Annotated in this window: 42 protein-coding genes and 1 other RNA gene (1 of these 43 running past the window's edge); 21 read left to right on the top strand and 22 right to left on the bottom strand. The window is 62.1% G+C overall.

The genetic code is table 11. The features are described 5' to 3' along the window. The first annotated feature begins 162 nt into the window (after window positions 1–162). Window positions 163–474, top strand: coding sequence for a hypothetical protein (locus F506_RS00475; RefSeq protein ID WP_144423966.1), 312 nt, complete (start codon window positions 163–165; stop codon window positions 472–474). An 89-nt stretch (window positions 475–563) separates the two neighbouring features. After that, window positions 564–848: an HU family DNA-binding protein gene (locus F506_RS00470; protein ID WP_007880659.1), complete on the top strand. Its 285-nt coding sequence runs from the start codon at window positions 564–566 to the stop codon at window positions 846–848. Window positions 849–1,035: 187 nt separating this feature from the next. On the opposite strand, the gene F506_RS00465 is transcribed toward F506_RS00470, so the two are convergent. The 5 genes from F506_RS00465 to F506_RS00445 form a co-directional block, all read right to left on the bottom strand. After that, window positions 1,036–1,815, bottom strand: a complete 780-nt coding sequence (locus F506_RS00465) for a 2-keto-4-pentenoate hydratase (protein WP_053194763.1) — start codon at window positions 1,813–1,815, stop codon at window positions 1,036–1,038. A gap of 104 nt (window positions 1,816–1,919) precedes the next feature. Beyond that, the gene (locus F506_RS00460; protein WP_053201104.1) at window positions 1,920–3,830 is read right to left on the bottom strand and encodes a TRAP transporter large permease; all 1,911 of its coding nucleotides are present in this window, start codon (window positions 3,828–3,830) and stop codon (window positions 1,920–1,922) included. A 36-nt stretch (window positions 3,831–3,866) separates the two neighbouring features. Beyond that, entirely contained in the window at window positions 3,867–4,898 is a 1,032-nt protein-coding gene (locus F506_RS00455) for a TRAP transporter substrate-binding protein (RefSeq protein WP_053194762.1), read from the bottom strand. A gap of 110 nt (window positions 4,899–5,008) precedes the next feature. Continuing rightward, window positions 5,009–5,887 (bottom strand): SMP-30/gluconolactonase/LRE family protein, encoded by an 879-nt coding sequence (locus F506_RS00450; RefSeq protein WP_053194760.1) that lies wholly within the window; start codon window positions 5,885–5,887, stop codon window positions 5,009–5,011. A gap of 21 nt (window positions 5,888–5,908) precedes the next feature. After that, entirely contained in the window at window positions 5,909–6,754 is an 846-nt protein-coding gene (locus F506_RS00445) for an NAD-dependent epimerase/dehydratase family protein (RefSeq protein ID WP_053194758.1), read from the bottom strand. 568 nt (window positions 6,755–7,322) lie between these two features. Here F506_RS00445 and F506_RS00440 point away from each other — a divergent pair. Together F506_RS00440 and F506_RS00435 are read left to right on the top strand one after the other, a co-directional pair. Further along, the gene (locus F506_RS00440) at window positions 7,323–7,796 is read left to right on the top strand and encodes a nuclear transport factor 2 family protein (RefSeq protein WP_053194756.1); all 474 of its coding nucleotides are present in this window, start codon (window positions 7,323–7,325) and stop codon (window positions 7,794–7,796) included. Beyond that, window positions 7,796–8,359: a TetR/AcrR family transcriptional regulator gene (locus tag F506_RS00435; protein ID WP_053194755.1), complete on the top strand. Its 564-nt coding sequence runs from the start codon at window positions 7,796–7,798 to the stop codon at window positions 8,357–8,359. The genes F506_RS00440 and F506_RS00435 overlap by 1 nt, the downstream gene beginning before the upstream one ends. An 11-nt stretch (window positions 8,360–8,370) precedes the next feature. Here F506_RS00435 and F506_RS00430 read toward each other — a convergent pair whose 3' ends face one another. Both F506_RS00430 and rnpB read right to left on the bottom strand, forming a co-directional pair. Continuing rightward, entirely contained in the window at window positions 8,371–9,513 is a 1,143-nt protein-coding gene (locus tag F506_RS00430) for an enoyl-CoA hydratase/isomerase family protein (protein ID WP_053194753.1), read from the bottom strand. Between the two features lie 71 nt (window positions 9,514–9,584). After that, window positions 9,585–9,917, bottom strand: an RNA gene (gene rnpB, locus F506_RS22445) — RNase P RNA component class A. 147 nt (window positions 9,918–10,064) lie between these two features. Between rnpB and F506_RS00425 the strand changes: the two genes are divergently transcribed. The 3 genes from F506_RS00425 to F506_RS00415 all read left to right on the top strand — a co-directional run bounded on the left by F506_RS00425 (window position 10,065) and on the right by F506_RS00415 (window position 13,121). Beyond that, window positions 10,065–11,333: a D-amino acid dehydrogenase gene (locus F506_RS00425; protein ID WP_053194751.1), complete on the top strand. Its 1,269-nt coding sequence runs from the start codon at window positions 10,065–10,067 to the stop codon at window positions 11,331–11,333. 76 nt (window positions 11,334–11,409) lie between these two features. Continuing rightward, window positions 11,410–12,165 (top strand): HpcH/HpaI aldolase family protein, encoded by a 756-nt coding sequence (locus F506_RS00420; RefSeq protein WP_053194749.1) that lies wholly within the window; start codon window positions 11,410–11,412, stop codon window positions 12,163–12,165. 284 nt (window positions 12,166–12,449) lie between these two features. Beyond that, on the top strand, window positions 12,450–13,121 hold the full coding sequence (locus F506_RS00415) for a hypothetical protein (protein ID WP_144423965.1): 672 nt from the start codon (window positions 12,450–12,452) through the stop codon (window positions 13,119–13,121). Between the two features lie 20 nt (window positions 13,122–13,141). Here the strand turns inward: F506_RS00415 and F506_RS00410 are convergent, their stop codons facing one another. From F506_RS00410 to F506_RS00400, 3 genes are all read right to left on the bottom strand, one after another. Continuing rightward, on the bottom strand, window positions 13,142–14,149 hold the full coding sequence (locus F506_RS00410; protein ID WP_053194746.1) for an aldo/keto reductase: 1,008 nt from the start codon (window positions 14,147–14,149) through the stop codon (window positions 13,142–13,144). A gap of 131 nt (window positions 14,150–14,280) precedes the next feature. After that, the gene (locus F506_RS00405; protein WP_144423964.1) at window positions 14,281–15,285 is read right to left on the bottom strand and encodes an AraC family transcriptional regulator; all 1,005 of its coding nucleotides are present in this window, start codon (window positions 15,283–15,285) and stop codon (window positions 14,281–14,283) included. A 770-nt stretch (window positions 15,286–16,055) separates the two neighbouring features. Next, complete coding sequence (locus F506_RS00400) at window positions 16,056–17,075, bottom strand: LysR family transcriptional regulator (protein ID WP_053201101.1); 1,020 nt, start codon at window positions 17,073–17,075, stop codon at window positions 16,056–16,058. 342 nt (window positions 17,076–17,417) lie between these two features. On the opposite strand from F506_RS00400, the gene F506_RS00395 reads away from it, so the two are divergent. The 5 genes from F506_RS00395 (at window position 17,418) to F506_RS00375 (ending at window position 24,996) form a co-directional block, all read left to right on the top strand. Beyond that, window positions 17,418–18,260 carry an alpha/beta hydrolase gene (locus F506_RS00395; protein ID WP_053194745.1) on the top strand — a complete coding sequence of 281 codons (843 nt, stop codon included), beginning with the start codon at window positions 17,418–17,420 and terminating at the stop codon, window positions 18,258–18,260. Window positions 18,261–18,271: 11 nt separating this feature from the next. Further along, window positions 18,272–19,465, top strand: coding sequence for an efflux RND transporter periplasmic adaptor subunit (locus tag F506_RS00390; protein WP_053201099.1), 1,194 nt, complete (start codon window positions 18,272–18,274; stop codon window positions 19,463–19,465). A gap of 48 nt (window positions 19,466–19,513) precedes the next feature. Beyond that, window positions 19,514–22,726 carry an efflux RND transporter permease subunit gene (locus F506_RS00385; protein ID WP_053194743.1) on the top strand — a complete coding sequence of 1,071 codons (3,213 nt, stop codon included), beginning with the start codon at window positions 19,514–19,516 and terminating at the stop codon, window positions 22,724–22,726. 29 nt (window positions 22,727–22,755) lie between these two features. Further along, window positions 22,756–24,306, top strand: a complete 1,551-nt coding sequence (locus F506_RS00380; protein WP_053194741.1) for an efflux transporter outer membrane subunit — start codon at window positions 22,756–22,758, stop codon at window positions 24,304–24,306. Window positions 24,307–24,492: 186 nt separating this feature from the next. Next, on the top strand, window positions 24,493–24,996 hold the full coding sequence (locus F506_RS00375) for a DUF1993 domain-containing protein (RefSeq protein ID WP_053194740.1): 504 nt from the start codon (window positions 24,493–24,495) through the stop codon (window positions 24,994–24,996). Between the two features lie 118 nt (window positions 24,997–25,114). Here the strand turns inward: F506_RS00375 and F506_RS00370 are convergent, their stop codons facing one another. From F506_RS00370 to F506_RS00345, 6 genes are all read right to left on the bottom strand, one after another. Continuing rightward, window positions 25,115–26,623: a SulP family inorganic anion transporter gene (locus tag F506_RS00370; protein ID WP_053194739.1), complete on the bottom strand. Its 1,509-nt coding sequence runs from the start codon at window positions 26,621–26,623 to the stop codon at window positions 25,115–25,117. Window positions 26,624–26,843: 220 nt separating this feature from the next. Continuing rightward, window positions 26,844–28,457, bottom strand: a complete 1,614-nt coding sequence (locus F506_RS00365) for a methyl-accepting chemotaxis protein (protein ID WP_053194738.1) — start codon at window positions 28,455–28,457, stop codon at window positions 26,844–26,846. A gap of 47 nt (window positions 28,458–28,504) precedes the next feature. Then, window positions 28,505–29,488: a M14 family metallopeptidase gene (locus tag F506_RS00360; protein WP_053194737.1), complete on the bottom strand. Its 984-nt coding sequence runs from the start codon at window positions 29,486–29,488 to the stop codon at window positions 28,505–28,507. Window positions 29,489–29,606: 118 nt separating this feature from the next. Further along, window positions 29,607–30,944 carry an MFS transporter gene (locus F506_RS00355; RefSeq protein ID WP_053194736.1) on the bottom strand — a complete coding sequence of 446 codons (1,338 nt, stop codon included), beginning with the start codon at window positions 30,942–30,944 and terminating at the stop codon, window positions 29,607–29,609. Between the two features lie 280 nt (window positions 30,945–31,224). Next, complete coding sequence (locus tag F506_RS00350) at window positions 31,225–32,139, bottom strand: LysR family transcriptional regulator (RefSeq protein WP_053194735.1); 915 nt, start codon at window positions 32,137–32,139, stop codon at window positions 31,225–31,227. Window positions 32,140–32,277: 138 nt separating this feature from the next. Next, window positions 32,278–33,909 (bottom strand): GAF and HD-GYP domain-containing protein, encoded by a 1,632-nt coding sequence (locus tag F506_RS00345; protein WP_053194734.1) that lies wholly within the window; start codon window positions 33,907–33,909, stop codon window positions 32,278–32,280. A 437-nt stretch (window positions 33,910–34,346) separates the two neighbouring features. Between F506_RS00345 and F506_RS00340 the strand changes: the two genes are divergently transcribed. After that, complete coding sequence (locus F506_RS00340) at window positions 34,347–35,120, top strand: 3',5'-cyclic-nucleotide phosphodiesterase (protein ID WP_053194733.1); 774 nt, start codon at window positions 34,347–34,349, stop codon at window positions 35,118–35,120. 54 nt (window positions 35,121–35,174) lie between these two features. Here F506_RS00340 and F506_RS00335 read toward each other — a convergent pair whose 3' ends face one another. The 5 genes from F506_RS00335 to F506_RS00315 all read right to left on the bottom strand — a co-directional run bounded on the left by F506_RS00335 (window position 35,175) and on the right by F506_RS00315 (window position 46,032). Continuing rightward, window positions 35,175–35,927 (bottom strand): FecR family protein, encoded by a 753-nt coding sequence (locus F506_RS00335; protein ID WP_053194732.1) that lies wholly within the window; start codon window positions 35,925–35,927, stop codon window positions 35,175–35,177. 23 nt (window positions 35,928–35,950) lie between these two features. Further along, the gene (locus tag F506_RS00330; protein WP_235471311.1) at window positions 35,951–40,081 is read right to left on the bottom strand and encodes a beta strand repeat-containing protein; all 4,131 of its coding nucleotides are present in this window, start codon (window positions 40,079–40,081) and stop codon (window positions 35,951–35,953) included. A gap of 178 nt (window positions 40,082–40,259) precedes the next feature. Beyond that, window positions 40,260–41,867 (bottom strand): ShlB/FhaC/HecB family hemolysin secretion/activation protein, encoded by a 1,608-nt coding sequence (locus tag F506_RS00325; protein WP_235471309.1) that lies wholly within the window; start codon window positions 41,865–41,867, stop codon window positions 40,260–40,262. Window positions 41,868–42,408: 541 nt separating this feature from the next. Continuing rightward, complete coding sequence (locus F506_RS00320; RefSeq protein ID WP_235471576.1) at window positions 42,409–44,592, bottom strand: CHASE2 domain-containing protein; 2,184 nt, start codon at window positions 44,590–44,592, stop codon at window positions 42,409–42,411. A 189-nt stretch (window positions 44,593–44,781) separates the two neighbouring features. After that, window positions 44,782–46,032, bottom strand: a complete 1,251-nt coding sequence (locus F506_RS00315) for an Hsp70 family protein (RefSeq protein ID WP_053194728.1) — start codon at window positions 46,030–46,032, stop codon at window positions 44,782–44,784. A 236-nt stretch (window positions 46,033–46,268) separates the two neighbouring features. Between F506_RS00315 and F506_RS00310 the strand changes: the two genes are divergently transcribed. The 8 genes from F506_RS00310 to F506_RS00275 all read left to right on the top strand — a co-directional run bounded on the left by F506_RS00310 (window position 46,269) and on the right by F506_RS00275 (window position 56,870). Continuing rightward, the gene (locus F506_RS00310) at window positions 46,269–47,615 is read left to right on the top strand and encodes a sigma-70 family RNA polymerase sigma factor (protein ID WP_053194727.1); all 1,347 of its coding nucleotides are present in this window, start codon (window positions 46,269–46,271) and stop codon (window positions 47,613–47,615) included. 87 nt (window positions 47,616–47,702) lie between these two features. After that, window positions 47,703–50,096: a TonB-dependent siderophore receptor gene (locus tag F506_RS00305; RefSeq protein WP_235471307.1), complete on the top strand. Its 2,394-nt coding sequence runs from the start codon at window positions 47,703–47,705 to the stop codon at window positions 50,094–50,096. 132 nt (window positions 50,097–50,228) lie between these two features. Continuing rightward, entirely contained in the window at window positions 50,229–51,329 is a 1,101-nt protein-coding gene (locus F506_RS00300) for a TauD/TfdA family dioxygenase (protein WP_083457486.1), read from the top strand. Between the two features lie 42 nt (window positions 51,330–51,371). Beyond that, complete coding sequence (locus F506_RS00295; protein WP_053194724.1) at window positions 51,372–52,379, top strand: ornithine cyclodeaminase; 1,008 nt, start codon at window positions 51,372–51,374, stop codon at window positions 52,377–52,379. 7 nt (window positions 52,380–52,386) lie between these two features. Next, window positions 52,387–53,820 (top strand): type III PLP-dependent enzyme domain-containing protein, encoded by a 1,434-nt coding sequence (locus tag F506_RS00290; protein ID WP_053194723.1) that lies wholly within the window; start codon window positions 52,387–52,389, stop codon window positions 53,818–53,820. Window positions 53,821–53,845: 25 nt separating this feature from the next. Beyond that, the gene (locus F506_RS00285) at window positions 53,846–54,913 is read left to right on the top strand and encodes a PLP-dependent cysteine synthase family protein (protein ID WP_083457484.1); all 1,068 of its coding nucleotides are present in this window, start codon (window positions 53,846–53,848) and stop codon (window positions 54,911–54,913) included. Then, window positions 54,910–56,331, top strand: coding sequence for an MATE family efflux transporter (locus F506_RS00280; protein WP_235471305.1), 1,422 nt, complete (start codon window positions 54,910–54,912; stop codon window positions 56,329–56,331). Before F506_RS00285 ends, F506_RS00280 begins: the two co-directional genes overlap by 4 nt. 68 nt (window positions 56,332–56,399) lie before the next feature. After that, window positions 56,400–56,870 (top strand): GNAT family N-acetyltransferase, encoded by a 471-nt coding sequence (locus tag F506_RS00275; protein ID WP_053194722.1) that lies wholly within the window; start codon window positions 56,400–56,402, stop codon window positions 56,868–56,870. Here F506_RS00275 and F506_RS00270 read toward each other — a convergent pair. After that, window positions 56,867–57,671 carry the 3' portion of a sensor histidine kinase gene (locus tag F506_RS00270; protein ID WP_053194721.1) on the bottom strand. The gene runs 536 nt beyond the window's last position, so 805 of the gene's 1,341 nt are visible here — the last part of the coding sequence; its start codon lies off the right edge, out of view — the gene reads right to left on this strand; its stop codon occupies window positions 56,867–56,869. The genes F506_RS00275 and F506_RS00270 overlap by 4 nt on opposite strands.

Below are 57,671 nucleotides of genomic sequence, written 5' to 3'. Positions count from 1 at the left end.
CACACTGCCGCCCACTTTAGAGGATGCACTAATACAGGTCAAGCGATATTCAGGGGTGAAAACAGGGATTTTTTTAATAAAGTCAAAGACTTAGCGCACTTACTTAAAATGCATCTAAAAGCGCTTTTTCGTCCAGAATGAAGGACTTAGGAAATTAATTGAATGTTCCACTTGAGATATACACATGTGTTTATCTCGAATTCCGCGCAGATTCTGGAGAGGAAGCCGGTCTGTAAACAAAACGGAGCGGCTGAGGAAGGGATTTTGCACGCAATCAAAAACAGCAACGCGGGCGAACACGAAAAAATGGACCGGAACATTGTCGAAAAATTTCCGGCTGCCGCAGTATGCCTCAAAAAAACCCGGTGCGAAAAAATCTGCTGCGACGAAAAACGGAAATGCAAACGCGAAAAATCATCCACTGCGCATCGCGTTTCTTTCAATCCGATGAAATTCACGCAAAATAGATCATGACAATTCAATTAAACAGCAGATGGGGCTTGCAGAGTAGGCGCATTCCAATGCTAAAATCTCGGCACCTTAACAGTGAAAGGAATTTTAAAGTGAACAAATCCGAATTGGTCGATGCAATCGCTGCTGATACTGAAATCTCGAAGGCTGCTGCACAACGTGCCCTGGACTCCGTCGTTGAAAACATCATCAAGGCAGTTACCAAGGGCGACACAGTGCAACTGGTCGGTTTCGGTTCTTTCTCCACAGGCAAGCGCGCTGCTCGTACCGGCCGTAACCCACAAACTGGCGAAGAGATCAAGATCGCTGCTGCAACTACAGTGAAGTTCTCCGCTGGTAAGTCGTTCAAAGAAGCAGTGAACAAGAAGAAGAAATAATTGTTCGATTTGAATGCTGTGAACCTGGAGTTCACAGCATTCAAATACCTTGTTTTTCGCCGCGATCCTGAACGTCGGATCGCCGCTACCTTCCTCGCACTACTCTCCTGCAATACCCCCTGCAGCACCCTCCCGCCCTCCCGACTATGCAATCACGCCGCCAGCCGAGCCGGCCTGCTGCCCGCGCTTATGCCTGCGCGAACGAAATGTCGACCTTGCCGATGTTCTGCAGCAGGGCGTTGACGCTGCTGCCCTTGTCGGCAAACAGCAAACCCGTGCACGATCCCGTGGTCACGAACTGACCCGCCTTGATCCCGCCGCAACGCTCGCACAGATGATTGACCAGCCAGGTCACCAGCGGCCAGATGTCGACCACCGGATTGCCGCCGACAGTCTTGGCGACTTCCAGGCCGTTGAAATACAGTTCGGCGTGCTGGATGCTCTGGTCGATCTGGCCGAGATCGCTGCGGCCCGGACCGTAGATGAACGCGCAGTTGCTCAGTGCGTCGGCCAATCCCGCCAACGGATTGGCGGCAGGATATTCGGTGTAGCGCGAAGACACCAGCTCGATCGCCGGATGCACCGTGGCCACCGCCGCCACCACTTCCGCTTCGCTGTAGGGCGTGCTGCGCGGCGGCAGGTCGTGCTTCATACGCAGCGCGATTTCCACTTCGATGCCGCGCGAACCGGCGGTCAGCAGATCGAAAAAATGGTAAGGCGCGGCAAAAATGAACTGGGCCGGCATCGGTGCGCAGCTTGGCTGGGCGCCCGGCGCCTTGGCGCCGACCTTCCAGCCGCCGACCTCGCCCAGCGCTGCGGAGACCTGGTCCTGCACGGCGTAGGCTTCGGCGGCATCGACCGGAACGTATTCGTCCGGCAGGCGCGCCAACGCGACTTCATGATTGCGGGCAGCCAACAGCAAGGCGGCTGCAGCCTTGATTTTTTGCGTATCTTTTTGCTTGTCCATAACGTGCTTGATGATGAAAGCGCGTCCGCAAGCGGACGCCGCTGGTTGAGAATTCTTGAAAATTTTTCAGGCGTGCGTGCCTGCCACCGCCCCCCGCCAAACCGTCAGGAGAAACCGAAACGACGCGGCAGCCACAAACTCAGGTCCGGCCAGACGATGATCACCACCAGCGTGACCAGCAGGATAGCCAGATACTTCAGATAGGGTTTTACCACGTCCTGCAGGCGCACCTGCGCAATCGCGCACGTCGCATACATGCCCAGTCCGAACGGCGGCGAGAATAAGCCGATACCCATGGAAATGACCAGAATGATGGCGAAGTGCAGCGGATTGTACCCAAGCTGCACTGCAATCGGCGTCAGCAACGGCCCGAAAATGATCAGCGCCGGCGCGCCTTCCAGCACGGCGCCGAACAGGATCAGCGCCAGCACCGAAATCAGGATGAACATCCAGCTGCCGTAGTCGTGCGCCAGGCTCACCATCAGCTCGGCCAGCGCATGCGGGATCTGCTCCACCGTCAGCGCATATGCCACGCTGCTGGCGGCGGCCACGATGAACAGCACCATGCCCGACATCGACGCGGCGTCGACGAACAGCTTGACCAGCACTTTGCGGTTGAGTTCACGGAACGCCAGCCAGCCGACCACGATGGCATAGATCACGGCGAAAGACGAAATCTCGGTCGATGTCGCAATCCCGGAGGCGACGCCTTTGCCGATCATCACGATCATGATGAGCCCCACCAGCGCGCCACCGATCAGCTTGCCCATCGGACGCGGCTTGATGAACACCACGCTGACGTCGACCTTGCGGCCGGTGTAGTACGCCATGATGCACAGCGCGATCGCCATCGCCAGCGCCGGCAGGATCCCCGCCAGGAACAGCCCGCCGATCGACAGGTTGGCGACGAAGCCAAGGATGATCATGTTGATGCAGGGCGGGATGGTTTCCGCCATGATGGCCGAGGCCGCCAGCAAACCGGCGGCTTCGTTCGGATTTTGCCGGGTCTGGCGCACCGCCGGCATCAGGATGCCACCCACTGCCGCGACATCAGCCAGCTTGGAGCCGGACACGCCCGAAAAGAACGCCATGGCCGTCACCATGATCAGGTTCAGACCGCCGCGCAGGCGACCGAACATGCGCAGCAGCAGCTCGATCAGGCGCGACGACATGCCGTTGCATTCCATCACCATGCCGGCCAGGATGAAGAACGGCACTGCCAGCATGACGAAGTGATCGGAGCCGGCGGCGACCTGCTGGGCGAACACCATCACCGACAAGGTCGGCTCCAGCAGGAAGAACATCAGCGCACCGAAGGTCAGCGCAAATGCAATCGGCACCCCCGCCACCAGGCAGAACAGGAAACCGGCCAGCAATACATGCATCGGCCGCAGCGCATGATCGGGCCAGAACGTCTGTAACGCGAGCACGCCGCCGACCACCGCTGCGCCGATCAGACCCGATACCAGCGCATGGCGACCGAACTTCTTGAGCGCATGCGTCATGGCGAACACCGACAGCAGCAGGCTGCCGATCAGTACCGGCAAGACGAAAATCGTCTGCGGCAGGCCGGATGGCGTGGTCTGGTCATTGCTGATTTCCAGCAGCAGCCAGGTGGTGTAGGCCAGCGACAGAGAGACAAAGGCGATGATCCAGTCGCACAGCCGCAGCACGTACGGCAACCACGTCTTCGGGAAAACACCGCGCAGGCTGTCGATGCCGACGTGGCGGCTGCGACCCAGCACACTGGCGGCACCGAAGAACACCAGCGTGATCATCAGGGCGCGCGCCACTTCCTCCGACCATTCCAGAGGATCGTGCAAGGCGTAGCGCCAGATCACGGAAAAGAACACCACCAGTACGTCGACCGCGAGCACCGCCGCCGAGGCCAGTTCCAGCACGCGTTGCAGGCGCGGGTAATCCACTGCATCGTTGGGCGACGCGTGCAGCGAATGGATCGCGTTCTCGGCTTCTGCAGCTTCCACCGGCGCCAGCGGCGCAGTCATCGTTTTCATCATCGCTTCCTTTGGCTTCAGTCGGCTGCGAGCTGATCAACCGCGCACGGCAACAATCTCGTCGACCACCGGCTTGACCGCCGGATATTGCGCGGTGAACTCGCCCCACAGTGGCGCGACATCCTTGCGCAGCGCTTCACGGTCGACCGTCGACACGGTCAGGCCTAACCCCTTGAGTTTTTCGAAGGCATCGCGCTCCATGTCGGCGGCGCGCTGGCGCTGATAGCTGGTCGCTTCCGCGGCGGCGTCGAGGAAGGCCTTCTGCAGGTCGGCCGGAATCCTGGCGAAGGAACGCTTGCCGATCACCGGCGTCTGCGGGTTGTAGATGTGCTGTGTCAGTGCGCAGTACTTGGCGACTTCGAAGAACTTGCCCGCCAGCGCCGTCGGCGCGTCGTGCTCGAAGCCATCCACCACGCCGGTTTGCAGCGAGGTATAGATTTCACCGAACGGGATCGGCGTCGGCACCGCCCCCATGTAGCGCAGGGTGCTGATGAAATTCTTCACCGGCAGCACGCGCAGCTTGATGCCCTTCAATTCGGCCACGCTGCGCACCGGATTCTTGGTAAACACATTGCGCGCACCCAGCGAATAGGCCCAGCCCAGCACCTGCACGCCGACGCGGTCGACCATCAGCTTGCTCAGGATGGCGCCGGCCTTGCCGTCCAGCGCGCGGCCCGAATGGTCCAGGTTGGCGAACAGGTAGCCCATGTCGAGCACGCCGATTTCCGGCACGGTGGTCGACCAGATCGACGATCCGGAAATCATCATGTCGACGCTGCCGATGCGCACCTGATTGACGACGTCGGACTCCTTGCCGAGCTGGTCGCTGGGGAAATAATTGACTACGATCTTGTTGCCGACGGCAGTCTTCAGATTCTGTGCGAAGCGGCTGTACCAGACGTAGTGGGCCGAGTTGGCGTCGAGCGGCAAGGTCGACGACATGCGCAGCGTGACGAGCGGCTTCTCTTGTGCGAAGGCGAGATTGCCGGACAGCCCGGCTGCTGCGGCGCCGCCGATGGCCAGGCCGGTCTTGAGGAATTGTCGTTTGGATGCGTTGGTCGTGTTCATCATGTCTCCTGTAGTTTTATATAGGTCTACTTGTGGTTGCGTCTGATGCGTCTGATGCGTCTGATGTGTCTGATGCTTGTCCTTTGTTCCCGCTGCGTTGTCTGGCCGGCCTATCCTTTCGCAAACGGCGTGTCGCGCATGCCTGCGACGCCCGGATTCAGTGTCCAGATGCGGCCCGCGCCTTCGTCGCCTTGCGGCGCGCCGAGGCTGATGCTGGTGACGATCATGGTCTTCATGTCGGCGCCGCCGAAGGCGCACATGGAGGGCTTTTTGGCCGGCAATTCAATCGTGCGATCGAGCTTGCCGTCCGGCGTGAAGCGCAACAGACAGCCGGCGTCGTTGGCGCAAATCCAGTAGCAGCCGTCGACGTCCATCGCTGCGCCATCCGGGCGGCCGCGATGCTTGTTGAGATCGGCGAACACGCGCCGGCGCGACGGCGTGCCGCTGTCGGGGTCGTAGTCGAACGCCCAGATCAGGCGGCTCGACGGATGCGAATCGGACAGGTACATGGTCCTGCCGTCGGGAGACCAGGCCAGTCCGTTCTGCACGATCAGGCCGTCCACCAGCGGCGCCGACAACCCCGCGCCATCGTAGCGATACAGTTTGCCGTCGGCGCGCGCCAGCGACATGTCGAGGCACATCACACCGCTCCAGAAACGTCCCTGGCGATCGCAACGGCCGTCGTTGAAACGCTGGTCGGCTTGCAGTCCGGCAGGCTGAGCGAGCCGGCTCAGCTGCACATTGCCGTCATCCTGCAACTGCACGCTGAAAATGCCGGTGTGCATGCCGGCGATCAATCCGCCGCCGTCATCCGGCGCGATGCATGCAACCATTTCCGGCAGCTGCCATTGCCTGCTGACACCATCGAGGGTCTGCCGGCAAATCAGCTTGCGCGGAATGTCGACCCAATACCAGGCCGATTGCGCTGCATGCCAGAACGGACTTTCGGCGACGTCATGGCGCTGATCATTGAGCGGGAGCACTTGCATGATGGATGTTTTCTATTCGTGCTACTCGTATTGGGGACCGGCCAGGATGAACGGCCCACCCTGGAAATTGCCGGCGTCGTCGGCTGCCGGCCAGGCGCCGTTGAAGGGGAAGCGAGCGGCAAATTCATCGGCGCTGTCGTGCGCCGCGAAACCGAGGTGGCCTGCTTTGCTGTTGTCCCACCAGTCGATGCGATTGGCGGAGACGCCATACACGATGGTGCGGCCGACGCGCGGCGTGAACAGCGCGCAGCGCACCAGCTCGACGAAGTCCTCGTAGCTCAGGAACGTCGCCAGCATGCGCGCATTGCGCGGCTCCGGAAAGCAGGAGCCGATGCGCAGGCATACCGTTTCCACGCCGAAGCGGTCGAAGTAATAACGTGACAGCGATTCGCCGAAACACTTGGTCAGTCCGTACAGGCCATCGGGCCGCAACGGACTGTCGGCGTCGATGCGCTCGGTGGTCGGGTAGTAGCCGACCGCGTGGCTGGAGCTGGCGTAGATCACGCGGCGGATGCCGCGCTTGTGCACGCCCTCGTAGAGGTTATAAGTACCCTGGATGTTGGCGTGCATCAGCTGCTCGAACGGCGCCTCCAGCGAGCGGCCGCCGAAATGCAGCACGGCGTCGACGCCCTCCAGCATCTCGTACACCGCGGCCTTGTCGGCCAGATCGCAGGCGGCGATTTCTTCACCCGGCGCCGCTGCGCCGAGGTCGCCGATGTCGGACAGGCGCACCACGTCGGTCCATGGCTTCAGCCGCTCGCGCAGCACTTGGCCGAGATTGCCGGCGGCGCCGGTCAGCAGCAGGCGCTTGAAAGGACGCGGCTGTTGATGCTGGTCTTGAGAATCCTGCAGATCGCTCATGGTCATGAATCGTCGCTGGTTGAACTGCCGACGCTGAACAGACAACGCGACGCCACACGGATTGAATCGCGCGGGACCACACCGGCTCAGCAAAGAAGGAACAACAACTTCAGCGCGCCGTCATCGCGGCGCACGGAACATCAGGTACTGGACAACGCAAGCAAGATAAAAGCGGTCATGGAGTGTCTCCGGCATATCGTTATTTTTAATTGACAGTCATCGTACAACATGGAAATTTTGAACGCAAGGAGATTTATGGCGGGATTTTTCACCTCCCTGGCGATAACGCCGGAGAGGATGAGATTGCCCCGAAAGCCTTGCTGCGGCTGCCGTCCGAAAAAGAATGACTTGCCTTTATGTCATCTGATGACTGATAACAATTTTCACACTGCACCAGATCCCGAAGCCTGTCAGAAGTGCACAGTTCACCGCCGCCAAACGAAGCACAGTTGCCCGCCGGAGGAAGTGCTTCGATTCGGCTTGCGTCCGTATTGAAGCCGCACTAGACTTTGTTTACCGATCGGTACAAAACTCTCGTCCGCAGTCCAACTTTTCATCAGATACAGGTGCCCATATGACCACATCCCGCCCTCCGCTTCCCCCATTCACACGCGATACCGCGATCCAGAAAGTGCGCGCCGCCGAAGATGGCTGGAACACCCGCAACGCCGAAAAAGTCTCGCTGGCGTATACCGAAGACAGCCGCTGGCGCAACCGCGCCGACTTCGTGCAAGGCCGCGCCGCCATCGTCGCTTTCCTCAGCAAGAAATGGGTGCGCGAACAGCAGTACCGCCTGATCAAGGAGTTGTGGGCGTTCGAGGGCAACCGCATCGCCGTGCGTTTCGCCTATGAATGGCACGACGATTCGGGCAACTGGTTCCGCTCCTATGGCAATGAAAACTGGGAGTTCGACGAGCACGGCCTGATGCGCGCGCGCCACGCATCGATCAACGATCTGCCGATCAAGGAAAGCGAGCGCAAATTCCACTGGGATCAATCGGCGCCGCGCCCGGCCGACCATCCCGGCCTCAGCGACCTCGGCCTGTGATGGCGGCAGGCACGCAACGCGATGAACTGATTCCGGTGCTGGCGGAGATTTTCCGCGCCTACGGCTATGAAGGCGCCAGCCTGGCGCGCATCACCGAAGGCACCGGTCTCGGCAAGGGCAGCCTGTACAACCTGTTCCCGGGCGGCAAGGACGAAATGGCGAACGCGGTGCTGAGCCACATCGACGGCTGGTTCCAGCGCGAGGTATTTGTACCCTTGCGCGAGACCGCCGACGCCATGGCCGGCATCGATCGCATGTTCGACGAAGTGAAACGGTATTTCCTGTCGGGCAGGAAGGTATGCCTGGTCGGCGTCTTTGCGCTGGTCAATGTGCGCGATCGCTTTGCCGACAAGGTGAAGAGTTATTTCGTGGATTGGGCGGCGGCGCTGCACGCTGCCTTGCAACGCGGCGGCTACGAAGTCGATGAAGCGGCGGCCCTGACCGAGGAAATCCTGGCCGGCATTCAGGGCGCGTTGGTATTGGCCCGTGCGGTCGACGATCCGGACATTTTCGTGCGCACGCTGGACCGCCTGCAGCAGCGGCTGCAGGCGTCCACGGTGTAATCAGGAGTTGGTCAGACCAGGTCGGCCAGCGGATGCTCGCTCGCCGGCCAGGGATCGGCGAAGAAGCCGTCCACCCATTGCGGCGTGGCGTCGGCCAGGCGGGCGGGATTCCACTTCGGCTTCTGGTCCTTTTCGATGATCAGCGCGCGGATGCCTTCGACAAAATCCGGGCGCGTCGCGCAATGCAGCGTCACCACGAATTCCAGGCGGAACACTTCGGCCAGGGACATGTGGCGTACGCGCTGCTGCAAGGCCAGCGCCAGTGCGGCCGAACCGGGCGCGCCGGCGGTCAGCGTGGCGATGGCTTTTTGCAGCCAGGGATTGTCGGTCTTGTGCGCCAGGATGGCATCGACGATGTCGGGCACGGTCTGGCCGCTGCACAGCGCATTGATCAGATCGAAATTCTCGCGCAGCGCCGAAGGCGCAAAGGCCACGTCGGCGGCGACGTCGCGCTCGGCTTGTTGCAGCACGCGGCCGAGAACGGCGGCGTCATCGCCATCACCCCAGTTCTGCAGCAGCAGGGCGTCGATGACTTTTTGCTTGTCGGCGTGGGCGATGCGGTAATCGGCCAGTCCGGTGAATTTGGCGTCTTCGGCATTCATCAGCGCGCCGGTCAGCGCCAGGAAGGCGCCCAGCTTGCCAGGCGTGCGGCTCAGGAACCAGCTGCCGCCGACATCGGGATACAGGCCGATGGTGATTTCCGGCATGGCCAGGCGCGAGCGCTCGGTGACCACGCGGTGGCTGCAGCCGGCCATCAGGCCGATGCCGCCGCCCATGACGATGCCGTGGCCCCAGCACAGGATAGGCTTGGGATAAGTGTGGATTTCGTAGTCGAGACGGTATTCGTGCTCGAAGAATTCTGCGGCGTAGCGGTTGCCGCGAATGTCGTCGCGCGCCGGCGAGGCGTGATGCTCGCGCATGCTGGTGTAGATCTTCTGCAGGTCGCCGCCGGCGCAAAAGGCTTTTTCACCCTGCGCCTGCAACAGCACCATCGCAATCTCGGGATCCTCTGCCCACTGGCGCAACTGCGGCGTCAGCAGATGCACCATGTCGAGCGACAGCGCATTCAAGGTTTTTTCGGAAGCCAGCGTGGCGACGCCGATATGGCGGCCATTCTGCGTGGCCAGTTCTTCAAACAAAACCGGTTGGCTCATGGGGATCCTGAAGTCTCTGTTGTGTGCGACCTCGCCGGCCTCGTGAGCCGGGAGATCGTTCTACATGAATTAAATGAAGCAAGCCGATAGGCCGGATTCTGTTACGACGGTTGCCCGTTATGACAGCCATTCCTCTAGGCCCCGGATTGCTCCGGCGCTCAAGCTCTCTACCCGCACGCTCCGCGAGCAACATCAACGCGTGCCTATTTGAGATTGCTCCGGGTGGAGGTTACCGCGTTTCACCGTAACTTAATACGCTCGTCTCTGTGGCCCTGTTCCTCGCCTTATACCGGCTTGCGCCGGCTTTCAGCGGACGGCCGTTAACCGTCACCCTGCTCTGTGGAGTCCGGACCTTCCTCCCGCCATCGCATGACACGATGGCCAGCGGCTGTCTGGCTTGCTTCGGGCGTCATTGTACCTCAGACGTCCGTTTGACCGGCTGCAGAGGCCGACAATGCCGATTCGGCATACGACAGGAAAACCGGAATTGCGTATAGTTGCCGCTATCCATGATCACATCGGCGAGCGCTCCCGCCTAACAGGAACAAGCAATGCATATCTGCGTACTCGGCGCCGGCGTCATCGGCGTCACTTCAGCGTATCGTCTGCTCGAAGACGGCCATCAGGTCACCTTGCTGGATGCACGCGCGCAAGCCGGCGCCGGCACCAGCCTCGGCAACGGCGCCCAACTGAGCTATTCCTACGTCGCGCCGCTGGCCGACCCGTCGGTGTGGACGCATTGGCCGCACTACCTGTTCAGCGCCGATTCGCCGCTGACGCTGAAACCGAAACCCGATCCGGCGCAATGGCGCTGGCTGATCCAGTTCCTCGCCGCCAGCAACGCCGCGCGCGTGCAGCGCACTACCATCGAACTGCTGCAACTGGCGTTCTTCAGCCGCGACGAGATGGCGCACATCCTGCAGGCCGCGCCGATCGATTTCAGCCATCGCACCGCCGGCAAGCTGGTGATGTACACCGATCCGGCCGGACTGGCGTCGGCGCGCAAGCAGATCGCCTTCCAGGCGCAGCACGGCTGCCAACAGGAAGTGATCGACGCCGCGCGCTGCCTGGAAATCGAACCGGCGCTCGGCAAGGCGCGCCGCAACTGGGCCGGCGGCGTCTACACGCCGAGCGAGGAAGCCGGCGATTGCGCGCAGTTTTGTCAGGCGCTGGTCGAACGCATGCAGGCCAATCCGAATTTCCGCTTCCTGCCATCCACCACCGTCTCGGGCGTGACGATGCGCGACGGCGCCATCGCGTCGGTCCGCACGGCTACCGGCGCCATCGATGCCGAGGCATTTGTGCTGGCGCTGGGCGCCGACAGCGCCGGCTTCGCGCGGCAGGCCGGCTTTCGCCTGCCGCTCTATCCGCTCAAGGGTTATAGCATCACGGTGCCGCTCGACGATGCGATGTCGCAAGCCGCCGCGCCGCAGGTATCGATCACCGACATCTCGCGCAAGATCGTCTACGCGCGCCTGGGCAACCGGCTGCGCGTGGCCGGCCGCGTCGAGCTGGTCGGCATGGACGCAAGCATTCCTCCGCGCGCCATCGATGAACTGAGCAACGGCGCCGACGAGCTGTTCCCGGGCAGCATCAACCCCGCCAACGCCGCACGGCTGTCGCCGTGGGCCGGCTTCCGTCCCGCCACGCCGAGCGGCGTGCCGGTCATCGGCGCCTCGCCGGTCAGGAATCTCTATCTGAATATCGGCCAGGGCGCACTCGGCTGGACCCTGGCTTGCGGCAGCGCTGCCTTGCTGGCGGCGCAGATCGGCGGGCGCAAGACGGCGATCGACGACGCGCCGTTCCGCTACACGAGGTAGATTTCCCCCTGCCCTGCGTAGCCGACGAAATCCGCATACCATATTCCGATTACCCAACAACGATATGGAGACCTGAATGCGGCAAAATCCCCTGCGCACCTTGTTCGCGCAAAAGAAACTGGCCCTCAACGGCTGGGCGTCCATCGGCAATTCCTTCCTCGCCGAAGTGGTCGCCGATTGCGGCTACGACGCCGTCACGGTGGATTTGCAACACGGCCTGTTCTCGATCGAATCGGCGGTGCCGATGCTGCAAGCGATCTCCACCACCAACGCCGCGCCGCTGGTGCGCTGCTCCGAAAACAGCCTGGGCGAAATCAACAAGCTGCTCGACGCCGGCGCCTACGGCGTGATCTGTCCGCTCATCAACAGCAAGGAAGACGCCGAACGTTTCGTCCGCGCCTGTCACTACTCACCGCGCGGCGGCCGCAGCTACGGCCCCGCACGCGGCGTGCTGTATGGCGGCAAGGATTATTTCGAACACGCCAACCGTACCGTGCTCACGCTGGCCATGATCGAGACGCGCCAGGGCCTGGCGGCGGTGGAAGACATCCTGTCGGTGCCTGATCTCGACGGCATCTTCATCGGTCCCAGCGACCTTGCCATCGAGCTCGGACTGACGCCGGACTCGTGGAGCGACGACAAGGTCGACCAGGCCATCAAGCACCTGATCACGGTGTCGCACGCGCGCGGCAAATACGTCGGCATCTTCTGCGGCTCGGTGGAAATGGCGGAACGCATGAAAGCCTATGGTGTCGACATGCTCACGCCCGGCACCGACGTGCAGCTGCTGCGCGCCGAAACCAGCCGCCGCATCGGCATCCTGCGCGGCTGACCCGTTTTTTCCGCTGCCGCCGTGACCGCGCGGCGGCGGCCGGCGTACTCGCCGCAAGAATGGAAAAACCGCTCCTTCCTCATCCTGATTCGACACCTTCGTCGTAAGACAAAGCTCTTGCGATGGAAGTTATTTTGTTTTTCAAACGAAAAACAGATTTTTGAGAATTATCCTATTTAAGCGTCCTGAACTAACTCGCATAATCGTTTCCGCTGCATCGATGACCGGCTCGCCCATCTCGGGTCAAGGCTGCGTCATTACAAGGGAAACGAAGGGGTAACATCATGACGCTATCAAGGAACAAAGTCATTCTCGCCGCGGCTGCCATGCTGTCGGCGACCGTATTGCTGACCACCTGCCGCGACCATGAGCGCGACAGTGCGCTCGCACAGGCGACCGCACCGGCAGAACAACAGACCGCCTGGGAACGGATCAGCGACAGCAAAGCGCAGCGCGAAGCCGAACTGGCCTACCGCGCCTGCGCACGCGAAGCGGCGCTGCGCCGCATGTCGGTCAGGGAGTTTCCCGAGACCAGCGAACGCGTGACCTATCTCAATGAACACGGCAAACGCATCAAGCGCTCGGAACACGTCGGCGTCGCCATCGACAATATGCAGGTCGACAACGGCTGCGCCACGCAGATCGTGCGCAGCGTCAGCATCGACGTACTGTCGGACCACGAATACGGCGGCCTGACGCCGGATGAGACCGGCCGTACCGTGGTCGACGATTCCAGCCGGCGCGCGCTGCCTGCCGGCGAGGCGCGCATACAACCGGCCATCAGCCGCAAAACACTGCCGCCCGCGAGCTGCACCCTCACACGAGATGTCGGCATGCAGAGTCACTTCATGATGCTGAATTTGTGCTGGCACGAAGAAAGGCGCGCCGAAGCGACGCGCCTTGAAGACCTTCCACTGCAGCCGGGCAAAGCCGCCCGGTCGCTTCCTGCCAGCTGAATCAGTCTGGCGCCAGCGACTTACCTGGCCGCAACGCGGCCGAAGAACGGATAGCTAGGATCGTTGTAACCCGGCGTCGATGAATGCCCCGGCGTCACCATACCGTCGATCAGCGCCTCTTCCTCTGCGCTGATTTTCAATTCCACGGCATCGTAATAATCTTCCATCTGCGCCAGGGTGCGCGGCCCGGCGATCACGCTGCTGATCGCCGAATTGGCCAGCACCCACGCCGTTGCAAACTGTCCCAGCTTGACGCCGCGCGCAGCGCAATGCTGCTGCAGGCGTTCGGCGATGAGCAGCGACTCTTCGCGGAATTCGGTTTCCATGATGCGCTTGTCGCCGCGGCCGGCGCGCGTATCTTCAGGCGGCTTCTGGCCCGGCTTGTACTTGCCGGTCAGCACACCGCGTGCAATCGGGCTGTAAGGCACCACGCCGAGACCGTAGTTGGCGCATGCCGGCAGGATTTCCACTTCAGGCATGCGGTTCAACAGGTTGTAGTACGGCTGGCACACCAGCGGCAGCGGCACGTTGTTCTTCTCGCACAGGCGGACGATTTCGGCGATGCGCCAGCCGCGGAAATTCGATACGCCGAAGCCGCGGATCTTGCCCGCACGGATCAGGTCGCCCAGCGCCTGAATCGCCTCTTCCAGGTTTTCTTCGTGGTAATCGCGGTGCATGTACAGCACGTCGAGATAATCGGTATCGAGGCGGCGCAGGATGTTGTCGGTCTCGGCCACGATCCAGTGACGCGAATAGTGCGACTGGTTCGGCGCACCGGCCATGGCGTTGCCGAGCTTGCTCGCCAGCACCCAATCGCCACGCTGGCCTTGCAGCAGCTTGCCCACCATTTCTTCCGACTTGCCCTTGGAATAGACGTCGGCGGTATCGATGAAATTGACGCCGTGCTCGCGCGCCGAGGCGACGATGCTGCGCGCCTCGTCAATCGGCGTCTGGTCGCCGAACATCATCGTGCCCAGGCACAGGGCCGAGACTTTCAGGTTGCTTTTGCCGAGGCGTCGATATTGCATGAGGTGTCTCCGTTGGAAAGGTGGATTCTGCGAGAGCCTGTTCACGCTCTTGCCGCGAGGCCGCGAACAGGTCCTGAAGGAAGATGATTCTAGCCGCTTGCGCGGAAACGCGCCGGAGCCCCGCCCCGCCGCTATAGAGCCGGCGCTTCTTCCTCCAGCCAGCGCCGTTTGTCGCGCAGCGGCGGCGCGCCGAACATGCGGCTGTACTCGCGGCTGAATTGCGACGGACTCTCGTAACCCACCGTCTGCGACGCCGTCGCCACGCTGACGTCGTCGGCCAGCATCAGCCGGCGCGCTTCCTGCAGGCGCAGGTTCTTTTGATATTGCAGCGGACTCATCGCCGTCACCACCTTGAAATGATGATGCAGCGACGACACGCTCATGTGCACGTCGCGCGCGATGTCGTCCACGCGCAGCGGCTGCGCGAAGCTTTCCTTCATCATGCGGATGGCCTTGGCGATGCGGTTCATCTGGCTGTCTTGCAACACGGTCTGGCGCAGCAAGGCGCCCTGGCCGTTCATGAGCAGGCGATACAGGATTTCGCGCTTGACCATCGGCGCCAGGATCGGAATATCGCGCGGCGTATCCAGCAGGCGCAACAGGCGCAGCACCGCATCCATCAGCGTGATGTCGAGGCGGTTGACGAACAGGCCGCGCGAGGCATCCGATGAAACACCTTGCGGCAAATGCTCGTCGCCGATCAGCGAGCCGATTTCCCGGGTGTCGAGATCGATGCGCAGACCCAGGTACGGGGTCTCCGGGCTGCTCATCGTCACCTTGCCCACCATCGGCAGATCCACCGACGACACCAAATAGTGCATCGGATCGTAATCATAGATGTCGTCGCCGACGAACAGGCGCTTGGCGCCCTGCGCGATCACGGCAAACACCGGCTTTTGCACCGCATGCTTGGGTCCCTGCGGATTGGTGATGCGATGCAGGAAGAAACCTTCGATGCCGGTTTCCAGCGAACCTTCGATGCCCTCGGTCAGGCGCGCGATCAAGGTGACCAGCTCGCGCTGCGCCGCGCACAGCCGCTCATCAGCCTCGCCATCCAGGCTCGCGGATGCGGAAGAGCCGGACGCAGGCGAACCGGCGTTGTCGTCGATATCGGTGGGGGAGTCGTTCAGATCCATGGCGGTTCCGGGTGGGGAGAGTGGAAGCAGCCAGCTTACTCCAGATTGCCGACTTGCCTGAATCTCCGCCGCCTCCAAATGGAGAAATAGGCAAATAATCAGGAGAATTGGGTATCCAGGCAGTATTCCGCGATTGGATTTGCACAAGTCAGGAGGCCAAACTATTACAGGACAAGACACGCCTTGCATTCATATCCATCTACGCACCACCGGCCAGCAGGCCTTGTTCTGCCTGACATGCAGCGATCGCTGTCCGGTCTGCTCGTGTTTGCAAAAACCGGCGATTTTTACCGGCCATTCCTCGCACAAGACTGCCCGACGCGAGCGAGATCAGATCCGAAAAATGCAAAAACTGCCTGATTCACCATCACACTGGAGAATCAGGCAAATATTCGACAGCTTTCAGCAAACGGAAATTGCTGCGCTGCGCGCATAATCTCTTCACGCCAAACACACGATACAAACTGTCCGCCGTTCCGCCTCCGGTCCGGCCATGCAAGACAGCGTTTCACCGGACCGCCGACAAGCGGCGCGCAGATTCGCGCTGCCGCCTCGGCTCTTCACCAACTTTCCAGACACCATCGACCCGACGTTTTTCGCCCTTTCCGGCGGAAGGACGCGCTGCTTTTTTTCATTCTGCGGCGTGCGGCCCTGTCGTCATGGTCTGGCCCTGAGGACTCGACATGCAAGCGATCATCGCCCACACAAAAACAGCGACGCGCCTGAAACCAGGCGGGCCGCTGCATGGCAAACCGTCTCTAAAGAGCGCGCTAGAACACGCTTTCGGCGATGTTGTGCTGTTCGATGACGGCGCGGATGGTGTTGCTCTCCGGCTTGGAAGTGAACTGGGATTCCTTGGGTTCGTCGGCCATGCCCATCTGGCAGCCCTTTTGCAGCGGGCAGGTGGCGAACAGTTCGGCGACCCAGTCGACGAAGGCGCGCACCTTGGGCGACAAGTGGCGATTGTGCAGGTAGACCACCGAAATCGGCATGGGAACCGGCTTCCACTGCGACAGGATCTCGACCAGACGGCCGTCTTCGAGGAAAGGCTGAATCATGTACAGCGGCGCCTGGACCAGGCCGAACCCCTGCAGCGCGCAAGCGACATAGGCATCGCCATCGTTGACCGACAACTTGCCGGCCATCTTCACTTCCTGCGTGGCGCCGTCGACCATGAAGTCCCAGTCGATGGTGCGGCCGGTGCGGCTGGAGAAGTAGTGCACCGACTTGTGATTCTGCAAGTCCTCGATGGTGTGCGGCATGCCATGGCGCTCGAAATACGTGGGCGAACCGCAGGTCACCGCCTGGAAAGTGCCGATGCGGCGCGCCACCATGCTCGAATCCTGCAGATCGCCGACGCGGATCACGCAATCCACCGCCTCCTGCACCATGTCGACCGGACGATCGCTCATGCCCATGACCAGCTCGATGTCGGGATACTTGGTATAGAAGTCGCACAGGTTGGGCAGCAGCAGCAAGCGGCCGATCGAGGCCGGCACGTCGATGCGCAGGCGCCCTTGCGGGCCGCGCGTGACGTTGCGGAACGAGGCTTCGGTCTCGTCCACCTCGGCCAGGATGCGCACGCAGCGCTCGTAATACGCAGCGCCGTCGGGCGTGAGGCTGATGCGGCGCGTGGTGCGGTTGAGCAAGCGCACCTGCAACAAACTCTCCAGCCCCTGAACAATCGTCGTCACCGTGGTGCGCGGCAAATTGAGATTGTCGGCGGCGCGCGTAAAGCTGTTGGCGTCGACCACGGCGCTGAAGACCTGCATTGCTTGAAATTTGTCCATTTGATTCTCCACGGCAACGATTTTGTCGTCGCATTTGTACAAATCACGTTCCGCGATTGTTTTGCAACAGCGGTAAAAACGCGTTTTTCACTGCCAATTTGCCATCTTTTGCTGCCATTGGCGGGCTTTATCCGGCTTTGGCGCGCTTATCCGAAAACACCGGAAAGCCGCGTCGGCATTGGCGGCGGCTCGATTTTCGTCAAACTAATTCGGTTATTTTACGCCGATTGTTCGAACTCAGCGAACAGTGTTGTTGGATTTGCCTGCTTTATCCGCCCGCATGCTGTGGCGCACAATCCGCTTCAACTTAGCGAATCCGGCGTTAACCGCCGCCCCCACATCATGGAAGTCGAACAAGCTTCAACCGTCACCAACTTCACCGTCCCCGGTCCGATCGGCGCGATTCCCGTGCGCCTGTATCAACCGCAAGGCCGCGTGAAAACCGGCGACCTGCAGGCGCTGGTGCTGTATTTCCACGGCGGCGGTTTCGTCTCCGGCGGCCTGGACGACGCCGACCTGCAAGCCCGCTACATTGCGCAGTACAGCCGCGCCGTGGTGCTGTCGGTAGCGTATGCGCTGGCGCCGGCCAAGCCGTTCCCGGCAGCGCCGGAAGACGCTTACGCCGCCGCCTGCTGGGCCGTCAAGAACGCCGGCATGCTGCACATCGATCCGCACCAGATCGCCGTTGCGGGCGACGATGCCGGCGGCAACCTGGCGGCCAGCCTGACCATGATCACGCGCGACCGCTGCTCGGCGCCGTTCGCTGCGCAGGTGCTGATCAGCCCGATGCTCGACCCCAGCATGACGTTGCTGGGCGACGCCAAACGCCTGAACTCGGACATGACCGCCGAAGCCTGCGCCCTGCGCTATCGCCAGTACCTGCCGCAGACCATGCAACGCCTGCATCCGTATGCCGCGCCGCTGGAAGCCAGTCGCCTGGCCGGATTGCCGCCGGCGTTCATCGCCACGGCCGGCTGCGACGTGCTGCACACCGAAGCGGAAAAGTACGCCGCCTCGCTGATCCACGCCGGCGTGCATACGCAAGTCGCGCGCTTCGCCGGCATTACGCACGACGCACTGCGCAGCCATATTCCTTTGCTTAAAGAAATCGTCGAATTCCTGCGTCGTCGCTTCAGTGCGATCGCCGGCCCATCCAACCCAGCTTTCCAATTCCAACCTGCTTAATGAGGTCCATCATGTCCAGCAAAATGACACTGCGCAATCGCTACACCGTCACGGCAGCCGTCTTCGCCGTCATCGCCATCGCCGTCGCCGGCACCCTGTCCGCCATCGGCGTCGACTCCACCGCCAACGCGCAACAAGCGCCGCAAGCGGCCGGCGTCGATGTCGCCGAAGTCGTCAGCAAACAGATCACCGACTGGCAGCAATACTCCGGTCGCCTCGAAGCAGTCGACCGCGTCGAGATCCGCCCGCTGGTGTCCGGCACCCTGACCGCCGTGCACTTCAAGGACGGCGCCATGGTGAAGAAGGGTGACGTCCTGTTTACCATCGACCCGCGTCCTTACGCCGCCGAAGTCGCCCGCGCGCAAGCGCAACTGGCCGGCGCCGAAGCCCGCGCCGCCTACACCGCTTCGGATGTGGCGCGCGGTCAGCGCCTGCTGGGCGACAACGCCATCGCCAAGCGCGACTACGAAGAAAAGCAAAACGCTTCCCGCGAAGCCGCCGCCAACGTGCAAGCTGCGCAAGCCGCCCTGCGTTCGGCCAAGCTGAACCTGGAATATACGCAAATCGTGGCGCCGGTTTCCGGTCGCATGTCGCGCGCCGAAGTCACCGTCGGCAATATCGTCTCGGTCGGCTCCAACACCCCGGCGCTGTCGACGCTGGTGTCGATGTCGAAGATCTACGCTTCCTTCGACGTCGATGAGCAAAGCTTCCTGAAGTACGTCAACCCGGCGCGGGCGAAGGGCACTTCGGTCCCCGTGTTCCTGGGTCTGGCCAATGAAGACGCTTACTCGCGCGAAGGCAAGGTCGGTTCGATCGACAACCGTATCGATACGTCCTCCGGCACCATCCGCGTGCGCGCCGTGTTCGACAACACCGACGGCCAATTGCTGCCGGGCCTGTATGCACGCATCCGCCTCGGCGGCGGTGCGCCGCGCGATGCCTTGCTGATCGATGAAAAGGCGCTCGGCACCGATCAGGACAAGCGCTTCGTGCTGGTGCTCGACAAGGACAACCACGCTACTTACCGCGAAGTCCGCGTCGGCGCCAACCAGGATGGTTTGCGTGTGATCGAAAACGGCCTGAAACCGGGTGAACGCATCGTCGTCAACGGCCTGCAACGCGTCCGTCCGGGCGACACCGTGGCGCCGAACCTGGTGCCGATGGTCAAGGTCGCCGGCGCCGCCAAGGCCGACAAGAAGGCTTAACAGGATCAATCCAGAAGATCCGCATCGAATTATTAACGGGGAACTCCCATGAACATTTCAAAATTCTTTATCGACCGCCCGATTTTTGCGGGCGTGCTGTCGATACTGCTGCTGCTGGCCGGGGTGCTGGCCATGTTCCAGTTGCCCATTTCCGAATATCCGGAAGTGGTGCCGCCATCGGTCGTGGTGCGCGCGCAGTATCCCGGCGCCAACCCGAAAGTGATCGCCGAAACCGTGGCCTCGCCGCTGGAAGAGCAGATCAACGGCGTGGAAAACATGCTGTACATGCAGTCGCAGGCCAACAGCGACGGCAACCTGACCATCACGGTCAACTTCCGTCTCGGCGTCGACCCGGACAAGGCCCAGCAATTGGTGCAGAACCGCGTTGCGCAAGCCTTGCCGCGCCTGCCTGAAGACGTGCAGCGCCTGGGCGTGACGACCATCAAGAGCTCGCCGACGCTGACCATGGTGGTCCACCTGATCTCGCCCGACAATCGCTACGACACCACTTACCTGCGCAACTACGCGGTGCTGAACGTGAAAGACCGTCTGGCGCGCATCCAGGGCGTCGGTGAAGTCGGCCTGTTCGGTTCCGGCAACTACTCCATGCGCATCTGGCTGGATCCGAACAAGGTCTCGCAGCGCGGCCTGACCGCCAGCGACGTCATCAAGTCGATCCGCGAACAGAACGTGCAGGTTGCCGCCGGTGTGATCGGCGCATCGCCGAGCTCGCCTGACGTGCCGGTGCAATTGTCCGTCAATGCACAAGGCCGCCTGAAGACGGAGGAAGAGTTCCGCGAAATCATCCTGAAGAGCGCACCTGACGGCGCCATCACCAAGCTGGGCGACGTCGCCCGCGTCGAGCTGGCAGCGTCCGAATACGGCCTGCGCTCGCTGCTGGACAACAAGCCTGCGGTGGCGATCCCGATCTTCCAGGCGCCGGGCGCCAACGCGCTGGACGTGTCCACGCAAGTGCGCGCCGCGATGAAGGATCTGTCGAAAGACTTCCCTTCCTCGGTCGAATACAAGATCGTGTACGACCCGACCCAGTTCGTGCGCGCCAGTATCGAAGCCGTGGTGCACACCCTGCTCGAAGCGATTGCGCTGGTCGTGATCGTGGTGATCATCTTCCTGCAAACCTGGCGTGCATCGATCATCCCGCTGCTGGCCGTGCCGGTGTCGATTGTCGGTACCTTCTCGCTGATGCTCGGCTTCGGCTATTCCATCAACGCCCTGTCGCTGTTCGGCATGGTGCTTGCCATCGGGATTGTGGTCGACGATGCCATTGTGGTGGTGGAGAACGTCGAGCGGAACATCGGCGCCGGCCTGAGTCCGCGTGAAGCGACTTACCGCGCCATGCAGGAAGTGTCCGGTCCGATCGTCGCCATTGCGCTGACGCTGGTGGCGGTGTTCGTTCCGCTGGCGTTCATGACCGGCCTGACGGGCCAGTTCTACAAACAGTTTGCGATGACGATTGCGATTTCGACCGTGATCTCGGCGTTCAACTCGCTGACGCTGTCCCCGGCGCTGGCTTCGATGCTGCTCAAGGGCCACGGCGCCAAGCCGGATTGGCTGACGCGCCAGATGGACCGTTTCCTCGGTGGTTTCTTCGTCCGCTTCAATCGTTTCTTCAACCGTGCTTCCGAGGGTTACAGCAAGGGCGTGACCGGCGTGATCTCGCGCAAGGCGTCGGCGATGGGCGTGTACGCCCTGCTGCTGGCGGCGACCGTCGGCATCGCCTACATCGTGCCGGGTGGCTTCGTGCCTGGCCAGGACAAGCAATACCTGGTGGCCTTCGCGCAATTGCCTAACGGCGCGTCGATCGACCGCAGCGAAGACGTGATGCGCAAGATGAGCGACATCATGTTGAAGGAACCGGGCGTCGACAGTGCGATCGCCTTCCCCGGCCTGTCGATCAACGGCTTCACCAACAGCTCTTCCGCCGGTATCGTCTTCGTCGGCCTGAAACCGTTCGAAGAACGCAAGAGCAAGGAACTGTCGGGCACCGCCATCGCCATGTCACTGAACAAGAAATTCAGCGGCATCAAGGAAGCCTTCACGGCCGTGTTCCCACCGCCGCCGGTGATGGGTCTCGGTACGCTGGGCGGCTTCAAGATGCAGATCGAAGATCACGGCTCGGTCGGCTACGCTGAACTCGACGCCGCGGCACAAGCCTTCATGAAGGCCGCCGCCAAGGAACCTGCACTGGGTCCGATGTTCTCGAGCTATCAGATCAACGTGCCGCAACTGGACGTCGACCTCGACCGCGTGAAAGCCAAGCAGCTCGGCATTCCCGTGACCGATGTGTTCAACACCATGCAGATCTATCTGGGTTCGCTGTACGTCAACGACTTCAACCGTTTCGGCCGCGTCTACCAGGTGCGTGCCCAGGCTGATGCGCCGTTCCGCGCCAAGGCCGACGACATCGGCCAGCTCAAGACCCGCAATACCGCTGGCGACATGGTGCCGTTGTCGTCGGTGGTCAAGGTCAAGCAAACCTTCGGTCCTGAAATGGTGGTGCGTTACAACGGCTTCACCGCTGCCGACATCAACGGCGGCCCGGCTCCCGGTTACTCGTCGGATCAGGCAGAGAAAGCGGCTGAACGCGTCGCCAAGGCAACCCTGCCGCGCGGCGTGCGCTTCGAATGGACCGACCTGACCTATCAGAAAATCCTCGCAGGCAATGCCGGCGTGTGGGTGTTCCCGATCAGCGTGCTGCTGGTGTTCCTGGTGCTGGCTGCGCTGTACGAAAGCCTGACCCTGCCGCTGGCCGTGATCCTGATCGTGCCGATGAGCATCCTGGCGGCGCTGACCGGTGTCTGGCTGACCAAGGGCGACAACAACATCTTCACCCAGATCGGTCTGATGGTGCTGGTGGGCCTGTCGGCGAAGAACGCGATCCTGATCGTCGAATTCGCCCGCGAACTGGAACTGCAAGGCAGCACCGTGATCCGTGCCGCGATCGATGCCAGCCGCCTGCGTCTGCGTCCGATCCTGATGACCTCGATCGCATTCATCATGGGCGTGGTGCCGCTGGTGACCTCGACGGGCGCCGGTTCGGAAATGCGCCACGCGATGGGTATTGCAGTGTTCTTCGGCATGCTGGGCGTGACGCTGTTCGGCCTGTTCCTGACACCGGTGTTCTATGTGCTGCTGCGTAGCATCGGCGGCAGCAAGAAACTGCACTCCGCACACAAGCATGAAGCGCCGTTGACTGCAGGGTCACATGTCGCTCAGGCCGAATCGCACGATGGTCGTTAATCGCGGCCGATGAGCAAAGGAAAAATAACATGAACGCACTCTCAATCAACAATCAAGGAGGCCTGGGCGGCAAGCTGCTCAAGCCGCTCCAAGGTTTCAGAACTAGTTCGGCCCTGCTGGCGGCAATGCTGGTGCTGGCAGGCTGCTCGCTGGCGCCGACCTACGAACGCCCTGCCGTGAACACCTCGGTCGCCTACAAGGAAGCCGCAGACGCCAAGGCGGCCTCCGACTGGAAGACCGCGCAACCGGCTGAAGACATGGCCCGCGGCGAATGGTGGAAGATCTTCAACGACGAAGGCCTCAATGCCCTGGAAGCACAGGCACTGGAAGCCAATCAGAACCTGAAGGCCGCCGCCGCCCGCCTGAGCCAGTCGCGGGCCCTGCGCCAGGACGCCCGCTCCGGCCTGTTCCCGCAAGTCGACGCCGGCTTCGGCGCGACCCGCCAACGCCAGTCGCCGGCCTCGCAAGGCCTGCCGCCGAACGCCAATACCACGCCGACCACTTTGTACCGCGCACAGCTCGGCGTGTCGTATGAAGCCGATCTGTTCGGCCGTGTGGCGTCCACCGTCGATGCTGCAACTGCCGATGCGCAACGCAGCGAAGCGCTGTTCCATTCGGTGCGCCTGGCGCTGCAAGCCGACGTCGCCCAGCAATATTTCCTGCTGCGCGAACTCGATGCCGAGCAAGAGTTGTATACCGGCACCGTGGACCTGCGCATGCAGTCGCTGAAGCTGGTGCAACGTCGCTTCGATGAAGGCGACATCAGCGAAGTCGACGTCGCCCGCGCCAAGTCGGAGCTGGCTTCCGCGCAATCGGAATCCTTCGGCATCGCCCGCCAGCGCGCCAATGCAGAACACGCACTGGCGATCCTGCTGGGCAAGACGCCGGCCGAGTTCGACTTCAAGCCGCAACCGCTGCAACGCTTGTCGATCGCGATCCCGGCCGGCCTGCCGTCCGACCTGCTGGAACGCCGTCCCGACATCGCCGCCGCTGAACGCGCCATGGCGGCCGCCAATGCCCGCGTCGGCGTGGCCCGTTCGGCGTGGTTCCCGCGTCTGGATCTGACCGGCGGTCTCGGTTATGAATCGGCCAAGTTGGGCGACCTGTTCAACTGGTCCAGCCGTACTTTCCTGCTGGGTCCGCTGGTGGGTACCGCACTGACCTTGCCGATCTTCGACGGCGGTCGCCGTGAAGCCGGCGTCAACCGCGCCCGCGCCGCCTATGAAGAAGATGTCGCCAACTATCGCCAGACCGTCCTGACGGCCTTCGGCGAAGTCGAGGACAACCTCGCCAGCCTGCGCATCCTGGGCGACCAGACCCGTGCGCAGGATGACGCGGTGTCGGCTTCCAACCACGCAGCCAAACTGTCGCACGTGCAATATCGCGAAGGCTCGGTCAGCTACTTCAACGTGATCGACGCCGACCGCACCGTGCTGCAACAGCAGCGCGCCGCAGTCCAGCTCGACGGCGAACGCGCACGCTCGACCGTCAACCTGATCCGCGCGCTCGGCGGCGGCTGGCACGGTCCGCTGGCGCCGACCGATACGCAGGCGAAGAACGACGCCGGCAACAAGATGTAAGGGCGTGTCCGCGGCCATCGATGCTGTGGACCGTCATGAGGTGTTTCGTCCCCTTGCCGACCGGAGCGGTTGCCCATGCCGAGCTGGTCGGCTTTTTTATTCTCTGCGGCTGTTGTGCGTTGTCTTTATGATGAATGGCATCAGACGGCCGTTGTTGTTCCCGATTCACTCATTCCAGGAGTCACCATGTCGCTCACCATGCATCAGATTTCCATTCCCGTCTTCATCCGCGCGCTGAAGAATCTGTCGGGCTTGCTCGACAAGGCCATCGCCCACGCCGAAGAGAACAAGCTCGATCCGGACACCATCCTGACCGCGCGCCTGTTTGAAGACATGTATCCGTTGACCGGTCAGATCCAGCGCGCCAGCGATGCCGCCAAGTTCGGCGCCGCGCGCCTGTCGGCGATCCAGCCGCCCAGCTTCGCCGACGAAGAAACCACTTTCCCGCAGCTGCAGGAACGCATCGCCAAGACCATCGCCTTCCTCGAGACCGTGACGCCGGAACAACTGGCGGGCAGCGCCGAACGCGAAATCGTCATCAAGCTGCGCGGCAACGAAACCAAATTTACCGGCCAGGCTTATCTGCTGACCTTCGCGCTGCCGAACTTCCTGTTCCACATCACCACGGCCTATGACATCCTGCGCCACAAGGGCGTGAAGATCGGCAAGATGGATTACCTCGGTTTCTGATCGCTTCGCAAACAGGCCTGAATTGGCCTGAATGGACCTGTGAAGCATAGGGATGTCGGTTCACGACTTTCGACTTGAATCGACATCCTTCGACGGCCTGCGGATCTCGCGCCAAGGGTTAACGACGCGCGCCGGCCATCTCCGGCTCGCCGACGTCCATGCCCACACGCTGCAGCAGTTGACGGCTGCGACGCGACAGATGCGCCAGCCGCAGATGTTTGCCGGCCCGGGTGTAGCGCTCGGACAGCGCTTCCAGCGCAGCGATGGCGGAGTGATCGGCCAGATGCAGGTGGCGGCAATCGACCACCACGCGCAGCGGATCCTGCGCCGGATCGAACAACTCCTGGAAATGCGCGGTCGATGCGAAGAACAGCGTGCCGTGCGGGACATAGGTCTTCTCGCCATCACCCGATTCCGAAATGTCAGCGCGAATCTCGCGCGCATGCTGCCACGCGAAATTGAGCGCCGCAATCACGATACCGCACAGCACCGCCACCGCCAGATCCGTGAACACCGTAATCACGGTCACCGCGACGATCACCAGCGCATCGTTGCGCGGCACCTTGCCGAGCACGCGCAGCGAGCCCCACGCGAAAGTCTGCTGCGCCACCACGAACATCACGCCCACCAGCGCAGCCAGCGGGATACGTTCGATCAGCGGCGACAGGAACAGGATGAACAACAAGATCATCACGCCGCTGACCACGCCCGACAGCCGCGACCGGCCGCCCGAACTGAGGTTGATCATGGTCTGGCCGATCATGGCGCAACCGCCCATGCCGCCGAACAGACCCGACACCACATTGGCAACACCCAGCGCCAGGCATTCGCGATTGGCCTGGCCGCGCGTCTCGGTGATTTCATCGGTGAGGTTGAGCGTCAGCAGCGTTTCCAGCAAACCGACGACGGCCATCAGCACTGCGTAGGGAGCGACGATCCGCAAGGTTTCCAGCGTCAGCGGCACCTCGGGAAAATGCCAGATCGGCAAGCCGCCTGCAATGTGCGCCATATCGCCCAGCGTGCGCGTGGGCAAACCGGTCACCTGGCTCAGTACGGCCACGCCGACAATGGCCGCCAACGCCGGCGGGATGACGCGCGTCAGGCGCGGCAACAGATAGACGATCAGCATCGTGACCGCCACCAGCGCCACCATGATCAGCAGGGGCGCGCCGTGCAGCCAGTGCGTGCCGCTCGCGTCGGTCTGCTTGAAGTGTTCGAACTGCGCCATCGCAATCACGATCGCCAGGCCGTTGACGAAACCCAGCATCACCGGATGCGGCACCATGCGGATCAGCTTGCCCAGCCGCAGCGCTCCGAACAGCAGCATGAGCGCGCCGCTGAGCACCACCGTCAACAGGAAATACTGCGCACCGTGCTGCGCCACCAGCGCCACGATCACCACCGCCATCGAACCGGCCGCTCCCGAAATCATGCCGGGCCGGCCGCCGAACAGCGCAGTGAGGGTGCAGATGAAGAAGGCGCCGTACAGCCCCATCAACGGATTGAGCTGGGCCACCAGCGCGAACGCGATGCACTCGGGCACCAGCGCAAACGACGAGGTCAGTCCGGCCAGCACATTGGCTTTGCCGTTCGACAACCATTCGTCGCGAAAGGAAGTTGTGTTCATTGATCGTTGTCCGTAATCCGATGCCGGCGCACATGGGCAACTGGGGAAACAGCGATGACGACCTGCAGGAAAGACGGCGCCCGGTAAAAACAGGCGGCGCTTCAAGGGGAAATGGAGCTGTCAGAGTGTTGCGCAGGAGGCAATATGCAAACCGGACCGGCGCCCGCGAGATGCGGCGCCGATCCGCGCATTTTACCGTATCCCGGCCTTTGGCCTGCCCCTAGGCCGCTTGGGTCAAGGCAGGCAGCGGCGACGGCGCAGACAAGGACGCCGCCGTTCGCGAACCATGATCGAGCGAAAACACGCTCACCAGCTGCGCCAGCGATGCCGCCTGGGACTGCATCGACGCCGCCGCGGCAGCCGCCTGCTCCACCAGTGCGGCGTTCTGCTGGGTCATTTCATCCATCTGGCTGATGGCGAGGTTGACCTGCTCGATGCCCGACGATTGCTCGCGGCTGGCCAGACTGATCTCGCCGACGATCTCGGCAACTTTGCGCACGCTGCCGACCACGCGCTCCATGGTGGCGCCGGCCTGTTCCACCAATACGCCGCCGTCGCCGACGGTTTTCACCGAGTCATCGATCAGCAACTTGATTTCTTTCGCGGCGGTGGCGCTGCGTTGCGCCAGGCTGCGCACTTCACTTGCCACGACGGCAAAACCGCGGCCCTGTTCGCCGGCACGCGCCGCTTCGACGGCGGCGTTCAAGGCCAGGATATTGGTCTGGAAGGCGATGCCGTCGATCACGCTGATGATGTCGACAATCTTGCGCGACGAACTGTTGATGGCGCTCATGGTCGCCACCACGCGGGTCACCACCTCACCGCCCTCGACCGCGATGCCGGACGCTTCCGACGCTAATCGGCTGGCCGTATCGGCGTTGTCGGCGTTCTGGCGTACGGTGGAGATCAGTTCTTCCATTGCCGATGCGGTCTCTTCAAGCGCACTGGCCTGCTGCTCAGTACGCGCCGACAGATCGTGATTGCCGGTGCTGATCTCGGCGGATGCCACCGCAATCGTGTTGGTGCCCTGGCGTACATTGCCGACGATGTTGCGCAGGCTGCCGTTCATGTCGTTGAGGGACGACAGCAGTTGCCCGACTTCGTCGGCGCTCTTGCCGTCGCCGCCGCTGACTTGCGTGCTCAGGTCGCCGGCGGCGACGCGGCGCGAAATGCCCAGCGCCGCATTGATCGGACGCGTGATGCCGATCGTCAGATACCATGCGCAGAAGCAGCCCAGCAACAAGGACAAGCCTTCCAGAATCAGCAGCAGGCGCCGGCTGCCGGCGGCGATGTCGTCGATCTGCTGCGTGGTCTTGTCGATGTCACGCTGTTCCAGTTCCAGCAACTTGAGCATGGAATCCTGATAGCTCTTCGCCAGCGGCACGAACTCCTGATCAAGCAGGCGATTGCCTTCTTCGATGTTGCCCGCCGATTTGAGGTCGAGGATGCGATAGTGCGACGCCAGGTAGACCTTGCGGCGCTCGCCGATGTTCTGATACAGGGATTTTTCTTCCTCGCTGCTCAGCAACTCGCCGATCTCTTTTTGCAGGCGCGTGGAGTTGGCGGTCGATGCCTTGGCCTCATCAATGAAATACGTTTTCAACGTGGGGTCGGCGCTGCGCGAAATCGCGATCGTGCGCACGATGCCGGCGCGCAGGCTGCCGTACCAGCTGGAGATCAGGCGTTCCTTGCGCGCCGACTGTTCCACCATCGCGCGTGTGACATCGGACACTACCTGCAAACGCCAGATGCCGATCGCCGTGATGACGATGGACAACAGCATGATGGCGGCGAAACCCAGTGTCAGCCGCTTGCCGATTTTCATTTTTCCCATGATGCGCAGATCTCCCCCCGGAGTGAATACAGCTAATTACAGCTAATTTAGCGCGCGACGACATGCCCCAGCCGCACCACTGTCACGCCCGGTCCGAGCTGGCGCAGCGACGGCATGACGATGACGCAGTTATCGTACGGCGTGACGAATTCGCGAGCGCCTTCGCGGGCGATCACGGTGCCAGCTTTGGCGATGATTTCCATGCCGCGATAATCTTCGGCAAATTCAAAATCGTAGGAAGTCGCCACCACCGGCTCGGTCACACGGAAGAAGCGCTGCGGTGCCGGGGCGCCGGCCAGCATGAAGGCGCGCAGGTCTAGCTCGGCCATCACGCCGGTGGCGATCAGGAAGCGGCAAGCCGAATCCATCGCCACGTCCTTGCTGCGCGTGGAGAAGTGCTGGCCGGTCTCGATCAGCAAGGCATTCTTGGCGCTGGCCGGATCGCCGAAGCCGGCATAGTCGCGCATGCGCTTGCCGTTGGGATGGCCGACGTCGATGATCACGTGTTCCGGCGCGCCGACATCGGCGGCGAACCGGATGCCTTTTTCAAGCGGACCGCTGACGATCAGCGGCGGCGCTTCTTCATGCATGGAATGCAGGTCGAGCATGTAGTCGACCGTATCGATGATAGGACGCAGCTCACGCGCGCGGCGCAGTTCGACGCTGTCCTCGGCGCCGTCGAGACGCGACGACGACCAGACGCGGTTCATGTCTTCGTCGACGTAGCGCGTCGCATCGGGATTGCGCGCATCGAAACGGCGATAGGCTTCGACGTTGGCGAAGCCGAGCGTGATGCGGCCCTTCAGCGGACGCAGGCCGGCTTGCAGCAAACGGCCGACGGTGATCGCGCCGCTGACTTCATTGCCGTGCATCAGCGCCAGGATCATCACGTGCGGACCGGCGACGCCGCTGTCGATGCTGTGCACGTAGTCGACGCCGGTATTGCCGTGCTGCCATTTGGCGATGTCGGGAAACTCCACCTCGACCGGATAGTGTTTCAGTTGTGCGCGTACTTGTTCCAGGGTTTTCATGCGATTGCTCCAGCGTCCAGGCTGACGATGTGAACGGATGCGCTGCTGCGCATCCGGCCTGATTCAAATAAAAATGAGTGAAAGAAATGAATGAAGAAGAGGTTCGGCTTAGTTCGGCTTATTGCGCCGGATTGCGTCCCATGCGGCGGCCCAGCACGATCACCGCGACCAGGCTAATCAACGCAGTGGCCATGACATAGAAGCTCGGCGCCATCTTGTTTTCGGTAGCGGCGATCATCCACGTCACGATCAGCGGCGAGAAGCCGCCGAACAAGGTCACCGAGAAGTTGTAGCTCAGCGCCAGGCCGGTGCCGCGCGTCTGCGTCGGGAAGATATCCGACAGCATCGCCGGGATCGGCCCCAGGCAGGCGGCGATCAGCACGCCGACGATGCCCTGCACGGCGATCAATGTGGTCACGGTCGGCCAGGTATTGAGCAGCATGAACAGCGGGTACGAGGTCAGGCCGATCGACAGCATCGCAATCGTCAGCACACGGAAGCGGCCATAGCGATCGGACAGCGTACCGAACACCGGCGCCGTCAGCATCAGCACCAGGCCGGTGATCAGCGCGCCGATGAAGGAGGAAGTCGCAGGAATATGCAACTGCTTCAATGCGTAGGTCGGCATGTACAGCTTGTGCACATAGTTGAAGGCGGTGGCGCCGGCCACCACGCCGATGGCCAGCAGCAGCTTGACGCGGTCACGCACCAGCACGAGCATCAGCGGCGATTTCTCCGCCTTGGCGACAGCCGCGTCGGCGGCGATCTTCTTGAACTCCGGCGTTTCATCGATCTGGCTTCGGATATAGAGACCGACCGGGCCCACCAGCAGACCAAAGCAGAAGGCCACCCGCCAGCCCCAATCGTTGAGCTGCGCATCCGTCAGGTTGTAGCTGAGCAAAGCGCTGACGCCGGCGGCGAGCACAGTGGCCAGGCCCTGCGTCGACAGTTGCCAGCTGGCGAAAAACCCGCGGCGTTTGGCGTCGGCGTGCTCCACCATGAAGGCGGTGGCCGCGCCGAATTCGCCGCCGGTGGAGAAGCCTTGCAACAGGCGCGCCACGATGATGATCAGCGGCGAGGCGATGCCGATCTGCGCATAGGTCGGCGCAAACGCGATCATCGCCGTGCCGACCATCATGATCAGAATCGACGCGGTCAGCGATGCCTTGCGTCCGGCGCGGTCGGCGTAGGAACCGAGCACGATGGCGCCGAGCGGACGGATCACGAAGGAGATGCCGAAAGTGCCCACACTCAGCAGCAGCGAGGTGGTCTCATCCTGCGCCGGGAAGAACAATTTTCCGATGACCACGGCGAAGTAGCCGTAAATCAGCAGGTCGTAGAACTCCAGCGCGTTGCCGATGCTGGCGGCGCAGATTTCTTTCCAGGGATTCTTGCGTTTGGCTGCCGGCGATGCGGTGGCGGACAGTGGTGATGACGACTCAAATTCGGCTGACATGCGGTGACTCCCATTTTCTCTTGGTGCTACGCATTGTTGCTGCCGGAGGCAGCCATGTCTGCGTGCTTATTCTAGGTGGCTCGAAAGCGGCGGGATGCTTGGCAAGATGCTCGAAAATAGTGCGCGTTGTACTCCATTGCACTCTATTTGGGAGCGTGTTTCCAGACGTACCGACACGCGTTGCGAGAACTTTGAGGGAGTATAGTGAGCGCGTTTTTTTGCTTATTGCCGTTTCGGCACAGGCTTGTGCTTTTTGCTGCGGAGCGCGTCCCCGAAAGGATCAGGAGCGGTCGATGGCATCCGATGCGACACCGTCCCAGATGGCGTTGACCAGCGCATCGTCGTTGCCGCGCACGCGGTACAGCGAGATGTCGAAGTTGACCCGCATCTCCGGTTCGCCGATGACCAGCAAACGGCGCTCGTTGACGTCTTCCTGCACCAGCCGTTGCGGCAACCATGCCACGCCGACGCCGCGCCGCGCCATTTCGTGGATGGATTCATAGGAGTCGGCTTCATACACCATCCGCAGCGAAACTTTCTTCGGCAAGCCGGCCAGGTGTTTGGCCAGTACGCCGCGCAAGGTCAGCGATTGCGAGAAGCCCAGCCATGGCGTCGGCGTCGCTGCATTGGCCGGCGCCAGCTTGAAGCGCGGCCTTCCCCTGGCGTCGGCGGCCACCACCGGCAACAGGATTTCGCGTGCCAGCGTCAGCGATTCGTAACGCATCGGATCGATCAGCAGCCGCGTGGTCGGACTCGAATAGATCACCAGCAAATCGGCGTCGCCGGCGCCCAGCCGCAGAATCACCTCCTGCGCGCCGCCGGTGCTGACCGATACCGGAAACGGTCCGAAGCGCTGGTTGATGTTCTCGTACCAATCGGGGAAAAACGTGCGCGCCAGCGTACGGCCGGTGGCCACGCGCAAGGTTTTTTCGGCCGGCCCGGAGCCGTCCTGCAACTGCGCCCGCGCGGCATACAGCACGTCGGTCGAATGCGTCGCCGCATCGAGGAACAACTGGCCCGCCGCCGTCAGCGACACCGGATGCGTGCGCACCACCAGCTCGGCGCCGACCCATTGCTCCAGCGCCTTGATGCGGCGGCCGAAGGCGGGATGCGTGACGAAACGGTTTTCCGCCGCGCGCGAGAAGCTGCGCGTACGCGCCAGTTCGATGAAGTCTTCCAGCCAGATCAGGTGCACCGTCTCACTCCCAGTTTTTTGCAGATTCTATCCCAGCCCAGCCTGGACCGGCCATGGACATGCGTCTCCGTCCGAGGCAGATTTCATGCCACGAAGGGAGACGGCAGGTTGAGACGCCGGAGAAATCTAAGGAAGGGACTAAGGAACGAAGCCCGGGATTTTGCTGTGATCGACGACATCGATCTGGCTGGCGGGCATGAACTTGTCGGCGTATTGCTGGTAGACCTTGCTGCGCACGAAGACATCGAACAGGTCGGGGTCGATGTGGTTGCGCAGGCGGAAACCGCCGAGGATCTCGAGCGCCTCGCTGAGCGTGTTGCCTTTCTTGTATGGACGGTCGGCGGCGGTCAGTGCTTCGAAGATGTCGGCAATCGCCATCATGCGCGCCTGCGGCGACATCTGCTCGCGCGTGAGCCCCTTCGGATAACCCTTGCCGTCCATGCGCTCATGGTGGCCGCCGGCATATTCGGTGACATTGCGCAGCTGCTTCGGCCACGGCAGCGACTCCAGCATCTTGATGGTGACCACGATGTGGTTGTTGATCACCTGGCGTTCGGCGTCGTTGAGGGTGCCGGCGCGGATGCGCAGGTTCTCGGCTTCGTCGGTGCTGAGCAGGTCCTGCATGGTTCCGTCCGGACCGCGCCACTGGCGCCTGGCGATCTCCAGCACGCGTTGCTGGTCGTCCGGCTTCATGCCTTCGCTACCGACGTTGCTCTTGCGCAGGAAGTTGCGTTCGGCGTCGAGCGCCTCGCATTCCGCCGCCAGTGCGGCATCGAGTTCGGCGCTTTTCTGTGCGGTCAATGCCGCGCCGAGCGCGCATTTTTCCTTGAGCACGCGGATCTCGGCGTCGCGCTTGAGCACTTCGTAACGCGCGTCCACCAGGTGGATGCGATCGTAAATGGTCTGCAGCTTGGTCGACTTCTCGACGATGTGATCGGGCGTGGTGATCTTGCCGCAGTCGTGCAACAGGCCGGCCACCCACAACTCGCGGCGATCGCGCTCGGTCATCTGGAAATCCGCCAGCGGGCCTTCGGTGGTCCGATGCGAGGCTTCGGCCAGCATCATCGCCAGCTCCGGCACGTGTTCGCAATGGCGGCCGGTATGCGGCGACTTTTCATCGATGCCCATGTTGATGAGCTTGATGAAATGTTCGAACAGGTTTTCCAGGCGATAGATCAGCTGCTGGTTGGTGATGGCGATGGCCGCCTGCGACGCCAGCGCTTCGATGAAGTACTGGTCGGTCTCGGAAAACGGATGCGGCTTGCCGGTTGCAGGATCGATGGCGTTGACCAGTTGCAGCACGCCGACCAGTTCGCCTTCGTGGTCCTGCATCGGCACGGTGAGGAAGGACTGCGAGTGGTAGCCGAACTTCTCGTCGAACATGCGCATGCCGGAGAAGTTGAAACCTTCAGCCTGGTACACGTCGGGGATGTTGACCGACTTGCGCGTGTTGGCGGCATACGCAGCCACGGCGCTGAGATTCTTGCTGCCGTCGGGACTGGTCAGCTGGATGTTGGGAATGGAGATCTTCTGCGCACTGCTGCCGCCCTGATGCATGCCCAGGGTATCGTTGATCGAGATGTAAAACGCCAGGCTGTCTTCGTCTTCGACGGTGCGGTAAAGCGTGCCGCCATCGGCCAGCGTGATGCTGCGCGCAGTCTGCAGGATGCGCTCAAGCAGCAGCGGGATGTTGCGGTTGGTGCTCAGCTCCACGCTGAGCTCGGTCAGCTTTTCCAGGCGGTGGGAAATATCGAGATGCTGGTTTTTCATGTTATTCATCGGCTCAAGGAGACAACTGGCCTGCATCGTATTGATCGATGCAGTAAAAAAGACGCACTGGGCGATTCTGGAAAGATACGCTTCAATGCTGACAACAAAGTGTCAAGCAGAGCCTCTTTTTCCCGCCTGTTAACGTCACGGAACAGGTGACGCCCGGACATGACGATGACATACGGAAACACTTCGCCGCCTCGGCCTGATCCATGTCAGGTCAGCCTGTTGTTTCGCCGAAGCCACCGGTGCTTTTTATTGATTTAGGCTGACGGATAACTTACCATCGAAACTGTTGCATAGATTGCACCATTTCGATTTCGGAAGGCAATCTTTCAAGACAAAAACAAGAGTGCAATCACGGGGGAGCGGAGCATTTCCGCACGAACACATTCGTTCCGGGTCGCCACGGTCATCACTTCAATCTGGTCCATACGATGCGCGTAGAAATTCTCGGCTGCAGTGGCGGCATAGGCGGCAATACCCTTCGCACCACCTCCCTGCTGGTCGACAACGACATCCTGATCGACGCCGGCACCGGAGTGAACGATCTGCCCCTGCAGGCGCTGGCCGCCATCGACCACGTCTTCATCACGCATTCCCACCTCGACCATATCGCCTGCCTGCCGTTCATCCTCGACAGCGTCGGCGACCTGCGCAACACGCCGCTGACCATGCACGCCACGCAGGCGACGCAGGACATCATCCGCAAGCACATCTTCAACTGGCAGATCTGGCCCGACTTCAGCGAAATCCCTTCGCCGGAAAATCCCTTCCTGCGCTTCAACACCGTCGAAGTCGGCAAGTCGCTGGTGATCGGCGAGCGCAGCATCACCGCGCTGCCGGCCAATCACACGGTGCCGGCGGTGGGTTATCAGTTGCAGGACTTGGGCAGCGGCGCCAGCCTGGTATTCAGCGGCGACACTACCAGTAGCGATGCGCTGTGGGAAATGGTCAACACGATTGAAGATCTGCGCTACCTGATCATCGAAGCCGCCTTCCCCGACAGCGAGCGGGAACTGGCGATGCTGTCCAGGCATTTCTGCCCGAGCCTGTTGCTTGAGGATCTTGCCAAGCTCGAGAGCGATCCGGAAATTCTCGTCACGCATGCAAAACCGGGCCTGTTTAGGCAGATCGAATCCGAGCTGCTGCACGGCGCCGGCCGTCGCCGGATCAGCATGCTGATGGCGGAGTCGGTGTTCGAGTACTGAATCGCCGCGGCAATCAAGACACAGCCTCGGCGACGCCCTCCCCCATCCGAATTCTCATTGCACCATGCAGGAAACCGATTTGGAGGCATCGACCGATTTCGAGCCCGGCGCATTCTTGCTGATCGACAGCGGCATGGTCACGGGAATGCCCTGCGCCGGCGGCAATATCACAGGCGGCGTATTCAGATTGCTCACATAGCCGAACTGGCCGGCCTGGAAGACCTGCTGGCCGGCAGGATTGGAGAGTACGATCGCGCCTTGCGCCACATCCACATGCAAGCCGTTGGCCGGCGTGCTGCCGCTTGAGGTGGGCACACCGCCGCAATCGTTCTGGCAGAACAGCGCACCGAAATGGGTGCCCCGGATACCAATGGTCGCGGTTGGCGTATCGAAACTGACGGCGTCGTGATTGCGCTTGCCGATCAGGCCGGTGACCGCGCGCAGGCCGCCCTTGACGAGGCCGATGGCGACGTTGTTGCGTTCGGGTTTCTCGGCGTCGTACAGGAAGCTCTTCACCACCATCTCGGAACCTGGCCGCAGCACGATCTCCGAGTTGTCCATAAACTTCACGCGCGCATAGGTGTTTGACTGCGTGATCAGGGTGTCGCCCTGCAGCACTTCTGATTTCGAACTCATGATGCGCGTGCTGCCGTCCGGATGGCGCGCGGTCAGCACGCCCGACAGGTTGGTCACGGTGCCGACCATCTGCGCATACGCTTGGCCGCCCCAGCCCAGCAACAACATCAGCGCCAGCAGGCGCCAGAATTTACCCATGGTGCGATATCCCGTTTGAATGGCGTGTTTCATTGTCTTGGTTCCTCGAGACATCATCAGGTGCATACCGGCAACGGCTTCTTCGCCGTGTTGGCGCCGCCGCCGGCAGCAGGCGTACCGCTGCCGCCGCCATCATCGCCGCCAAAGCTGCCTTGCGTGCCGCCGGTGGTTTGTGTGTTGGCGGGTGTGGATACTGGCGTTGTGCTTGCCGTGAACACTGGCGGAGTCGGAATATTCTGTCCGGTCGTGGTGACCTTGACGGTGTTCGTCACGATTTGTGCTACTGACGGTTGAATGACCGGTGTCACCACGGGTGCGACAATCTGATTCACCAGCGCGGCCACCGGCACAACCGTACCGCTGGCGTCCGTGACGCTCACTCCAGGTGCGTAAGTCAGCACGCCATTCGTCACCGTAAACAACGCAGTGCCCGGCGCAGAAGTGGAAATGTTGGCATTGATCGACATGTTGTTGCCCGCCACCAGCGAAATGCTGCCGCCTGCGGAAGCGATCACGCCGTTAACGATCAGGTTGTCGGTCGGTGATCCGCTGTTGCCGGCAGTCAGGTTTATGTTGCCCGAGGCGCTAACGCCGCCGACGCCGATAGTCAACGGACTATGCGTTTCAATCACCACCGTATGGGCCAACATAGATGCGCTTACCGTACCGTTCGTGACGATCCCGAGTGTCCCCAATCGATCCGAAAGCGTGGGAGGCGTCGCGACGTCAGGCGCAGTCGGCAGGGCCGTGAGGAAGTTGGCGCTGCTGCCCAACGCCGTCGTCATGGTCCCTCCGGTGTTGACAATGCTGATGCTACCGTTGGCGTTGGTGACGCCGTTGATCCTGAAAACCGACGTATCGGCCAACTCCAGATTGTTGACCAGACTGATGTCGTTGATGCCGCGATTATTGCCGGCAAATGCGGCGATGCGATTCCCGGAAGAGGTCAATGTCGTGCCGGTCGCGGACGAGGTAAGCAGTTGCTGCGTCACGTGCAGGGAACTGTCGCTTTGCGAAATGGCGCCGTTCTGCGCTTCAAGCACCAGATTCCTTGCCGCAATGTTGCCCGTCACCAAATCGCCGTCAGCACGACTCAGCGCTACTGTCCCATTGCTATTGATAACTCCGGCGCTGTTTTGCGAAAAGTCATCGGTCACGTTCAGTACCGAACTGCTGCCGCCGTTGAAGGTGCCGCCGTTGGACAGAGACAAGTTGCTGATACGTGCCGTGCCGGACAAGTTCAGGACACCGGTATTGGCCGAAGTCACTCCGCCGCCTCCGGAGGAAAATCCATTGAAGTTTCCTCCGCCACCCTCTTCAACAGCGGTACCCGTGATGATGACGCTGCCATAGCCCGCAGAGGTGATGTTGCCGGCATTCACTGTGCCACCGGTGATAGCAAGGGTCGAACTATTATTCAGTGTAATGCTGTTGACAGTGTCGACACCGTCGCCGGAACCATGGGTTAAGGTAACACCATTGTTCACGATCACGTTATCAATGGCGGTTGGCAAGATTCCCTCGGTCCAGCTGGTGGCGGTACCCCAGTGACTATCGGAATTACCGTTATAGGTGAGATTTGCGGAGCCGCTCATGACCAGCGCCAGTGCGCCCTTGTAGTCAACCTTGAGCATTTGCAGTCCGCTGCTGGTGTTGATCACGTTGCCTAATACGTGACGGAAATAAGTCTCGCCCGCGTTCTGGTTCGTGAACACGATCGGCGACAAACGCGTGTTGAGCGTCGGGACATAGGCACCCAACAGCTTGCTTTGCAGCGTGCCGCCAAGTTGCACCGGGGTGGGCGCGTTCAGATAGAAGGTGTCATAGCTGGTATCGCTGGCGACATCGATATTTAGCACACCGGTAGCGCTTTGCGTGAAATTGCCGTTAATGCCCAATTGACCCACGGTGCCGTCGCCACCGGGTGAAATGACGCCGCTGTTGGTGAACTGTCCGTTGGAGTAGATCGTACCGGTTCCCGATAGATTTCCACCGACGTCATTGGTGAAGGTGTTGAACGACAGAGTAGCGTCGGTCATGCTGATGTTGCCGGTATTGGTGACGCTGTTGCCGCTCACCGAATTGCTGGCGCCGATGATCATGGAACCCGCGTTGGTAAAGGTCCCGGCAGAAAGAGTGTTTACGCTACCCGATACCAGAATCGTGCCGGTCGCACCGTTTGTCAGTGCGTTGTCGATGTTGACCGTATTAAGCGTGCCCAGGACCTTCAGCGTTCCATCGTTGGTCCAGTCGCCGCTCCCTTGGAGGTGAGTGGTAACCCCGTCAACGCCCAGGTTCATTATGCCGCCCACGCCGTTGGACGAGGATGCATTGCTCATGATCGAGCCTTGGATGTTCATGACGCCTGAATTGGAGAGGCCGTTCTCAAACGTGACAAAACCGCCACTGCCGTTGGCATTCATCGTGCCTGCATTGATGAAGCTGCCGGTCTGAAAATTCGTCATGTAGTTCAGGTTGGCTACAGCGCCTACCGAATTAATGAAGCCATTGACCGTATTGATAGAAACGTTGGCAGTCGTGAACTGGCCGTTATTGATGATCTTGTCACCGACAGTGATCGCAGCGTTGGAAAAATTGACAGTACCACTGTTATTCAACGTACCTTGCAAGTGGACACTCGATGTGAATCCACCGAGCAGATTGCCGCCGTTGGTCACATTCAGATTCCCGGCGTTCAGCGTACCGCCGGTACCCAGATCAATGCCTCCGCCGTTGTTGATGAATAGATTGCCATTGCTGATTCCCGTGCTGCTGCCATCACGCACATTCAACTCACCGCCGTTGATCTGAATGAGGGCATTGTTGACTTGCACCGCATGATCGCCGGCGATGCCGCTGAGGTTGCTGTTGAGGTTCAGATTCAGCGTGCCGCTGGTGCTGGTGATACCGGCATTGATGGCGATGCTGTTGTTGGCGTTGAGCGTCAGGCTGGCGGCCGAACCGCTGGTCTTGTTGATCGCGGCATTGACGGTGATGTTGCCGCCGTTGGCAGCGCCACCCGCGCCGGTCGTCAGGCTCACGCTGTTGCCCTGATTGAGCTGGGTAACAATGGTGCCGGCTTCAATCGTGGAACCAGCGGCCGTAGACGTGATCACGTTGCCGCTGTTGCTCACGCCATTGGTGCCGGTAGCCACCACCGTCAGGTCATACGGATCGATAAGCCACTCGCCGCCCGTGCCGACGTCGGGCGCCTTGACCACGTCCAGTGTTTTCTTGCCGGAGGTCTCGACAAAACCACCCAGGCCAGGCGCGCCGCGCGCCGAGACGTCGCCGTCGATATATGCTGCGCCGTCCGAATACAGCACCACGCTGCCGCCCTTGGCAACGCCGTCTGCCGTTATCCTGGAGCTCGCGGTCGTCGTCAGTTTTTGTGAAGCGCGCAGGAAGATGCGGCCTCCTTCGTTCACCACGCTGCTGGCGTTGATGTTGCCGCTGTTGGTGATCAGGCCGGCGGCGATGCCGATGCGGCCCGCTTCGGCGGTGATGGCGCCGAGGTTGGTGACGCTGCCGGCAGCGCCGGTGACGCACACCGTGACGCCAGGCGTGGCGGTGTCGACGAGCTGCACGGTCTGGCCCGCAGCCAGCAGGACTTCGCCGTTCGGACTGTGGATGATGCCGTTGTTGGTCACGTTGGCGCCGATCAGGTAGACGCTGCCGCCGGTGGCGCTCTTGATGACGCCCTGGTTGTCGACGTTGCCGGCGTGACCGCCGTTGACGAAGGTCAGGCGCCCTGCCAGGAAGTCGCTGTCACTGATGTTGAGCGTGCTGCCGATGAAACGCGCGACGTCCACCACGCCGCCCGGTCCGACCATCAGGCCGTTCTGATTGACCAGCACGACGGTGCCGTTGGACTTCAGCAAGCCGTAGATCTGCGACGGATCGGCACCCGTCACGCGCGCCAGGAAGGCGTTGCTCGCGCTGGTCTGGCTGATGTCAACGACGGCGTTGGCGCCGATGCTGAAGCTGGTGAAGCTGCCGATGGCGGCGCTGGAACTCTGATTGATGTTGAGGGTATTGCCGTTCTGCGCGATGGTGGCGGTGCCTGCAGTGATGACGCCGCCGGTCGGCAGTGTGTTGACGCCGGGTGCGGCCGCCAGGGCGGGCACATTCCAGGCGGCGCAGATCGCCGCCGCCGTCACCGACATGCGCAGCGACTTGCCGAACATGGCGCGCCACGAACGTCGCAGCAAACCCGTCAGCAATTGCGGCACCGGCTTGCGCGGCCGCCAGCTCATGGTCAGGCGGCGATTGCCGACGCGCATGGTGAAGGAAGCCGGCATCAGTTCGATACGGTTGACATCTTGCGTCGGTTTCTCCCGGCGCGTTTGGCTTTGTTCACTCATTTCAGAACCCCAGTATCGCGCTGATATGCGCATTCAGATCACCACGTTTTTCCGTGCTCGACGTCCCCCGCACGCTCACGCGCGCCACGTCCAGTTTCACATTGAAGTCACGGCTGAAGGAGTAGCGTGCGCCGATGCCCATGCTCGATACCGTCACGCTGTTGACCACACTGCCGCCGCCGACGTTGTTGTTGTAACCGCGACCGATGTCGTAGAAGGCCAGCAGGCGCAGACTTCCTTTGGGCAGAAGTTCAGGCGTGTAGACTTCGGCGTTGACGATGACGCCGCCGTCGGCCGCCACCGCACGTTCGGTGAATCCCCGCACGGCAGTCGAACCCGCCAGGCCGAATTGTTCGGCCGAGACCAGCGCATTGTTGGTGATCTGCGCGGTGCCGGCCAGGCGCATTTGCCAGTCGTTGGCGAAGGCCTTGAACCAGGAGGCCGCGCCGCGCACGATGACGAAGTTGTCGGCCGAGTCGCGACCGGTAACATAGGAGTAGCGGTCGCTGCGACCGTTGCTGCCGGTGTAGCTCGGGCCGATGGCGATATTGCGCGAGATGCCGATGTTGTAGTCGACGTTCTGCGTCGCCGAGCGCGTTTGTCCGCTGTAAGTCAGGCTCAGCGGCATTGTCTTGTAGGCCACGCACGAACCGATGTTCAGGCTGGCGCCCGCGAAGTCGCAGCGCGAGTCGATCTTCTTGTAGTCGAGTCCGGCCACCAGCTTGCTGGTGCTTTCGCCTTCGCGTGCGAAGAAGTGATTCCAGCGCAGACCGACTACATCGCCCTTGCCGGTGAAGCCGATCAAGCCGTTCGGTGCGCCGACGCTGCCAGGCGTATTGACGCTGGACTTGCCGTAAATGAATTCGATGCTGTCGCCGAGCGTGTACAGCGGAATGCGGTATCCCAGCGAATACAGATTGACCTTGACGCCGCTCGGGCTGTCCGGCGAGGTGGTGTAGGCCAGCGTGCCGACCTGGTCGCGGTCGAACAGGTTGGCGTGCTGGATCGCGATACCGGTGCGCCAGTTGCCGGTAGCGGGTGCACCGGTGTTGTCGACGGTCATGAACACGCGCAATGGATTGTAGTCGGTCACCTTGACGTCGGCATCGACCTTGCCTTCTTCGTCGCTGACGCTGAGTGCGACATTGACCTGCTTGGCCGGATTGTCGTTGCTCAATTGCACGGCCTGCGAAATGGCGGTGAGGTTGGGCGACTTGCCGACCTGCAGTCGCGGCAGGCTGTTGCGGATGTTCTGTTCGCTGAAATACTTGTTGTCGCTGACCGTGATCTGGCCAATGACCGATTCGCTGATGTTGATGGTCACCACGCCGCTGGTCAGCTCCTGCTCGGGCACGTTGACCTGCACTGCGCTGTAGCCGGCTTTGCGATAGGCTGCCTCCAACGCTTCCAGTGCCATCTGCACGTCGCCGTAGACGCGCCCGGGACCGGTCAGCGGCGCGACGGCGCGCTGCAACTCTGCGTCCGGCAGCAGCGTATTGCCCTCGATCTGGAAACGCGTGATGTTGAAGCGCTCGTCCTCGGCCAGCACGCTCGCCGCGACGACGGTCAACGTCATCCCCAATAGACATTGCATCAAACGATGTTTCATTTTTTTGCTTGGTTCAGGACCGCGGCAGCCTGCAATCTGCAAACCGCCGTTGCCTCGATTTATCGTGAATTTCCCTGCCCTCTTGCATGCGCTCGCATTCTTCATGCGGACGAATACCCCTGCATTCCTCCGGTCCGGATCACCTGCCTTGTGCATATGCTGTGCACACGTCGAACCGCCGGGTGCTTGCGCACGCAGCAGTACATAAAGCGACAGAGACGATCCAGTGGAAAGAAATGTGATGCGACGGTGATCGTCATCGCCGCACCCGTAGCGTCTGCGCGTTCATTTTTCTTGTTACGCACGCTGCCCGATCCTGCGACGAAAACCACCATCTGCGCGCCACCCACCCCGACGGCGCGACATACGGGCAAGTATAAGATTGAGCCTATTGCCTGTCGACAAAAATCGCTGATATCGGACAGGAGTATTCGCTTAACTTACAACGTCCTGTCGTTTCCGTTTCCACACGGAAACGCAATCGCCGGTTTCGCCCCGTAACGCACACCCCGGGCGGCATTCACGCCGCCCGGCAGCGTTGTTATTTTGTCTCGAAGGTAGTCACGCCATCCCAATCTGCCGGCAAGGGATGCTCGCGGAAGTAGGCAATACGCTGCAAGTAAAGATCATACAAACCATGCGGATTTTCTTGCTGCAAGGCAAGGATCTCCTGTTCTGCCTGATCCCATTGCTGCCGGCGCACCAGCGCCAGTGCAGCCGTCCATTTGTCGAGCGAGGCGCGTTGCGCCGCCGTCAGTTCCGACGCGAGTCCGAGCGGTTCGAAAATAGGCACCGGTTCGTTCTTGCCCTTGACGCGTACGCTATCCAGCTCACGGTAAGCGAACTCAGGCGCCGCATCCCGCGTGGCCTGACCGACTAGTACGCCGACGCCGTAGACCTTGGTGATCGATTCCAAGCGCGAAGACAGATTGACCGCGTCGCCCATCACCGTGTACGCCTTGCGGATCTTCGAGCCCATGTCGCCCACGCGCATGTTGCCGGTGTTGAGGCCGATGCCGATCTTCAGTGGCGGCCAGTTGCGCTTGGCGAATTCTTCATTGAGCACGAGGCAGCTCTGCTGCATCTTGAGCGCCGTCGCCACCGCACGCGCGGCGTGGTCGGGCAACGCGATCGGCGCACCCCAGAATGCCATCACGGCGTCGCCGATGTACTTGTCGAGCGTGCCGCGATTGCCACGGATGTCTTCCGACATGGCGGTCAGGTAGGCATTGATGTATTCGCGCAATTCGTTGGGCTGCAGGCCTTCCGAGAGGGTGGTGAAGCCGCGCACGTCGGAGAACATCACGGTCAGTTCGCGGCTCTCGCCTTCCATGTTGTAGCTGGCCGGATTGGCGGCCATTTCGGCGACCAGCTCCGGTGCGACGTATTCGCCGAACAGGTTGACGATGGCGCGGCGATTGCGATATTCGAACAGGTAACCCCAGCCGAGATTGCAGATAAACAGCGCGGCGATCAGCAGCAAGGCGGTGGCCATCGGCAGCACCAGCCCGGCGCTGTCATACAGCCAGAAGTTGAACGCGCCGATGCCGAACGCCGCACCCGCGGCCAGCACAATCGACCACAGCGGTCCCAGCAGCGGCAACAGCAGGCCGAGCGCCAGGCCGATCACGAGAATCTGCACGAGGTCGAAGCCGACGGCGAATTCCGGCCGCTGCTTGAAGTCGCCGTCGAGGATGGAGGCAATGATGTTGGCGTGGATTTCCACCCCGGGATAATTCGGACTCACCGGCGTGGCCCGCAAATCGTACAGGCCCGGCACCGTGGTGCCGACCAGCAGGACGCGGCCGGCCAAGTCGTTCTTGGGGACGCGGCCCTTGAGGATGTCGACCGCCGGCACATAGCGGAACGCACCGCCGTGGACGCCGCCGCGGCCGCGGTAGGTCACCAGCGTGGTCAGGTGGCGCTCCACCGGGATGAAGGTCGGACGCGGCTTGGTGTCGAGCGCGATCGATTCGAGCGCGCCATAGTCGCGTAGCTGCTGATCCGACATCACCGCATCCTGCTGCAGGAAAATCGGTTTCATGCGCGTGGCGCCGAGCGCCGAGCGGGCGCTCGCCAGCGCCAGCGATTCATAGAAGTTGTCGCCCACTTGTGCAATCAGCGGCACGCGGCGGATCAGGCCGTCGTTGTCGAGCAGCGGATTGAAGAAGCCGCCGGCTTCGGCGGCCTCTTGCAATTGCGGCAGGTTGGCGCCGTAGGCTTTCCAATTGGTGGCGTCGAGACGACGGCCGCCGAGACTGGCCAGCGTAAACACCGGTTTCGGCAGCTGGCCCTTGGCGATGGCGTCGGGTTCGTTGGACAGGTTGTAGCCCATCACCACCGGGCGGCCCTGGATCGCTGCGGCCATGCGCGCATCGAAATCGAGTTTGGGTTTCAGCGTCTGCAGCTGCTGGCCGAATTGCGGCAGCCCTTTGAGTTCGCTGTGGGCCAGGCTTTCCAGCGTGGCGTAGCCGGAGCTGTTGTCGGGTTCGGCAAACAGCACGTCGAAGGCGACGGTCTGCGCTTCGTAGCTGTCGGTCATCTTGCTGATGAGTGCGGCGACAACGTCGCGGCTCCACGGCCAGCGACCGACTTCGGCGATGCTCTTCTCGTCGATGTCGACGATGACGATGCGCGGATCGGTTTCCACTTTGGCGATGCGCATGCGCATGTCGTAGAAGAACAGATCGATGCGCTCGGTCAGAAACGCCGGCAGCATGCCCATCACCTGCCCGCCCGCCAGCAGCGTCAGCACCAGCGCCAGCAACCAGCGCGCACCATGTTTTGCGAAGAGACGACGCACGACTTCCCCTGGAGAATATTTTGTTGCGATGATGCCAGCACTACCGGCGAATCACAACGGAATTCGGTCAGAGGGAAGCGGCGTCAGAGCGCCATCAGGGACGAGAACGAATCAGGAAAATTTCCGTACAGCATCCAACGCCAGTCCGGAACCGATGCTGCCGAACAGATCGCCTTCGACTTGTCGGGCGTTCGGCACCAGCGCGGCGATGCGCTTGCGCAGCAGATGCACGCCGCTGGAACCGCCCGTGAAGAACACCGAATCAATGGCGTCGGCCTTCACGCCGGCGTCGGCCAGCAGCTTGCCGACGGTCTGCTCGACCGACTCCACCAGATGATCGATGCTGGCGTCGAAACCGGCGCGGCTCAGTTGCAGCGTGTCGGGCGGACGCAGGCGATCGAGTTCGAGCGTGAAGGACTCATCGGCCGACAGGCCGATCTTGGCCGCTTCCACCTGCAGCGCCAGCCAGTGGCCGGCGCGCTGTTCGACCAGGTCGAGCAGGCGCGCGAACTTGTCGCGCTCGGCGACTTCGCGATAGACGTCCTGCAATTGCTGCCAGGCCTTGCGCGTATAGATCAGGTTGATGGTGTGCCAGGTCGCCAGGTTGAAGTAATAGCCCGACGGCACTTCGCTGTTGCTGGTGAGCTTGCTGCCGAGACCGAGCAGCGGCATGACGCTCGACAGGCTGAGGTATTTGTCGAAGTCGGTGCCGCCGATGTGGACGCCGCCGTTGGCGAGGATGTCGTCGAGGCGCTCGGTCTTCTTCGCACGTTCGGGCGACAGGCGCACCAGCGAAAAGTCCGAGGTACCGCCGCCGATGTCGGCGATCAGCACCAGTTCTTCGCGGGCGATGGTGGATTCGTAATCGAAAGCCGCGGCGATCGGTTCGTACTGGAAGTCGATGTGCCTGAAGCCGACCGCGCGCGCGATTTCTTCGAGCGTGTCCTGCGCCAGCTGATCGGCCTCGGCGTTGTCGTCGACGAAATGCACCGGACGGCCCAGCACCACGCTGTCGAAGCGACGGCCGGCGGCGCGTTCGCCGCGCTGCTTGAGTTCGCCGATGAATTGCGACAGCAAGGCGCGAAACGGCAGCGCGCGGCCGCCGACTTCGGTCTGGCCGTCGATCATGCCCGAGCCGAGCAGGCTCTTGAGGGAACGCATGAGCCGGCCCTCGTAGCCGGCCAGGTAGGTCGACAACGCGGCGCGGCCGTAGCTGAATTCGTTTTCATCGGCGTTGAAGAACACCACCGACGGCAACGTCATCTTGCCGTCTTCGAGTGCGAGCAAGGAAGGTTGTCCCTGCCTGCTCCAGCCCATCGTGGAATTGGAAGTACCGAAATCCACGCCACAAGCGTCTGACATGCTTATCCCTGCCGTTTTTTGCAAAGGCGCGATGATATAGAAAAGCACGGCGCGTGTCTGTAGCAAAGCGGATACCGGAGCGACCGCTTTCCGCAATGCGAGAAAATTATCAAAACAACAATGATGAGAGTGCCGTTTGTGCACCGTTTGGCAGCATGAAATAGACGGAGATTGGACATAGAATAGAAATCATTATCATTTATAATTTGCACTCCCTTTCCGTCCTTATCCAAGGTATGCGCCAAGACTCCCCGAATCTGCCTCTGCTGGATGCCCTGATGCGCCATTACGACGAACTGGTCGATCATGTGCGCAGGCGTTTCGGCGACAAGAATTTTGCGCATGAAGTGGTGCACGAGGTGTACATGCAGGTGGTGCGCACCCGCCCGCATGAACAGGACGGCACGCCGCTGGCGCTGCTCAAACATATCTCCACCTGCAAGGCGATCGACCTGCAGCGCGCGGCCACCAGCCGCAACCAATGGCAGGAGTCGGTCAACGCCGTACCCGACATCAATCTGCATCACAGCGACGGCGAAGAAATCCTGCACGGCAAGCAATTGATCGATGCGCTCGAAATCGCCATCGGCGATCTGCCGCCGCGCTGCCGTGAAGTCTTCGTGCTGCACAAGCTGCAGGAGATGTCGCAGGATGAAGTCGCGACGCAACTGGGCATCTCGCGCAAGATGGTGGGCAAGCACATGGAGCGCGCGATGTCGGCGATCCGCCCGATATGGAGCGGTGCGCATGCCGGGAACGACGATGCGACCATGCGCGCGTCGCTGGCGCCGCCGCTGCGCCCACGCTTCCCGGCGCCGGAAACCATCATCCGCGGCGCCGCAAAACGCCGTACCGTACGCAAGATTGCGGCGATGGCGGCGGTGCTGCTGCTCAGTACCGGGCTGGCCTGGCTGATCGATCCGGCGTACGACACGCGCCAGGTCGTCACCGGGGCCGGCCGGACGTCGACACTGACCATGGCCGACGGCAGCCGCATCCAGCTCAATACCGACAGCGAATTGCGCATCGAATCGCGTCTCTTCTCGCGCCGCATCACGCTGCTGCGCGGCGAGGCCGGCTTTGACGTCGCCCATACCTATCGCTCCTTCGTGGTCGAAGCCCATCGCACCACGGTTACCGACATCGGCACGGTGTTCGACGTACGCAACCAGGAAGACGGCGCGCTCGTGAGCGTGCAACAAGGCGCGGTCGAAGTGCGCAGCGACAGCGGTCCGCCGCTGGTGCTGACGGCGGATCAGAGCGTTCGTTCGTCCGATGGAAAACTGGAACGCCTGGCCGATCTCGAGCCCGGCCAGAGCGGTGCCTGGCGCCGCGGCAAACTGTATTTCAACGCCACGCCGCTGCGCGAGGCCGCGCTCGACATGCAACGCTACCTGGCGCAACCCGTCGTGCTGGCCGATGCACGCATCGGCGACTTGCGCCTGTCCGGCGAATACAACATCAAGGATGTCAACGACCTGCTGCGCGTGCTGCCGACCATCTTGCCGGTAACGGTGAAGCGCAGCCCCGGCGCGATTGTCATTTCAGCAACTTCCGCCACGCCCGGCAACACGGCTAAATAAAAATTATTTTCATTCAGAGGTTCCCACGCATCGATCTGGTTTCGGTAACTCCTGTAAATAACCATGATTTTTTTACAGGAGTAGTTCATGCGTTGTGCCGTTCCGGGGGCAGGCCGTTCCTCTCGCCAGAGATTGAAACTGAAACTGAAATCAGGCGTGCTTGCCGTCGGCATGTCGCTGGCGGCGATGGCATGGGCGCAATCTGCTGCGGTTGATCTCGACATTCCCGCACAACGCCTCGACAACGCCTTGCGTGCGCTGGCGCGCCAGTCCGGCAAGCCCATCGTGTTTTCCACCGACATTGCGGAAAGCCGCCAGGCGCCTGCCCTCAAAGGCTCGCTGACCGTAGATGAAGCGCTGCGACGCCTGCTCGACCACAGCGGGCTGGAGGTCCGCCCGACTGCCGCCGGCGGCTACGCCATCACCCGCGGCACTGGCGGCACCAGCAGCACCAGCGCCGCAGCCGACAAGCTGCCCGAGGTCAGCGTGAGCGGTTCGCGTCCGTCCCTGTATGCCACCGACGGCGTCAACGTCGGTGCCTTGGGCTACAAGAAGCCGGAAGAATTGCCCTTCTCGGTGCAATCGTATTCCAGCGAGCTGATCGACGCGCAAGAATCGCGCACCATGATGGATGTACTCAAGAACGACCCGTCGGTGCAAGACGCCACGCAGGCCGGCGCCTATGAAATGGTGCGCATCCGCGGCTACTTTTCCGACTGGACCAACACCGTGCGGCGCGACGGCATGTCGGTCGCCCCTTATTATGAAATCCCGCTGGAAAACGTCGAGCAGATCGACTTGCTGAAAGGCCCGTCGGGTTTCCTGTACGGCATCAACTCGCCGGGCGGCACCATCAACTACGCCATCAAGCGCCCGACCAGGGACCGCTTCACCAGCATCAAGACATCGCTGCGCAGCAACAGCAGCGGCGGCAGCTATGTCGCGCTGGACACCGGCGGTCCGCTCGACGACGGCCGCTTCGGCTACCGCTTCAATGTTGCACGCGAACGCAACGGCGACTTCCGCCACAACGGCGACACCTCGCGCGACTTCGTCAGCGGCGCGTTCGACTGGGCGATCAATCCCGATCTGCTGGTGCGCGCCAATTTCGATTACCAGGAGCGCAAGATTTCTGCGCAGCCGTCGATCGGTCCCTATCTGAACGGCCAGTTGCCGCCGGTCGGCAGCATCGATCCGCGCACCCTGCTCGGCCAGCCGTGGCTGCAATACGAGACGCGCACCTTCAACATCGGCGCTGATCTGCAATACCGCATCAACGACAAGTGGAAGCTGACGACACGCGCCGCGCAATCGTATAACGGCCGCGTGGCCGCCTTTCCCGACGTGTACAACGTCGCCGCCAACGGCAATGTCCTGTCGGGCGATATTTACTACAATCCCAACCAGAGCTTCCGCGTGATCTCGACCGACTCCTACGTCTCGGGCGATTTTGAAACCATCGGCATCAGGCATCAGCTGGTGACCGGTTTCTCGACACGCAATTTCCAGGCAGTCGAATCCGGCTTCAGGGTGCTGCCCGACACGGTCGGCAATATCTACAACCCGAGCTTCACTTCGGCGCCGTCCAATCTGACCTACCCGAATCACAACAAGTCGAAGAACTACCAGCCCAGCGTCTTCATCAGCGACCTGATGTCGCTGTCGGACAGATGGGACGTGATGCTCGGCCTGCGCCATGTCCGCTACAAGAACGACAGCATGCCGGCATCCGGCAAGAATACCTCGCAGACCGCCAGCATCAATGCGCCATCGGCGGCGGTGACGTTCAAGGTCACGCCGGCCCTGTCGACGTATCTGAGTTATGCGGAAGGTTTCGAGCAGCCCGGCCCGGCCGGGTACGACACCAACAACGCCGGCGAAAATCTGCCGCCGCTGAAGACCAAACAATATGAAACGGGCGTCAAGTACAGTCTCAATCCGGACCTGATGCTGACCGGCGCGGTGTTCCGCCTGGAGAAGACGCTGCAATACGTGAACTCAGGCCGCTTCACGGTGCAAGGCGGCATGCAGCGCCACACCGGCCTGGAACTGACCGCAAACGGCCGCCTCGGCAAGCAGCTGTCGCTGGTCGCCGGCCTGGCATATCTGCAGACCAAGGCGGACAATCCGGCCGACCCGAACGTGGCCGGCAAGCAGATCGCCGATGTGCCGAAGCTGCAAGGCAATCTGTTCCTGGACTATCGCGTACCGGGCGTCGACGGCCTCAGCGTCAATGGCGGAATGTACTACGTGGGACGCCGTCCGCTCAACACGCAAAACACCACGTGGATGGGCGGCTACACGCGCTTCGACACGGGCGCGCGCTACGCCACGCGCATCGGCGGATACAAGACCGTCTTCGGCCTGACCGTGCAAAACCTGCTCGACAAGCGCTACTGGGCTGCCGGCGACGCCGACATCAACGGCGCCTGGGCCGGCAAGCCGCGCACACTGTTCATCAGCGCACAGGTGGACATGTAGCCGCTCGCAGCAAACAACAGCAATTCCGTGTGCCGTCTTCCTGCGGGAAGCGGCGCACACATCGCCCCGCCAGCAAAAGCCAGCACGCGCGATCTTTATCCCGTTCAACCCGGATCAGATCAGGAAGGCATCATGGCACTTGCACTCACGCACACTTCTACCCGCACCGCTACCGCATCCGGGCCGACGACTTTGCCGTTGCCGGTCTCCTCGTCGATCTACCGGCACCGCTTGTCGCCGCTGGAATGGTCGGCGATTGCGCGCATCGTCAACGAACTGGAGCAAAGTTTCGGCAGCGTCGAGACGCCCGAATTTGCCGACGCCTGCAGTCTCTCGGCGCACCAGCTGCCGCGCAGCCTGCGCGAACTGGCGCACCGCTTCAAATACCTGCACCTGCCTTGCGGCGCCGTCCTGTTGAGCGGCGTGCCGGTCGACGACGAGCGCATCGGCCCGTCGCCGGCGCACTGGGATGCGCCATGGCGCAATCCTCCCAATCTGCGCGAAGAAATTGCGCAATGCCTGATTTCGGCTGCGCTGGGAGATATCTTCGGCTGGCGCACGCAAGAGAACGGCCGCTTCCTGCGCCACATCGTGCCGATCGACAAGGAGCGTAACGAACAACTTGGCGGCAGCAGCTCCACCACGCTGGTGTGGCATAACGAAGAAGCCTTCCACGCGCTGCGCTGCGACTTCCTGTCGATCTTCTGCTACCGCAACGAGGAGCGTGCGGAAACCATCCTGTCCTATATCGGCGACCTGCATATCCCAGACGAAAAATGGGCGGTGCTGGCTGCGCCGCGCTTCGTCATCCTGCCCGACAAATCGCATCTGCCGGACCAGAACATCAGCGAACACTGGCGTCTGGACGACCACGCCTTCGAACACATCCGGCGCATGCATGCCGATCCGCAGCCGGTGCCGGCGCTGTCGGGTGCGCGTGAACAGCCGTTTATCCAAGTCGACGAAGCATTCATGAAAGCGCTTCCCGGCGACCAGGAAGCCGCCGAAGCGCTGAACTGGCTGCTACGCCAGTTCGACGCGCACAAGTCCGCCGTCGTCATGCAGCCCGGCGACATGCTGTGGATCGACAACAAGCGCGCCGTGCATGGGCGCTCGATCTACCAGCCCAATTACGGTGCGCGCCATCGCTGGCTGCGCCGCGTCAATCTCACGCTCAATCTGCGCGGCTCGCTGCCGTATCGTGAAAACGCAGTCGGCCGCCACATCGTCTGATCCGGCCCGCTGTTCATCTTGCATTCTGTCCACGGAGACATCATGACCACCATCGCAACCGATGACGCCGGCGCCATCTGCGTCCTCAACAAGCAAGACCTCGCGGGCCTGCGCTATTCGCTGGCCGAAGTACTCGGCACGGTGGAGGACGCCTACAAGGCTTACGCCGCCGGCCTGTCGTCCAATCCGCGTAAGCTCACCGCCAGGCCCGACGACGGCCGTTCGCTGGCTTACTCCATGCTGGGCCGCGACGGCGAGCGGCAGACCGTGGCGTTCAAGACGTCTTACAAGTTCAACGCCAACGAAGAGCAGTCGCTGCAAAAATACTATACGTCGCTGCTGCTGTACGACGACACCACCGGATTGCCGATCGCCTTGATGGACTGCAGCCTGGTCGGCGCGCTGCGCACGCCGGCGGCGTCGGCATTGCTGGCGCGCAGCTGCGCCCGCAGCGATGCGCGGACCGCCCTGGTAGTCGGCAGCGGCGTGCAGGGGCAAAATGCCTTGCCGTTTCTGGTCACGGCAATGCCGCAGCTGACGCGCCTGATCATCCACGGCAATCATCCGGACGGCATCGCGGCGGCGCTCGAACGCATGCGCGAGCACCATCCCGACCGCCGGATCGAAGTGTCGTCCGACCTCGAACAGTCTGCGCGCAGCGCCGACATCATCATCGGCGCCGCCGGACCCGCATCGGAAAAATCGTCCGGCGCAGTCCGGCGCGACTGGCTCAAATCCGGCGCGCTCACCATCCTGGTCGGTTACGGCTTGCAGGCCGGACTGCTGCATCACGCCGACCGCCGCGTCGCCACCAGCGAGGCGCAGATGCGCGTGACAGGCACCGATCTTGCAGACGCGCATGGCGTATTGCCGCCGGTCGACGCCGAGCTGCCCGACATCCTCGCCGGCAGCAAGGCCGGCCGCGAGCATGACGAGCAGCGCGTGTTCGCCTACAACAGCGGCATGATCATTACCGACATCGCGCTCGGCCGTCTTTTCGCCGAACGCGCCCGCGCCCAGCAACTGGGCCAGACCGTACGCTTGTGGTGAGGCAGACATGGACCGACTTCGCCAGGAGGCGACCGCCGCCTCCGACCTTGCACCGCTGCAGTTGCCGGCATTGCAGCATCCGCTGACCGCCACCCTCATGACGCACCATCGCGGCCTGTTGTCCGAACTGAGCCGGGGCCTGGGCAGCACCTTGCACGTCCTGTTGCCGGAAGTATTCGACGACGCCGCGCGGCAATTCCGGCAGGCGCTCGACGACGCCGGCGTGGACGGCTTGGTGCTGTTCGCAAAAAAAGCCAACAAGGGCCGCAGCTTCGTGGAGCGCTGCCCGGCGCTGGGCATCGGCATTGACGCGGCCAGCTTGCAGGAAACAGAACAGGCGCTGGGCTGCGGCGTGTCCGGCGAACACATCGGCATCACCGGTCCCGGCAAGCATCCCGCCTTGCTGAATCTGGCGCTGCGCCAACGCTGCCTGGTCGCTATCGACAGCGTTGAAGAATTGCGCGCCTACGCTGCGCAGGCGCAGCAAGCCGGTTGCCGCGGCCGCCTGCTGTTGCGTTGCCGCCCGCGAAGCCAGCCGCACAGCCGTTTCGGCATGACCGAGGAAGAACGTGAAGCAGCGCTGGCCTTGTGCTTGCAGCATCGCGACGTGCTCGACATGGAAGGCTTCTCTTTCCATCTCTCCGGTTACAGTGCTGCGGCGCGCGCCGAAGAAGCCCATCGCCTGATCGATGTCTGCATCGACGCACGCGGCCACGGCCTGTCCCAATGCGCGACGATCAATATCGGCGGCGGCTTTGCCGTTCGCTACGCGAGCGAGGAGCACTGGTCGGCATTCCTCGAACGACAGCAGCCCTGGCACTATCACGGCGGAAAATCCTTCGCCGATTTTTATCCCTACTACAACGTGGCACCGGGCGCCGCAATGCTGTCGGCGATTCTCGCGCATGCCGTCGACGTCCTCTCCCTGGCGCAACGGCTGCGCGAACACGCAATCCGTCTGCTGCTGGAACCGGGCCGTGCGCTGCTCGACCAGGCCGGCTTCACGATGTTTGAAATCCAGAGCCTGAAAGACCGGCAGCCGGACGGGCATGCAGCTGCCGGGACAACATCCGGCTACGGCATCGTTACCGTCGGCGGCACCAGCTTCAGCCTGTCCGAACAGTGGTTCAACAGCGAATACCTTCCCGATCCGCTGCTACTGCCCCGGCAGGACGCGGCAACTGCGTCCTCCGCCTACGCTGCCTGCGTCGGCGGCGCCAGTTGCCTCGACAGCGACATGGTGACCTGGCGCAAGATCGCGTTCCCGCAACGGCCAGCTCCCGGCGATCTGCTGATCTACCTGAACACGGCCGGTTATCAGATGGATTCCAACGAATCGCCTTTCCACGATTTACCACTGCCAGCCAAGGTCGTCATCACCACGCATCAGGGCAAGCCATGCTGGCGTCTGGACAACCGTCCGCACGCCGCCTTTGAATAATTCCCCACCCCGAAGGAGAATCACCATGGATCGTCAATCCCCGCAGGTCTTGTCCACAGTCGCGACCCCGCCGCACCAGCCCGCCGGCGCCATCGTCAACCGTGTGTCGCAGCTGATCGGCCACACGCCGCTGATGGAATTGCTGCGCACGCGCTTCGGCAGCCGCATTCTGCTCAAACTGGAACAAGGCAATCCCACCGGCAGCGCCAAGATCCGCATGGCGCGCCAGATGCTCGACGAAGCCGAGCAGCAGGGCCTGCTCGCGCCGGGCGGCTGGGTGATCGAATCGACCTCCGGCAACACCGGCATGGGCCTGGCGCTGCTTGCCGCCGAACGCGGCTATCGCTTCACCGCCGTGGTCGACCACCATGCCGCCAAAGACAAGATCCGCGCGATGCAGGCGTTCGGCGCCGAACTGATCTTCGTCAACGAAGACGGCGGCGATTCGCTGGCAACCGCCGACCGCGAAGCGCTGGCCGAAAAGATCGCCGCCGAACAAGGCGCCTACTGGACCGAGCAGCACAACAACCCGGCCAACGGCAATGGCTACACTTACGTCGCCGAGGAATTGCACGAAGCGCTCGGCAAGGAGATTACCCACCTGATCGGCGCGGTCGGCACCGGCGGTTCCCTGTTCGGCACCGCACGCGCACTCAAGAACAAGCTGCCGCTGTTGCGCACCATCGGCATCGAACCGGAAGGCTCGATCGCCTTCGGCGGTCCCGGCGGCCCCTACTATCAATCCGGCACCGGGACGCCGCCGGGTGCGGAAATCGGCGCGCTGGTCGACTACGATCTGCTTGACGAAGGTCTCAAGGTCTCCGACAAGCAGGCATTCAATACGGCTCGCCACATCGCGCGCAAATATGCGCTGCTGGTCGGCGGCTCGGGCGGCGGCGTCATCTATCAGGCCATCAAGCGCATCGAGACGGCGCCGCCCGGCAGCACCTTCGTCGTGTTGATTTGCGACGGCGGCGAGAAGTATCTCGACACCGTCTTCAACGATGACTGGATGAACGAACGCGGCCTGATCGACGCCGCCGTCGGCGTCGAACTGGACGACATGCTGGCGCAGCTGACGGGGCGCACATGAACATGCTGCGGTCCTGGCCCCTGCCCTTGTCGCTGCCCGTGCTCAAAGCCGACGTCTCCCACATCGGCGCGCTGGCGGCGCCGTTGATCCTGACGCAGTTTGCGCAGGTGGCGCTGTCGACCACCGGCATAGTCATGATGGGTTGGCTCGGTCCGCTCGACATCGCCGCCGGCGGACTGGCGCTGGCCGTGTTCAACCTGCTGCGCACCACCGGCACCGGCCTGGTCACGCCCACCGGCAACCTGGTAGCGACTGCTGCCGCTGCCGGGCTCGAAACACCGCACGCCGCTGCCGCAGTGCGCGACATGGTGCGCGCCAGCTTTGCCATTGCGACGCTGGCCGGGCTGGTGTTCTGGGCCATGATGCTGGGCGCCGGTCATGCCTTGCGCTGGATGGGGCAGGATGCGGCAGTGGTGGCGCGCACGGCCGATTATCTGTTCGCCGCCGCGCCGGGCATCTTGCCCTTGCTATGGTTCCAGGCGCTGCGCAATTTCACGGTCGGTTTGCGGCGGCCGGGTCCGCTGTTGGCGATCACGCTGACGGCAGTGGCCGTGAATGCCGCGCTCAATTACGTGCTGACGGTGGGCGCCTTCGGCATCGCCGGAATGGGCCTGGCGGGCATCGCGTGGTCGTCGACCCTGGTCAGCCTGTTTTCCTTCTTCGTCTTCCTGCTGATCGTCCGGCGCGACCCAACCCTGCGCCGTCTGCTGTCGGTACGCATCTGGAAAACCGGCCGCCAGGCCTTGTGGCGCACCTGGAAGATGGGCCTGCCGGTGGCCGCCACCTACGGTTCCGAGGCAGGCTTCTTTGCAGCGATTGCCTTGCTGGTGGGCGCGCTCGGCACCGATGCGCTGGCCGCACATACGGTGGTCAATCAGGCGGTGTACATCGTGTTCATGATCTCGGTCGGGCTGTCGCATGCCACCTCGATCTGCATCAGCCGCACCTGGGCGCAGGACGATATCGCCACCTCGCGCCGCTACGGCTACACCGGACTCGGCATGGGCATCGCCTGCATGGTGCTGATCGGGGTGATCTACTGGGCGACGCCGCAATGGGTGCTGGGGGTATTCCTGCACAAGCCCGACGCCGGCGCTGATGCAGTGCGGCTGATTGCCGGCAAGCTCCTGTTGCTGGCGGCGGTGCTGCAGGTCTTCGACTGTGCACAGAACATCGGCATCGGCATCTTGCGCGGCGCCGGGGAAACCGGAACCTCGTTCGTCATGACGCTGATCGGTTACTGGGCGGTGGGATTGCCGGGCGCCTGGCTATTGAGCAACTGGCTTGACCTGGGCGTGACGGGGGTATGGCTGGGACTGACACTGGGCCTGATCGTCACCGCCGCACAACTGGTCATGCGCTTTCGCCGCCTTATCGCCGATCGGTCGGCGAATCGGGAATCGTGCCTCGCCCTGTGAACCGGCGCGTTCATGCACCGACGCCTCCCTGGCGGGCCGGCCTGGTCTCTTTTTCTTGAGGAAATTTTATGCTGCACTGGACATGGAAAAAATTCGATCAGCTGTCGCTGGAACAGCTCTATGACGCCATTCATCTGCGCCAGCAGGTGTTCGTCATCGAGCAGCGATGCCTGTATCCCGATGCCGATGGTTTCGATCCGGCCTGCCTGCACGGACTGGGCTACGACGATGCCGGCGCGCTCATGGCTTATGCCCGCATCCTGCCGCCCGGCGTACGTTATGCCGAGCCGTCAATCGGCCGGGTGATCGTCGCCGGCCAATTGCGCGGCAAAGGCATCGGTGAAGTACTGATGCGGCAGGCGCTGCTGCATGCCGCCGCACTGTATCCGGGTGCGCCGGTGCGCATCAGCGCGCAGGCGCGGCTTGAACGCTTCTATCGCCGGCTGGGATTTGCGAGCGTCGGCGAACTGTACGACGACGTCGGCATTCCGCATATCGACATGCTGATCACCGAATACGCCGAGAACCTGAGCGCTTAGCCGAACGCCACCCGGAAGCGCGCACCCGGTCCGGCGTTTTCCGCCTGCAGCGTCCAGCCGTGGGCGTGGGCGATTTCTTCGCAGATGGACAAGCCGAGCCCGGCGCCTTCATCGCGCCGATGCGCGCCGCGCCAGAAACGCTGGAACAAGTGCGGCATGGCGTCGGCCGGAATGCCTTTGCCATAGTCGCGCACGGTGACGCCGTGCGTGCTGACGTCGACGTCGACGGCGCTGCCCGGCGGCGCGTGGTGCACGGCGTTCTCGATGAGATTGCGCATCAGCACGAACAGCGCGCCGCGGTCGGCGGCAATCATCACCGGTTCGCCGTCGTCGGCGCCGGTGCCGACGATATGGACCTCGCGTTGTTGCGCCAGACGTTCCAGCTGCGCGGAGGCTTCGGCGGCGATGTCCTTGAGGTCGATCCGTTCCATCGCGTAGTTCTGGCGCTCGCTGGCTTCGGCCAGATGCAGCAGCTGATGCACGTGACGCGCCATGTGGTCGAGGTCGCGCAGCAAGGCGCTGCGGTCGCCGCGCTCATCCAGTTCGATCTGACCACGCATCAATGCCAGCGGCGTCTTCAGTTCATGCGCGGCGGTGGCGAGGAATTCGCGTTGCACGCGGTAGCCGTCCTCAAGCCGTTGCAGCGCCAGGTTGAAGGCGTTGAACAACGGCGCCAGTTCGCTCGGCACGTCTTCCAGCGAGAGCCGTGCGGACAAGTTGTCGATCCTGATTTTTTCGGCGGCGGCGGAGGCCTTGCGCAGCGGTTTGAGCGAGCGATGCAAGGTGGCGACTACGACCAGG

Origin of the sequence: Herbaspirillum hiltneri N3 (genome assembly GCF_001267925.1) — a bacterium.
Lineage (GTDB): Bacteria > Pseudomonadota > Gammaproteobacteria > Burkholderiales > Burkholderiaceae_D > Herbaspirillum > Herbaspirillum hiltneri.
Note: the sequence above shows the minus strand (reverse complement) of the source record. Positions and strands in the feature narration are given on the sequence as shown.

Bases quoted from the DNA above. Each gene is read 5' to 3' on its own strand.
- F506_RS00395 (WP_053194745.1), top strand. From the start codon at position 17,418: ATGGAAGTCGAACAAGCTTCAACCGTCACCAACTTCACCGTCCCCGGT.
- F506_RS00365 (WP_053194738.1), bottom strand. From the start codon at position 28,457: ATGGGAAAAATGAAAATCGGCAAGCGGCTGACACTGGGTTTCGCCGCC.
- F506_RS00285 (WP_083457484.1), top strand. From the start codon at position 53,846: ATGGATCGTCAATCCCCGCAGGTCTTGTCCACAGTCGCGACCCCGCCG.
- F506_RS00295 (WP_053194724.1), top strand. From the start codon at position 51,372: ATGACCACCATCGCAACCGATGACGCCGGCGCCATCTGCGTCCTCAAC.
- F506_RS00315 (WP_053194728.1), bottom strand. From the start codon at position 46,032: ATGTCAGACGCTTGTGGCGTGGATTTCGGTACTTCCAATTCCACGATG.
- F506_RS00430 (WP_053194753.1), bottom strand. From the start codon at position 9,513: ATGAGCCAACCGGTTTTGTTTGAAGAACTGGCCACGCAGAATGGCCGC.
- F506_RS00375 (WP_053194740.1), top strand. From the start codon at position 24,493: ATGTCGCTCACCATGCATCAGATTTCCATTCCCGTCTTCATCCGCGCG.
- F506_RS00320 (WP_235471576.1), bottom strand. From the start codon at position 44,592: ATGGGCATGCTGCCGGCGTTTCTGACCGAGCGCATCGATCTGTTCTTC.
- F506_RS00475 (WP_144423966.1), top strand. From the start codon at position 163: ATGTTCCACTTGAGATATACACATGTGTTTATCTCGAATTCCGCGCAG.
- F506_RS00440 (WP_053194756.1), top strand. From the start codon at position 7,323: ATGACCACATCCCGCCCTCCGCTTCCCCCATTCACACGCGATACCGCG.
- F506_RS00405 (WP_144423964.1), bottom strand. From the start codon at position 15,285: ATGGATCTGAACGACTCCCCCACCGATATCGACGACAACGCCGGTTCG.
- F506_RS00460 (WP_053201104.1), bottom strand. From the start codon at position 3,830: ATGAAAACGATGACTGCGCCGCTGGCGCCGGTGGAAGCTGCAGAAGCC.
- F506_RS00425 (WP_053194751.1), top strand. From the start codon at position 10,065: ATGCATATCTGCGTACTCGGCGCCGGCGTCATCGGCGTCACTTCAGCG.
- F506_RS00275 (WP_053194722.1), top strand. From the start codon at position 56,400: ATGCTGCACTGGACATGGAAAAAATTCGATCAGCTGTCGCTGGAACAG.
- F506_RS00310 (WP_053194727.1), top strand. From the start codon at position 46,269: ATGCGCCAAGACTCCCCGAATCTGCCTCTGCTGGATGCCCTGATGCGC.
- F506_RS00420 (WP_053194749.1), top strand. From the start codon at position 11,410: ATGCGGCAAAATCCCCTGCGCACCTTGTTCGCGCAAAAGAAACTGGCC.
- F506_RS00325 (WP_235471309.1), bottom strand. From the start codon at position 41,867: ATGAAACATCGTTTGATGCAATGTCTATTGGGGATGACGTTGACCGTC.
- F506_RS00450 (WP_053194760.1), bottom strand. From the start codon at position 5,887: ATGCAAGTGCTCCCGCTCAATGATCAGCGCCATGACGTCGCCGAAAGT.
- F506_RS00455 (WP_053194762.1), bottom strand. From the start codon at position 4,898: ATGAACACGACCAACGCATCCAAACGACAATTCCTCAAGACCGGCCTG.
- F506_RS00435 (WP_053194755.1), top strand. From the start codon at position 7,796: ATGGCGGCAGGCACGCAACGCGATGAACTGATTCCGGTGCTGGCGGAG.
- F506_RS00370 (WP_053194739.1), bottom strand. From the start codon at position 26,623: ATGAACACAACTTCCTTTCGCGACGAATGGTTGTCGAACGGCAAAGCC.
- F506_RS00330 (WP_235471311.1), bottom strand. From the start codon at position 40,081: ATGTTCGGCAAGTCGCTGCGCATGTCGGTGACGGCGGCGGCGATCTGC.
- F506_RS00305 (WP_235471307.1), top strand. From the start codon at position 47,703: ATGCGTTGTGCCGTTCCGGGGGCAGGCCGTTCCTCTCGCCAGAGATTG.
- F506_RS00380 (WP_053194741.1), top strand. From the start codon at position 22,756: ATGAACGCACTCTCAATCAACAATCAAGGAGGCCTGGGCGGCAAGCTG.
- F506_RS00290 (WP_053194723.1), top strand. From the start codon at position 52,387: ATGGACCGACTTCGCCAGGAGGCGACCGCCGCCTCCGACCTTGCACCG.
- F506_RS00345 (WP_053194734.1), bottom strand. From the start codon at position 33,909: ATGAAAAACCAGCATCTCGATATTTCCCACCGCCTGGAAAAGCTGACC.
- F506_RS00300 (WP_083457486.1), top strand. From the start codon at position 50,229: ATGGCACTTGCACTCACGCACACTTCTACCCGCACCGCTACCGCATCC.
- F506_RS00390 (WP_053201099.1), top strand. From the start codon at position 18,272: ATGTCCAGCAAAATGACACTGCGCAATCGCTACACCGTCACGGCAGCC.
- F506_RS00400 (WP_053201101.1), bottom strand. From the start codon at position 17,075: ATGGACAAATTTCAAGCAATGCAGGTCTTCAGCGCCGTGGTCGACGCC.
- F506_RS00465 (WP_053194763.1), bottom strand. From the start codon at position 1,815: ATGGACAAGCAAAAAGATACGCAAAAAATCAAGGCTGCAGCCGCCTTG.
- F506_RS00360 (WP_053194737.1), bottom strand. From the start codon at position 29,488: ATGAAAACCCTGGAACAAGTACGCGCACAACTGAAACACTATCCGGTC.
- F506_RS00445 (WP_053194758.1), bottom strand. From the start codon at position 6,754: ATGACCATGAGCGATCTGCAGGATTCTCAAGACCAGCATCAACAGCCG.
- F506_RS00335 (WP_053194732.1), bottom strand. From the start codon at position 35,927: ATGAAACACGCCATTCAAACGGGATATCGCACCATGGGTAAATTCTGG.
- F506_RS00355 (WP_053194736.1), bottom strand. From the start codon at position 30,944: ATGTCAGCCGAATTTGAGTCGTCATCACCACTGTCCGCCACCGCATCG.
- F506_RS00385 (WP_053194743.1), top strand. From the start codon at position 19,514: ATGAACATTTCAAAATTCTTTATCGACCGCCCGATTTTTGCGGGCGTG.
- F506_RS00280 (WP_235471305.1), top strand. From the start codon at position 54,910: ATGAACATGCTGCGGTCCTGGCCCCTGCCCTTGTCGCTGCCCGTGCTC.
- F506_RS00340 (WP_053194733.1), top strand. From the start codon at position 34,347: ATGCGCGTAGAAATTCTCGGCTGCAGTGGCGGCATAGGCGGCAATACC.
- F506_RS00415 (WP_144423965.1), top strand. From the start codon at position 12,450: ATGACGCTATCAAGGAACAAAGTCATTCTCGCCGCGGCTGCCATGCTG.
- F506_RS00410 (WP_053194746.1), bottom strand. From the start codon at position 14,149: ATGCAATATCGACGCCTCGGCAAAAGCAACCTGAAAGTCTCGGCCCTG.